Raw genomic sequence first — 57,538 nt, forward strand, 5'->3', positions numbered from 1 at the left:
GACCCAGCAGCACAAGGAAGAGCGCATTGCGCGTGCGGCCACCGCCGAAGTGGCGATTGTCGCCATCCAGAAAATGGAAGAGCGCCTGGCCGCGGATGCGGAAGAGAACATCGACAATCAGCTGCTGACGGAGGTGAGTTCCCGCGTAATTGGTAACCTGCGTCGCCGCGCGGACGGGCGTAACGATGTGGAAAGCTCGCTGCAGGAGGAGAACCTGGAACGCCGGTTCCGTCTGGCCGCGCTGCGCTCAGAGCGTGCCGAACTGTATCACCTGCGCGCCACGCGCCAGATCAGCAACGAGACGCTGCAAAAGCTATTGCACGATCTGGATTTGCTGGAAGCGTTGTTGATAGAGAATCAGTAGTCCGTGCGGTCTGATGCCCTCACCCCAACCCTCTCCCACAGGGAGAGGGAGAAGGGCACTATTCAGACCGCACCCAAAACCCCTCACAACACTGCAGCCACGCCTGCGCACTCTGGGACAAATAGACACCTTCACGCCAGATCATCCCCAGTTGCCAGTGCAGGTCGCTCTCCAGCGGGATCCAGCGCAGCGTGTTTTTATCCAGACGTTCGCATATCGGCTGCGGCAGGATGGCAATGCCTACGCCTGCCTGCACCATCGCCGCCAGGAAATCCCACTGACCGCTGCGCACTGCAATGCGCGGCTTCACGTTATGGTGTTGAAACAGCGTCATCAGCTGGCGGCTTAAGGCGAAGTCTTCGTTGTAGATCAACAGAGGGTGCTCACCGAGCAATTCAGGCTTCACCGAGTCTCTCTTCAGCCAGTCGCCGGAGCGGGGAACCAGCACGCACAGCGGGTGGCTAAAGAGCGGAAGCGTCGCCAGACTGCTCTCTTCCTCAACGGGGAGGGCGGTCATTGCCACATCGAGCTCACCGTTGGTGACGGCCTGCTGTACGGTTAACCCACCAAACTCCGAAATCTTCAGCTCAACGCCGGGGTAACGCTGGCGAAACAGGCTAATCGGCCCGGCCATCATCATTCCCACCATCGGTGGAATGCCGAGGCGCAGCACCCCTTTCGTCAGGTGGTTTATATCATCCAGCTCCGCTTCCAGCTGGCGGAACTCCGCCAGAATCGCCAGCCCGCGTTCGAACACCACGCGTCCGGTGTCGGTCAGCAACAGCTTGCGCCCGTCGCGGATCAGCAGGGTACAGTTCAGTTCATCTTCGAGGTTTTTCAGCATCTTGCTGATGGTGGGCTGGGTAACAAACAACTTCTCCGCTGCGCGGGTAAAACTTTGCTGGCGAACCACTTCGACAAAATAGCGCAGCGTTCTTATGTCCATGATTATTCCTCGAAACTATACCTGTGATGATTTTAATTCATTTCAGTCCACACCGTGCGCTCACTATACTGGCGCCTCGTCTCATTTTTGAGGAAAACCCCCATGGCCGTGGCGTTAAGCCGTGTTACGCCTGCCGTTGTACAACGACTCCAGGTACCGGTTCAGGTACTGCTCTACGCGGGACTGTTTGTTTTCGCCGAATATCTTGTCGGCTGGCTCCATCTGCCGCTGCCTGCCAACCTGGTGGGGATGCTGCTGATGCTGACGCTTATCCTCTGTCGCGTGATCCCCCTTAACTGGGTACGCGCCGGCGCGCGCTGGCTGTTAGCAGAGATGCTGCTGTTTTTTGTCCCTGCCGTGGTGGCGGTGGTGAACTATGCGCAACTGTTGATGGTGGACGGATGGCGCATCTTCGCGGTCATCGCACTGAGTACGTTGATGGTGCTGGGGGCGACCGCCTGGGTGGTGGATAAAGTCTATCGCTTTGAAATCAGCAGGCACAAACATGACTAACTTTCAGATAAGCGTCCTGTGCCTGATTGCTACGCTGGGGATCTACTTCGCCAACAAGCGGCTGTATCGCCGTTTTCATGCTCTGCCGCTGATGCCGCTGGTCTTCACACCAATCCTGCTGGTGCTGATGCTGGTCTTTGGTCATATCTCCTGGCAGGACTACATTGGTGAATCCCACTGGCTGCTGTGGCTGCTTGGCCCGGCGACCATCGCCTTTGCCGTTCCCGTTTACGACAACCTGGCGATCATCAAACGCCACTGGATGTCGCTCAGCGCCGGCGTGCTCACCGCCACGGTGGTGGCGGTCTGTAGTTCCGTCTGGCTGGCGCGGCTGTTTACGCTGCCCGATGAAATTCAGCGCAGCCTGGCCGTGCGCTCGGTGACCACGCCGTTTGCGCTGGCGGCCGCGAAACCGCTCGGCGGGCAGCCGGATCTGGTGGCGCTGTTCGTGGTGGTAACGGGCGTTTTTGGGATGGCGGTCGGCGATATGCTCTTTCTGCGGCTTTCTATTCGGGAAGGGATGGCCAAAGGCGCAGGGTTTGGCGCGGCGTCGCACGGCGCGGGCACGGCACGCTCGTATGAACTGGGTCAGTAGGAGGGCGTAGTGGCAAGCCTGGTGATGATGCTTTCAGGCGTGGTGATGGTGCTGATTGCGCCGCTGGTGGCGTGGGTGATGTTTTAAGCTCCCCGGCCAGAACGACCGGGGAGAAGGGCTTAGTGCGCGCGGCCCTGCTCAACGCCGAGACCGGTTTGTGAACGGATAAACTGGGCGCGGAATTTCTCACGCTCCAGGTTACCCTCCGGCGAGTTGTCAGTGGCCGAGAAGAACCAGATACCGATGAACGCCACGGCGATTGAGAACAGCGCCGGGTATTCGTACGGGAAGATGGCGCTGGCGTGACCGAGGATTTGCACCCAGATGGTCGGACCCAGAATCATCAGGATCACTGCCGTCAACAGCCCCAGCCAGCCGCCAATCATCGCCCCACGGGTGGTCAGTTTTGACCAGTACATGGAGAGCAGAATGATCGGGAAGTTACAGCTTGCGGCAATGGAGAAGGCCAGCCCCACCATAAAGGCGATGTTCTGCTTCTCGAACAGAATGCCCAGCAGAATGGCGACCACGCCCAGCACCAGCACGGTGATTTTAGAGACTTTCAGCTCATCACGTTCGCTTGCCCCTTTACGGAAGACGTTGGCGTAGAGGTCGTGCGACACCGCAGACGCGCCTGCGAGGGTTAAACCTGCCACCACCGCAAGAATGGTGGCGAAAGCCACGGCCGAGATAAAGCCGAGGAACAGGTTGCCACCCACCGCATCAGCCAGGTGCACAGCTGCCATGTTGTTCCCGCCAATCAGCGCACCCGCCGCGTCTTTAAACGCCGGATTCGCCCCCACCAGCATGATGGCGCCAAAGCCGATGATAAAGGTCAGGATATAGAAGTAACCCATGAAACCGGTGGCGTAGAAGACGCTCTTACGCGCTTCTCGCGCATCGCTCACGGTGAAGAAGCGCATCAGGATGTGAGGCAGGCCAGCGGTACCGAACATCAGGCCCAGACCGAGGGACAGGGCAGAAATCGGGTCTTTCACCAGCCCGCCCGGACTCATGATGGCTTCCCCTTTCGGGTGGACCGCCATCGCTTCGGTAAACAGGTTATTGAAGCTGAACCCGACGTGCTTCATCACCATAAAGGCCATAAAGCTGGCGCCGAACAGCAGCAGAACCGCTTTGATGATTTGCACCCAGGTGGTCGCCAGCATGCCGCCGAACAGGACGTACATCACCATCAGGACGCCAACCAGCACCACCGCGACGTGGTAGTTCAGGCCGAACAGCAGTTCAATCAGTTTACCCGCGCCGACCATCTGCGCAATCAGGTACAGCGCCACCACCACCAGTGAACCGCAGGCGGAGAGGGAGCGAATCGGCCCCTGCTTCAGACGGTATGAGGCCACGTCTGCGAAGGTATAGCGGCCCAGGTTGCGCAAGCGTTCGGCGATCAGGAACAGAATGATCGGCCAGCCGACGAGGAAGCCGAGGGAGTAGATCAGGCCGTCATAGCCGGAGGTGTACACCAGCGCAGAAATCCCGAGGAACGAGGCCGCGGACATAAAGTCTCCCGCAATCGCCAGTCCGTTCTGGAAACCGGTAATGTTGCCGCCTGCGGTGTAGTAGTCGTTACGGGAGCGCACGCGTTTCGACGCCCAGTATGTGATATACAGCGTCAGCACGACGAAAATCAGGAACATCACAATCGCCTGCCAGTTGGTTGGCTGGCGCTGTACCTCGCCGGTAATGGCATCTGCCGCGTGGGCGGCAAAGGGAAGTGTGGCGGCTAGCGCCGTCAGGACGCGCTTCATGATGCTTTTACCTCTTGCAGTACCGCTTTATTAAGACGATCGAATTCACCGTTCGCGCGCCAGACGTAGACGCCGGTCAGCACAAATGAAACCACAATCACGCCAATCCCGATGGGAATACCGCGCGTCACGCTGGTGCCCTCGTGCAGCGGGGTACCCAGCCAGTGCGGCGCAAAGGCGATCAGCAGAATAAAGCCGACGTAGATAATCAGCATGATGATGGAAAGAATGAAGGCAAACCGTTGCCGCTTATCGACGAGCTCCCTGTAGTGCGCACTATTCTCTATCTGCTGACAAATATCGTTATTCATCACAGAGTTCTCCAGAGGTAAGGTGGGTTTGTTTTTAGTTCCCTCTCCCCTGTGGGGAGAGGGTTAGGGTGAGGGGGGGAAGGTGCGGTCTGATGCCCTCACCCCGGCCCTCTCCCTGTGGGAGAGGGAGAAAACATTATGATGGCATTGCGATGGCCTGCTTCTCTTCGAGCAGTTTTTCCACCACGCCAGGATCCGCGAGCGTTGAGGTATCACCGAGATTGCTGGTGTCTCCCGCCGCGATTTTGCGCAAAATACGACGCATGATTTTGCCGGAGCGGGTTTTCGGCAGCGAATCGGTCCAGTGCAGCACGTCCGGCGTGGCAAGCGGGCCAATCTCTTTACGGACCCAGTTGCGCACCTCGGTATACAGCTCTGGCGACGGTTCTTCCCCGTGGTTCAGGGTGACGTAGGCGTAAATCGCCTGGCCTTTGATGTTGTGCGGAATACCCACCACGGCCGCCTCGGCAATTTTCGGATGTGAGACCAGGGCAGATTCAATCTCCGCGGTGCCAAGACGGTGGCCGGAGACGTTCAGTACGTCGTCCACGCGTCCGGTGATCCAGTAATAGCCATCTTCGTCACGACGCGCGCCGTCGCCACTGAAGTACATATTTTTAAAGGTTGAGAAGTAGGTCTGCTCGAAGCGATCGTGGTCGCCGAACAGGGTACGCGCCTGGCCCGGCCAGGAGTCGACGATCACCAGGTTGCCTTCGGTGGCCCCTTCCAGAGGATGACCTTCGTTATCCACCAGCGCAGGCTGCACGCCGAAGAACGGACGGGTGGCGGAACCGGCTTTCAGCTGTGTGGCGCCCGGCATCGGGGTGATCATAAAGCCGCCGGTTTCGGTCTGCCACCAGGTGTCCATCACCGGGCATTTCTCGTTACCGATTTTTTTCCAGTACCACTCCCAGGCTTCCGGGTTGATAGGCTCGCCGACGGACCCGAGAATGCGCAATGAAGAACGGTCTGTGCCTTCAATGGCTTTATCCCCTTCCGCCATTAAGGCGCGGATCGCCGTTGGGGCGGTGTAGAGGATGTTGACCTGATGTTTGTCGACGACCTGACACATCCGCGCCGGGGTCGGCCAGTTTGGCACGCCTTCAAACATCAGCGTGGTTGCACCACAGGCCAAAGGGCCATACAGCAGGTAACTGTGTCCCGTCACCCAGCCCACGTCGGCGGTACACCAGTAGATGTCGCCAGGATGGTAGTCGAAGACGTATTTGAAAGTGGTGGCTGCATAGACCAGATAGCCGCCAGTGGTGTGCAACACCCCTTTCGGTTTGCCGGTTGAGCCTGAGGTGTACAGAATGAAGAGCGGATCTTCCGCATTCATCTCTTCCGGCTGATGCTGGTCACTGGCGTTCTCAATCAGATCGCTCCACCACAGGTCACGCCCCTCGTTCCAGTCGATTTTGCCGCCGGTGCGCTTCAGGACAATAACGTTACTCACCGTTTTAACGTTCGGGTTTTTCAGCGCTTCGTCGACGTTTTTCTTCAGCGGGATACCGCGCCCTGCACGCACGCCTTCATCGGCGGTGATCACCAGTTTTGAACTGGAATCGACAATACGGCCGGCAACCGCTTCTGGCGAGAAGCCACCGAAAATAACGGAATGAATCGCGCCGATACGGGCGCAGGCCAGCATGGCCACCGCCGCTTCCGGCACCATTGGCATATAGATCGCGACCACATCGCCTTTTTTAATGCCTCTTTCCAGCAGGACGTTGGCGAAGCGGCACACGTCGCGGTGCAGTTCTTTATAGGTAATGTGTTTGCTCTGCGAGGCATCATCGCCTTCCCAGATAATGGCCGTCTCATTCCCGCGCTCGGCAAGGTGGCGGTCAAGGCAGTTCGCCGCCAGGTTCAGCGTGCCATCTTCATACCATTTAATGGAGACATTGCCGGGTGCAAAGGAGGTGTTCTTCACCTTCTGATAGGGTTTGATCCAGTCCAGGATATGGCCCTGCTCACCCCAGAAAGCGTCCGGGGCAGTGATAGATTGCTGATATTTCTCGTGGTACTGCTCCGGGTTGATCAGGCAACGGTCCGCAATGTTTGCGGGAATGTCATGTTTGTGTATTTGGCTCATGGCTTTTTTTCTCCTTGTAAGATGTTAATAATATGTCGCAAAAACGTTAATTGTAGGGGCTTTACAAGCTTTGTTTATTATTTGGGCTGCAGATCACGCATTGTTTGAACAGGTTGAAAAATGAGCGAATGAAAGTTTGAAGGAAAATAATTTATGCTGACGATTATTCACATTTATGTTTAAAAAAGCGTTTTTATAACAAACGGTTATTTATCAGAATTAGAACAAACCCCCGTCATCGTCGCTTTTATGAGTGAAATGCGTCGTTCTTTAAGGCTTGCGCAACAGGCCGCGCAAATGATACTCATACGCCGCGTTAAAAAATCCCATAAACCAACGCAACACAATGCATACCCTTTCAGTATGTCTCCGTATTCATTCACATTGCGTGACTGAGGAGCTTCATTGAGGAAGTCAGTTTCTATGAAAAACGTTAAAGTCAGCCTGGCCTGGCAGATCTTGCTAGCCCTTGTGCTGGGCATCTTACTGGGCAGTTACCTCCACTATCACAGCGACAGCCGCGAATGGCTGATTGCCAACCTGCTCTCTCCGGCAGGGGATATCTTTATTCATCTGATCAAGATGATTGTGGTACCGATTGTGATCTCGACGCTGGTGGTCGGTATTGCGGGCGTTGGCGATGCAAAACAGTTAGGCCGCATCGGGGCGAAAACCATTATCTATTTCGAAGTGATCACTACGGTCGCGATCGTTCTCGGTATCACCATGGCGAACGTGTTCCAGCCAGGTTCCGGGATCGATATGTCGCAACTGGCAACGGTGGATATTTCGAAATACCAAAGCACAACCGCTGACGTGCAAAGCCATGCGCACGGCCTGATGGGGACGATCCTGTCGCTGGTGCCGACCAATATTGTGGCGTCGATGGCGAAGGGCGAGATGTTGCCTATCATCTTCTTCTCCGTGCTGTTTGGTCTGGGACTCTCCTCGCTGCCGGCGACGCACCGTGAACCGCTGGTAACGGTGTTCCGCTCTATCTCCGAAACCATGTTTAAAGTGACCCACATGGTGATGCGTTACGCGCCGGTCGGGGTGTTTGCGCTTATTGCCGTCACCGTGGCGAACTTCGGTTTTGCCTCCCTGTGGCCGCTGGCGAAGCTGGTGATCCTGGTGCATTTCGCCATCCTGTTCTTTGCGCTGGTGGTGCTGGGGATTGTGGCGCGTCTGTGCGGGCTGAGCATCTGGATCCTGATCCGTATCCTCAAAGATGAGCTGATTCTGGCCTACTCCACGGCAAGCTCAGAGAGCGTGCTGCCGCGCATTATTGAGAAGATGGAGGCCTATGGTGCGCCGGCCTCGATTACCAGCTTCGTGGTGCCTACCGGTTACTCGTTTAATCTGGACGGTTCGACGCTGTACCAGAGTATCGCCGCTATCTTTATTGCGCAGCTGTACGGCATTGACCTGTCGCTGTGGCAGGAGATCGTGCTGGTGCTGACGCTGATGGTTACCTCAAAAGGTATCGCGGGCGTGCCGGGCGTCTCCTTCGTGGTGCTGCTGGCGACGCTGGGCAGCGTCGGCATTCCGCTGGAAGGTCTGGCGTTTATCGCCGGTGTGGACCGTATCCTCGACATGGCGCGTACGGCGCTGAACGTGGTGGGTAATGCGCTGGCGGTGCTGGTGATCGCCAAGTGGGAACACAAATTCGATCGTAAAAAAGCGCTGGCGTATGAACGCGAGGTGCTGGGTCGTTTTGATAAGACGGCCGATCGGTAAGGTAAAAAGCCCGGTGGCGCTGCGCTTACCGGGCCTACGGGGTTTGTAGGCCGGGTAAGGCGAAGCCGCCACCCGGCAGATTATTCCCCGCTCAACGCATCAAACTCTTCGCACCCCGTATCAAACCCTTCAGTACAGCTCAGGTTCAACCAGTACAGTGCTTTCTGTTTATTGGGTGTGATAAAGCCTTTCTCCCCCTGTCTGAACAACATCCCTGCCCAGTACTCGGCGTAGCCCGTACGCGAAAGGGCTGAACTCCGCTTGAACCACGAGGCGGCCTTCACGTCATCCTGTGCCACCTCTACGCCGTTGGCATAAATTAGCCCCAGCAGCAGTTGCGCATCGACCGCCGAGTCGTTGTCGATATCTTCGGTGGCCGTCTGCAGCAGTTTGATGGCCTGGGGATAGTCCGTTTTACCTGCCTGAGTATTCACCAGAATGCGCGCCAGCATGATCGCGCCGCGTTTGCTGCCAGCAATGTTCGCCTGTTGGGCCAGGGCTTTGGCCTGCGCGTAATTACCCTGCGTAAAGAGGATTTGCGAGAGCAACCCCATGGCGTCGACATCGCCGCCTTTCGCGGCTTTCTCGGCCCACAGCGCAGCCTGCTTGCTGTCGCCGGAGCTGAAGTACGTATCGGCAAGATAATACTGGGCACGGGCATCGCCGGCTTCTGCCTGTTTCTGGTACTGGCTGCCTATCTCATCCGCGCGGGCGAAGGACGTTAAAAACACTAACAACAGAAAAATGGGTTTCATGGATGCTTATCATCTGGGTACACGCCGCGCAGTATAATCGCGGGCGCAAAAGAAAAGAATGGGTGCATTAAGACCTCAGCATCCTGCAAGCCGGGCGGAACCGTTGTTCCGCCCGTAGAGGTTAGCCTGCGTTGCAGGCTAATTTTGCCGCCACCTCCTGATGCTCACTCTTTATTGAAAACTCGCAGAGCTTACCGCGAGTAATAAAGGTAAAGATCACTATCGTCAGGCAGATAATAAAAACGATGCCTAACGCAGTTTTTAATGGCGTCATGCCTTTTACTCCTTGTCAAAAAAAGAATAAGAGGCTACTCTCAACTTGTTGGTAGTTGAGGGAGAGTAGCCTCGGGTAAATGAAAATTTCCCGGGGCTTTCTACTTTCTGTCCCTCACTAATGCTCAAGACAGAAAGTCTTAAGCACCCGTCGCACATCTTATCTCCCTGAATTAAAATGCAAAGATGTAATTCTATTCGGCGTAAATTACATTATTTCTGCGAGCTACTTTCCAGAATAATAATCGATATTTTTAATGAATTAAGCGGAAATAAAAAGGGAGCGAATATTTCACTCCCTTTATTCAACGTTCAATTAACGGCTTCAACCCATTGCGCTTTCGCGTAGTCGGGCTTTCAGCTTGTTATATTCGTCAATCACATACTGTTCAGCCGCGTGTTGATCCGCAATCGGCTCCACGCGAACGGCGCAGTATTTATACTCCGGCGTTTTGGTTATCGGGCTGAGGTTTTCCGTCACCAGCTCGTTACAGGCACCAATCCACCACTGGTAGGTCATGTAAACCGCCCCTTTGTTGGGTCGGTCGCTGACCTGTGCCCGGGTGATGATCCGCCCTTTGCGCGAGTTCATCCACACCAGCGCGTTGTCCTCGATACCAAGGCGTTCCGCGTCGGCGGTGTTGATTTGCGCATAACCCGGCTCATCCGCCAGCGCCGCCAGCGCGGCGCAGTTGCCGGTCATCGAACGGCAGGAGTAGTGACCCACTTCACGCACGGTGGAGAGCACCATCGGATACTCATCGGTGAGTTTATCGATCGGTGCAACCCAGTCGCAGGTGAAGAATTGCGCCAGCCCGTTCGGGGTGTCGAATTTCTCTTTAAAGAGATACGACGTCCCCTGGTCGGAGGCTGACTCATCGCGGCATGGCCACTGGATGTACCCCAGCTCACCCATTTTTTCATAGGTCGCGCCGGTGAAATCCGGGCAGAGATGACGCAACTCGTCCCAGATCTCCTGGGTGTTGTTGTAGTGCATCGGGTAACCCATGCGGGTGGCGATTTCGCTGATAATCTGCCAGTCCGTTTTCAGATCCCACTTCGGTTCGACCGCTTTAAAGAAGCGCTGGAATCCGCGGTCTGCCGCCGTGTAGACACCTTCATGCTCGCCCCAGGAGGTTGACGGTAAAATCACATCCGCCGCCGCCGCGGTTTTGGTCATAAAGATATCCTGGACAATCACCAGCTCCAGATCCTCAAACCCTTTGCGTACCGCAGAGAGCTCGGCATCGGTCTGGAGAGGATCTTCACCCATGATATAGGCCGCACGCACTTCGCCATGCGCCGCCCGGTGCGGCAGCTCGCTGATGCGGTATCCGGTGTGCTCAGGCAAACTTTCCACGCCCCAGGCCTTCGCGAATTTGGCGCGGTTTTCCGGGAATTTCACGTACTGATAGCCCGGATAGGTATCCGGCAGCGCCCCCATATCGCAGGCGCCCTGGACGTTATTCTGTCCACGTACCGGGTTCACGCCAACATGCGCTTTGCCAAGATTGCCAGTGAGCATGGCGAGGCTGGTCAGGGAACGCACGGTTTCCACACCCTGGTAGAACTGGGTCACGCCCATACCCCACAGAATGGCGGCGGTTTTCGCCCCGGCATACATTCTTGCCGCCTGGCGGATTTCTTGCGCGCTGACGCCGGTTATCGCTTCGACCGATTCTGGCGTATAGCCTTCGACAATTTTCCGATACTCTTCAAAGCCTTCTGTACGGGTCGCAACAAACGCCTGGTCGTACAGATTCTCCTCAATAATGACGTGCCCCATGGCGTTTAACAGCGCGATGTTCGAGCCGTTTTTCAACGCAATGTGCATATCCGCAATGCGCGCGGTTTCAATTTTGCGCGGATCGCAGACGATGATTTTCGCCCCATTCTGTTTCGCGCGGATAACATGGTTCGCGACGATAGGGTGAGAATCCGCCGGGTTATAGCCGAAAATAAACACCAGATCGGTGTTATCTATCTCGTTGATCGCATTACTCATTGCGCCGTTACCGACCGACTGGTGCAGACCTGCAACCGATGGGCCGTGTCAGACGCGAGCGCAGCAGTCGACGTTATTGGTACCAATAACGGCGCGCGCGAATTTTTGCATCACATAGTTAGTTTCATTCCCCGTTCCGCGTGAGGAGCCGGTGGTCTGAATCGCATCCGGACCATACTTGGCCTTGATGGCGCTCAGGCGGGTGGCAACGTAGTCCAGCGCCTCATTCCACGAGACGGCTTCCAGCTTGCCGCCGCGCTCGCGGCGGATCATGGGGGTTTTCAGGCGCGGGGTGAGGATCTGGGTATCGTTAATAAAATCCCAGCCGTAGTAACCTTTCAGGCAGAGCGTGCCCTGGTTGGTTTTCCCCTGTGCGGCCTCCGCCCGGACGATTTTGCCGTTATCGACCACCAGGTGGATCTTGCAACCTGAGGCACAATAAGGGCAAACCGTGACGACTTTTTTCATCAGTCTGCTCCAGTTAATCGAATCATTCGCACCCACTATGCAGCTTCTATGCCATGTTTTTATTGTGGGTATACCCAGACTTTACGGCCTGCTGGTGATGAAAACGCTGACCAGAAACAGCGAATCGTCAAAATTGACGTGTCGACAGAGCAGCGGATGTGACATGGGTTGAATTTCCGTCACTGAAAAAACCATTTGACTGGAGCCGACGGCAGAATAGTTCAGACTTAACATAATCTCCTGACGGAAGCATACGATGAAACCGGCGATTCTGGTGGTTGATGACGATACGGCAGTCTGTGAACTGCTTCAGGATGTACTCAGCGAACACGTCTTTAGCGTGCTGGTCTGCCATAACGGCCAGGATGCACTGCGCCAGGTGCAGCAGGAGCCGAATATCGCGCTTGTCCTGCTGGACATGATGTTGCCGGATATCAACGGCCTGCAGGTTCTGCTGCAGCTGCAAAAGCAGCGTCCGGCGCTGCCGGTTGTGATGTTAACCGGACTGGGCAGTGAGTCAGATGTGGTGGTGGGGCTGGAGATGGGGGCCGATGATTATATTGGCAAACCGTTTAACCCGCGTGTGGTGGTCGCCCGGGTGAAAGCGGTGCTGCGCCGTACGGGCGTGCTGGCGGCAGAACCCCCCGCGGCGCCCGTCGCGGGGATTACCTTTAATGGCTGGACGCTCGACACCACCCGCTGTGAGCTCAGCGATCCGCAGCGTAATACCGTGCCCTTAACCCAGGGCGAGTACGGCCTGCTGCTGGCCCTTACGCAAAATGCCCGTCGGGTACTGAGCCGCGATCGGCTGCTTGAGCTGACCCACAGCGAAAGTGCTGACGTGTTCGATCGCACGATCGACGTGTTGATCATGCGCCTGCGCCGGAAGATCGAGGTTAACCCGCACCAGCCCGCCCTGATCAAAACCATTCGTGGGTTGGGTTACGTGTTTGCCAGCGATGTGTCCCATAGCGAGAAAGCAGCCTAACGATGCTCTTTGATAAACAGCTGCAGCTCGGCCAGCGTTTTCGCACCGTCAATGGCGTTCGCGGCCAGCAGGCTGGCCCGCGCGCAGGCATGCGCCAGATAAATACTCTCCGTCAGCGGCAGCGATTCATGGCAGCCATATAAAAAGCCCGCGCAAAAGGCATCGCCCGCGCCGACGCTGCCGATGATTTCTTCCTGTTCCAGCATCCAGGAGGGGATCCAGCGTCCTTTTTCACCCGGCGCTTCTCCCCATGCGCCTTCCGGGCAGTGGATGACCACCCGCTGGCGAACGCCCGCTGCCAGCAGCTGCGCGGCGGCTTCGGCGATATGGGCAATATGCGGGGCGTCGTTTTCGTCACGCATTGTCAGGCCGCTAAACTCGCCGGCTTCCAGTTCGTTAATCACCAGATAATCCAGATGGCGCAGGGCAGGGAGCACCAGCGGCTGATAGCGCGGGTCGCCCTTGCGGGAGACCAGGTCAAGCGAGGTTTCATACCCCTGGTCGCGCATTTGCGCCAGCAGCCGCGCGCTGCGGGTGCCAAATTCGTCATCCGGCATATCCAGGCTGTCGAGAAGCAAAAGATAGCCGAGATGGAAAATTTTCATCGATCCGTCAAGACGGTCGAAGGCAGGCAGATCCAGCAGGCGGTTGGCTCCTGGGGAGTGGAAAAAGGTGCGTTGTCCGCTGGGATCGGTCATCACCTGCGACATGGAGGTCGGGGCAAAGGTGGTGCGCTGCACGCGCTGGCGGTTGACGTGATACTGGTCGAGCATCGCCAGAATGTAGTCTCCGTCGCTGTCTTCGCCAATCAGGCCCACCGCCTGCAGCCGCAGACCTACGTGCATTTTTGCCAGCGTCAGCAGGACGTTCAGCGGCGCACCGCCGGTGGAACGTTCGCTGTGGGTGATTTCCGCCAGCCAGCCGCGCTCCGGCCATTGCACGATCTGGTGGACGTGGTCCACCAGCATATTGCCTGCGGCGATGATGCCCTTACGTTCCATTATGCCTGCCCCGCGCTGCCGAAGATGCGCATCTGTTCGGCGACCGTATCGGTAATCGCCTCTTCTATACTCAGCAGCAGCTCGGCAAACTCATCGTACAGCGGCTGACGGTTGGCCATGCGCTGAGCCACGGCGGCGAGCGCGGCCTGCGACATGCCGGTGTAAAAATTGATTTTATGAATACCCAACTCGATGGCGCGACGAAAATCGGCATCGCTAATGCCGGAGCCGCCGTGCAGCACCAGCGGCAGCCCCGTCTGCTGGCGAATGGCGTCCAGGCGCGGGAAATCGAGTTTCGGCTCGCCCCTGTATTTGCCGTGCGCGTTGCCAATAGCGACCGCCAGTGCGTCAATGCCGGTTGAATCGACAAATTCCCGTGCCCGCTGTGGGTCGGTAAAGCAGGCTTCATCCGCATGCCCGTAAAGTGCACCGCCTTCATCGCCACCGACTGCGCCAAGCTCAGCCTCCACCGAGACGCCCACCGCATGGCACATCTTCACCACTTCCCGCGTCTGGCGGATGTTTTCCTCATAGCTCAGCGTTGAGCCATCGAACATCACGGAGCTGAACCCTAAGCGCAGGGCGCGCACGACGGCGTCAAAATGCAGGCCGTGGTCGAGGTTGAGCACCACGGGAATATCATGGCGAGCGGCCTCGAACTTAACCGCTTCGACAAGCGAATCCAGCGAGACGTACTTAAAGTGCACTTCGGCGATGTTGATGATAAAAGGCGAGCGTTCCTGCTTTGCGGCGGCGAACAGCGCGCGCAGAAAATGGGAGTCGAGCACGTTAAACGCGCCCAGCGCATAGTGGTGCTGTCTGGCGTGGGCAAGACCGTCGGCAAGCGAAATCAGTGGCATCATTTACCCCTTATATCCGAAACAGGTTGTACTCGTTGCACAGCACCAGCACCGCCGGTTCGTCTTCTTCAATATTGTTATAGCGGGCAACGGGCTGTAAAAAGTGGTTGTCGTGTTCATCGTCATTGACCGATGACACTTCCCCGACCAGCACGTCGCCGAAGCCGCGCTCGCCCCAGAAACTGTGGTAAAGACCGGGTGTCAGGCAGATGCTCTCCCCTGGGGTGAGGCGCAACTGGCTGCCGGGCGCGTGGGTCTGGCGGCAACCGTCGACGATGACCGTCACGTCGGTGTTTTCCGTCTCTTCATGCGCGCCGGCGTTCCACAATTCCACGATCAGATTGCCGCCGCCCCGGTTGATGATGTCTTCGCGTTTACGCCAGTGAAAATGCATCGGCGTGACCTGGCCGTCGCGCACGTGCATGATTTTTTCGGCATAGCTTTTTTCATAGGGCATGCCGTTCGGTGAGCCGTTGCGCAGGGTAAACAGCGTGAGCCCCTGTGCGGCAAAGTTGTTGCCACCGAACGCCGTCACGTCCCAGCCGAGCTTAAGGTCAAACACTTCCCGCCAGACGGCGCGATCGAGCTGTTGCCATTTCGTGGGCGGAAAGCTGGCAAACGGTGGGAGGTGTACGTCGTGCATGGAGAAGAACTGTCGCGTGTGGCCGAGGATTTCATTGATGTCGGAGCGTTTCATGGGGACTCCTTCGATTATGTGCAAAACGTACCCCTCACCCCAGCCCTCTCCCCAAAGGGGAGAGGGTGTAATCGTTCCCTCTCCCCTCCGGGGAGAGGGTTAGGGTGAGGGGGGGTTATTTAACCGTCCATCCCTTATACGAGCCGACGTTCTTTTTATCGATCATCGTCACCGGGATCAGCACAGGCGCTTTCGGCGCAGGTTTGCCCTGTAGTATGTCATAGCCGATCTCCACCGCTTTTGCCGCCATCACCTGCGGATCTTGCGCCGGGGTCGCGACAAACAGGGAGTTTTCCCGCTTCAGGGCTTCTTCACCGTCCGGGCTGCCATCCACACCGACGATAAAGAACTCGTTGCGCTGCGCCTGTTTTGCCGCCAGATCGGCACCGATCGCGGTGGGATCGTTAATAGCGAAGACGCCGTCGATCTTCGGATTCGCCGCGAGCAGGGAGGTCATGACTTCCAGGCCGCCTTCGCGACTGCCTTTGGCGTTCTGGTTATCCGAGAGCACCTTGATATCCGGATGCTTTTTGAACTCTGTCTGGCAACCTTCCACGCGGTTTTGCACCGCAGAGACCGGTGGCCCGTTGATGATCACCACGTTGCCTTTGCCGTTCAGGCGGTCAGTAATGTACTTACAGGCCATTTCACCCGCCTGGGTGTTATCGGAGGTGATCGTCGCATCGGCCCCTTCCGCTGCGACGTCAACCGCAACGACCACGATCCCGGCGTCTTTCGCGCGTTTCACCGCCGGGCCGATCCCTTTGGAATCCGCGGCGTTAAGGATGATCATGTCCACTTTGGCGGCAATAAAGTTGTCGATCTGCGCCACCTGCTGGCCCAGATCGTACCCGCTGGAGACCAGCGTGACTTTGACGTTATCGCCCGCCAGCTTGCGCGCTTCCAGCTCGGCACCTTTCGTGATCTGCACGAAGAACGGGTTAGCCAGGTCGCCCACCGTCACGCCGATGGATTTCAGATCTTTCGCCTGCGCAAACGGCGTTGCGGCAAGCAGCGCGCCAGCACAGAGCGCGGTCACTAACGGTTTCAAACGCATCTTGTCTTCCTCACACGTAGGGTATTGTTGTTATGCACTTTGATGGTGTCGGGTACGGTATTTGTCGATCAGCACCGCAATGATGATCACCGCCCCTTTGATCACCAGTTGCCAGAAGTAGGAGACGCCCATCAGCGTCATGCCGTTGTTGAGCGTGGCGATGATCAATGCACCAACCAGCGTGCCGGTGATCGTGCCGATCCCGCCGACGAAGCTGGTCCCGCCGAGGATCACGGCGGCAATGGCATCCAGCTCGTAGCCCATGCCCAGGTTGCCGTTGGCGCTATAGAGGCGCGACGCACTCATCACGCCGCCTAATCCGGAGAGCAGGCCGCTCATGCCATACACGAACAGCAGCACCAGCCAGACCTTAATGCCCGTTAAGCGCGCCGCCTGCATGTTGCCGCCCACGGCATAGATGTGCACGCCGAGCGTGGTGCGGCGCAGGATAAACCAGCACACCACAATCACCGCCAGGGCGATCACCACCAGCCACGGCACGGGGCCGAGGTAGTTATTACCTATCCACTCAAAGTTGATGTTTGAGTTAATGACGGTCGTGCCGTCGGCCAGCAGATACGCCGCCCCGCGCAGTGCTGTATAGGTGCCAAGCGTGACGATAAACGGCGGTAGCCCGGCAAAGGCCACCAGCGCGCCGTTGAACAGGCCCAGCACCATGCCAAGCATCAGCGCGGCGGGAATAGACAGCCCGGCGAATTCCGGGATCAGCGACACCACCATCGCGGCCACCGCCGTGGTGCCCAGAATCGAGCCCACGGAGAGGTCAATCCCGCCGGTTAAAATAATGAAGGTCATGCCTGCCGCCAGCACGATGTTGATCGACGCCTGACGGGTAATGTTGAGCAGGTTGCTTTCCGTGAAGAAGTTAGGCGCGATAACGCCAAACACTGCGACGATCAGGATGAGAATCGGTAAGATGCCGACCGTTTGCATCAGATCGCTCATCAGCAATTTTTTGGCGGAGGCCGATTTCGCCACCTGCTGCGGATGGGTAGGAGTTGTCATAGTGATACCGCCTGATGATGAGTGTCGTTCACGCCGGTTGCCAGCGTCATGATGTTTTCCTGAGAGATGTCGTGCCCGTGGAGCTCGCCCGCAATGCTGCCTTCGCGCATCACGTACACCCGGTCGCTCATCCCCACCACTTCCGGCAGCTCGCTGGAGATCATCAAAATGGCCACGCCCTTGCGCGCCATCTGGTTCATGATGCGGTAGATCTCACTTTTTGCACCGACGTCCACGCCGCGCGTCGGTTCGTCCAGAATCAAAATACGCGGGCCAATGGCCACCCAGCGGGAGATGAGCAGTTTTTGCTGGTTACCGCCCGACAGCCCACCCGCGCGTACCTGAGAATGGGGCACGCGGATGTTCAGCAGGGCAATGGCGTCATCGGAGATGGACTGCGCTTTCTTGCGGTTAAGCATGCCGAAGGTGGCATCGCGCTCCAGCGTCGCCATGGTGATGTTCTCCTGCGCCGCTAGCTCCAGAAACAGCCCCTGCTCCTTGCGGTTCTCGGTAAGAAAACCGATGCCGTTTTCGATGGCTGCGCGTGGGGAGTGGATCACCACCGGCTCGCCGTCGACCTCAATCATGCCCCCCGTGGCTTTACGCACGCCGAAGATCAGCTGCGCCAGCTCGGAGCGTCCGGCACCGACAAGACCCGCCAGGCCGACAATTTCCCCGGAACGCACCTGCAGGCTACAGGGCTGGACTTTTTTACCGTCAGTGAGGTGGTGCACGTTGAGACGTGGGCTGCCGAGCGGGATATCCCGCTCTTTGTTGAACAGATCGCTTAACGGGCGGCCTACCATCATCTTCACCAGCTCGGAGGCGTTCAGCTTGTCGCGCGTCAGGCTGCCGACGTACTGCCCGTCGCGCAGCACGCTGACGCGGTCAGAGAGCTCATACACTTCCGCCATGCGGTGACTGATATAGATGATCGCCATTCCTTCATCGCGCAGACGCAAAATCAGTTCAAACAGGCGATGGGTTTCGCGCGAGGAGAGGGCTGCGGTGGGTTCATCCATCACCAGAATGCGGCTGTTGCGGTGCAGCGCGCGGGCGATTTCCACCTGCTGCTGCTCGGCGATGGTCAGCTTCATCACCCGATCGGTGGCGCTGAACTGGGCGCCCAGACGATCGATGACCGCCTGGGCCTGGGCGGCCATCTCTTTGCGCTGGACCATCCCGCCGCGCGACAGCTCGCTGCCAAGGAAGATATTCTCGGCGACGGTCAGATTCGGCGCGAGCTGCATCTCCTGATAAATCAGGGTAATACCGGCGGCCAGCGCATCTTTCGGCCCTTTAATGTGAAACGGCTGACCGTCGATCAGGATCTCACCACCGGTGGCGGTGTACGCCCCGGCGAGGATTTTCATCAGCGTGCTTTTTCCTGCGCCGTTTTCACCCATCAGCGCGTGGATCTCACCGGGAAAGACCGTCAAATCCACACCCTTGAGCGCGTGAAAATTGCCAAACGTTTTGGCAATGCGGCGCATCTCCAGTACCGGCGTTCTGCTCATGGCGGATCTCCTGTGAATGTTGATATCTGCACTTCATCACAGGTGCGTAAATGCAAAATGTCAGAAGCTGTTCATATTTGTCATAGTTATGAATAGCTAATCGCCATCACATTTCTCTTTTCCCTCTCCCCGTGGGAGAGGGCCAGGGTGAGGGCACCAAACCGCAGAGGAGTCCAAACCCATGCCATCACGCCCCCCGTTCTTCGCCAGTGCCCGCGGTCGTCTGCTGATTTTCAATCTGCTGGTGGTCGCCGTGACGCTGATGGTGAGTGGCGTGGCGGTGCTCGGTTTCCGGCATGCCAGCCAGATTCAGGAGCAGGTGCAGCAGCAAACGCTGGATGACATGACCGGCAGCATGAACCTCGCCCGTGATACCGCCAGCGTGGCGACGGCGGCGGTACGGCTCTCGCAGGTGGTGGGTGCGCTGGAATATAAAGGCGAAGCCGAGCGGCTGAAGCAGACGCAAATGGCGCTTCGCCGCTCGCTGGAACAGCTGGCGAAAGCCCCTTTAGCGCAGCAAGAGCCGGGGCTGGTGGCGCGTATTATTCAACGAAGCAATGAATTACAGCAGAGCGTGACGGGCATGCTCGAGCGCGGACAGCGACGCCATCTGCAACGTAACGCGCTCCTCAGTTCGCTTTATCAAAGCCAGAGCTATTTACGCCACCTGCAGGACATTAACCGGCGATTTGGCAGCAATGTACCGGATGCGCAGCAGCTCGCGGAAATGGACAGGCTGATTATCGCCGCCATCGATACCCCCTCGCCGCGCGCCACGATACAGCAGCTGGACGCCGTCACCGCGACCCTGCCGCGACGCGCAACGCAGCCTGTCGTGAACGTTGTGCTGCCCGATTTCAACGACGAGCTGCGCAGGCTCGCCCCGCTGTCGACGCAGCTGGAAGAGAGCGATCTGGCGATCAACTGGTATATGTTTCACATCAAGGCGCTGGTGGCGATCCTCAACAGCGACATCAATCAGTACGTAGAACAGGTCGCGCAGGCCTCCCGGCTTCGCACGGCCCAGAGCCATCATGAACTGCAATCCATCAGCGTGTTTATTAGCATCTTCGCCGTGCTGGCGTTGATCATCACCGGGTGCGCCTGCTGGTATATCTACCGCAATCTGGCCTCCAACCTGACGGCGATTTCCCGGGCGATGTCGCGTCTGGCTCACGGCGAACAGGATGTCTCCGTCCCCGCCCTGCAGCGGCGCGATGAGCTGGGAGAGCTGGCGCGTGCGTTCAACGTTTTTGCCCGCAACACCGCCTCGCTTGAGCACACCACGCGTCTGCTGAAAGAGAAAACTACCCAGATGGAGATCGACCGCATTGAGCGTCAGGGGCTGGAGGAGGCGCTGCTGCACAGTCAGAAAATGAAAGCCGTTGGACAGCTGACGGGCGGGCTGGCGCATGATTTTAACAACCTGCTGGCGGTGATCATCGGCAGCCTTGAACTCACCGATCCTGACGCAAAAGACGCGCCGCGCATCACCCGAGCGCTGAAGGCTGCCGAGCGTGGCGCCCTGCTGACGCAGCGCCTGCTGGCGTTCTCCCGTAAGCAATCCCTGACGCCACATGCGGTTGAGATGCGCCCGCTGCTGGAGAACCTCAAAGAGCTGATGCGCCACTCTTTGCCTGCCACCCTGACGCTGGAGATTGAAGCGCAATCCCCGGCGTGGCCCGCATGGATAGACGTCAGCCAGCTGGAAAACGCCATCATCAACCTGGTGATGAACGCCCGCGATGCGATGGAAGGGCAAAGCGGGGTGATTAAAATCCGCACCTGGAATCAGCGCGTCACCCGCAGCGACGGACGCCGGCAGGATATGGTGGCGCTGGAGGTCATTGACCGCGGCTGCGGCATGTCGCAGGAGGTGAAATCCCGGGTGTTTGAACCGTTTTTCACCACCAAACAGACCGGGAGCGGAAGCGGGCTAGGCCTGTCGATGGTCTACGGTTTTGTGCGTCAGTCGGGCGGTCGCGTGGAGATCGAGAGCGCACCGGGGCAGGGGACGACCGTGCGGCTTCACCTTCCGCGCTCGACGCTGCCCGTGGTACCTGAAGATGAAACCCTCTCAGCCACCGCCTCCGTCGATAACGAGCGGCTGGTGCTGGTGCTGGAAGATGAGGCCGATGTGCGCCAGACCCTGTGCGAACAGCTGCATCAGCTGGGCTATCTGACGCTCGAAGCAGACAACGGCGAGCAGGCGCTGAGCATGCTGGCGGCGTCAGAAGATATTGGCATGTTTATCAGCGATCTGATGTTGCCCGGAAGCCTGAGCGGGGCCGAGGTGATTAACCATGTGCGCAGCCACTATCCGCAGCTTCCGGTGCTGCTGATCAGCGGGCAGGATTTACGGCCCACGCATAATCCTCAGCTGCCGGATGTTCAGCTACTGCGTAAGCCGTTTACCCAGGCGCAGCTGGCGCAGGCGCTGCGGAAGGTGATGGTAATTTGAGATTCCTCCGCTACCCCCACACCCTGCTGTTCATTACCTTAAGGCCAGTTCACCTGCGAGTCTGGCCTTATGAAACGTTACTCTACCGCTCTGTTATTTGGTCTGCTGTCACTCACCAGCCAACTGGCGCATGCCGATATCGTCGATGATGCTATTGGCAACATTCAACAGGCAATCAACGACGCCTATAACCCCAGCAGCAGCCGCAGCAACGATGATGACGATCGTTATGACGATAACCGTCGCATGGATAGCCGTCAGTATGACGACCGCCGTCGGCAGCTTGAAGACAGACGCCGTCGTTTAGACGAGCGTCAGCGCCAGCTGGATGACGACAGACGCCGTCTGGAAGAGGATGAGCGCAGGTTAGAAGACGATTACGATCGCGGCTAAGTGCGGCCTGTTGCCCTCACCCCAACCCTCTCCCACGGGAGAGGGAGAAAATCTAATCCAGCACCAACACCATCCCGTCATACCCCGCTTCTATGCCCTGCGGCAGCGGGTTATTCATCATCCACACGTCAAACTGATGGCTGATATGCGTCAGGATCACCTGCGGGCAGCCAATCACTTCGTTTAACGCAATCACCGTATTTAAGTCGCAATGGTTTCGCGGCGTCTCGTCGCGCGGTTCGTGGCTACAGTCGATAATCATGGTCTGCGGCTGATTGTTAAGCAGGAACTTCACCGTTTTTTCCGGCAGCCCGGCGGTGTCGGACAGCCAGGCCACGCGGCTGTGGGCCGATTCAAGCAGATAGCCAAAGGTTAGTTTCGAATGGTTGAGCGGCAGCGGCGTGGCCCGCAGGCCCTGAAGTTCAAACATCACAAACGGCTCAACCGTGTGGCTGAAGTCCAGAATCCCCGGGTGTTTAAACAGATCGTCACACCCGGCTTCATCCGGCGGACCGTAAACCGGGATTGTCGCGCCAACGCCCCAGCGCAGCGGGAATAACCCCTGAACGTGATCCATATGGTAATGGGTCAGCAAAAACTGCTGAAAGCTGCCTGCCGGCCAGTCATCCATGAGGTGCGCAATACCGGCATCCAGCAGGGTGACGGCATCGTTGAATTTGACCACCGCGCTGCACGGGCGACGGCGATAGTTGTCCTGCAGGCGTGCCCGGCGACATGCCGCGCAGTCGCAGCCAAAGACCGGCACGAGTTGCGCGCTTCCGGTTCCTGTTAACGTGATCGTCAGACTCATAACGCACCTCTACAGCATTTTGGTGAATCGAAAATGGCTCTGCGTATACCCTTCACGAACATAAAAACGGTGCGCGTCGGTGCGCTTCACGCTGGTGGAGAGTTCGGTCAACTCTGCGCCAGCCTGCCGTGCCACCTCTTCAGCCCAGGCGAGCAGCTGACTGCCCACCTTCAGCCCGCGCGCCTGCGGCATGACGACCAGCTCCTGGATCTCGCCGATCCAGCGGGCGTGATGGAGGTGAAACTGCATGTGCAGACCGATCATGCCGATGACCTGACCGTTCATCTCGGCAAGCTGGTAGCGCATGTTGTGATCCTGCAGATTGGCAAGATAGCCCGCGTGAAACGCCTGGTGATCAAACTCGGCCTGTTTCAGTTCGCAGATTAACGCGTAGACGATTTGCGCATCGTCGGCGGTGGCGGGGCGAAGCGTACAGTCAGGCATGCTGTCTCTCCTTCTGACGGATAAGCGATAAAAAGGTATCGACTGACTGTAGCAAACTTCCGTCATTGTTGAGGATATGACAGTCCGATGGGGTATAGCGCGCCGCACGCGCCAGACGCTGCGCGATCTCTTTTTCGCTTTCGCGTCCACGGCTTTGCAGCCGGCTGCGCAGCACCTCCGGTGAAACCTGCAGACAGATCGGCAGCAGCGCCGAGGCATAACGTGCGCGGGCCTGGGCCAGATGAGCACGCGAACCGTTGACCAGCACGTCGAACCCCGCATGCAGCCACAGGTCGATCTCAATGCCGATCCCGTAGTAGTAGCCGTTGGCGTGCCAGCTCAGCGCCAGCAGATTTTGCCCGGCGCGGGTGAAAAACTCCTGTTCGCTCAGGGCGATATGATTTTCACTTCCGGCGTTGGCCGCGCGGGTAATGTAGCGGTGCGCCACCAGCAGCTGCGGGTGTTCCCGTTGCCGCAGGGCGGACAGCAGGCTGTCCTTACCGGAGCCGGACGGCCCCATTAACCAGATGAGTCTTCCCATCAGAACACCCTTTTTCCCTGACGCCAGACGTGGTCGATATGGATGTGCTCGCCCTTGCGGTGGGCCAGCACCAGATCCGCGCGTTTACCCTCGGCGATCTCGCCGCGATCCTGAAGACCGAGCGCGCTGGCCGGGTTTTTCGTCACCAGGCGAATTGCCTGCGGTAGCGTAAAGCCGTTGCCCTCGTCGTCTGCTACCCGGAATGCCGCATCCAGCAGGCTGGCGGGATAATAGTCGGACGAGAGGATATCCAGCAGGCCAAGAGTGGCGAGCTTGCTTGCCGCGACGTTGCCGGAATGCGAGCCGCCGCGCACGATATTTGGCGCGCCCATCAGGACGTTCATGCCGTGCTTGCGGGAGGCTTCAGCCGCTTCAAACGTGGTGGGAAATTCGGCGATCACGCTACCCAGTTGGTGGGATTCAAGAACGTGATCGTGCGTGGCGTCGTCATGGCTGGCCAGCGCGATGTTGCGCTCCCGGCACATTGCCGCAATGGAGAGACGGTTCGGCTGTGACCAGAGCGCCGCAAGCGCCAGTTGCTCTTCTTCGTAGCGGGCCATCTCCACGTCGTTGAGAGAATATTTGCCCTGATAGTATTCGCGATACTTCTCAATATTGGCGAACTGGCGCTGCCCCGGCGAGTGATCCATCAGGGAAACCAGCGACACCGGCTCGCGGCCGACCAGCTTTTCAAACAGCGGCAGGGTCGTGTGGTGTGGCAGTTCGCAGCGCAGATGCAGGCGATGCTCGGCGCGGTTGAGGCCGCGTTTTTGTGTCTCTTCCACGGCGTTGATCATCTTCTCCAGGTTTTCCAGGCGATCGCCACCGTCGCGGACGTCGCCAATCGCCACCGCGTCCAGCACGGTGGTAATGCCGCTGGCGACCATCAGCGCGTCGTGGCTGCTCATGGCCGAATGCGCGGGCCAGTCCACCTTCGGACGCGGGGTGAAAAATTTGTCCAGATTATCGGTATGCAGCTCAATCAGCCCCGGCAGCAGCCAGCCGCCTTCACCGTCCATCGCCTCGGGTGAGCGGCTCTGGGTTTCGGCAAACGCGCGGATGACGCCATCCTGCACCTCAATCGATCCACCAACGACTTCATTTTCCAGCACCAGCCTGACGTTATTGATAATCATGCGTTTGTCCCCATCGGGTGCAGTCTGTCGGCAACGCGGGTGCGGACGCTTTCGTCGTGGAAGATCCCGACGATCGCCGCTCCGCGGGATTTAGCCTGCTCGATCAGCTCGACGACGGCTGCGCAGTTTTTAGCGTCGAGCGAGGCGGTGGGTTCATCCAGAAGCAATATCGGGTAGTCGACGATAAAGCCGCGGGCGATGTTGACGCGCTGCTGCTCACCGCCGGAAAAGGTTGACGGGGCAAGGTGCCACAGGCGCTCGGGCACATTGAGGCGCGTCAGCAGGCTGGTCGCTTTGGCAGCACAGGTTTCACGCGGTACGCCGAGATCCAGCAGCGGCTGCATGACCACGTCCAGGGCGGAGATCCGCGGGATCACCCGAAGGAACTGGCTCACCCAGCCGATCGTCGAGCGGCGCACCTCCAGCACCTGCCGCGCGGGGGCCTGCACCAGGTCGATCCATTCATCATTGTGGCGAACATGGATATGGCCTTCGTCGGGCAGATAGTTGGCATACAGGGAGCGCAGCAGGGTGGATTTTCCGCTGCCGGAATGGCCGTGCAGCACCACGCATTCGCCGCGATTAACCTCCAGAGAGGCATTTTGCAGCACCGGCAGGCGCACGCCGTTTTGCTGGTGGAGCACAAAGGTCTTACTTACGTTTTGTACGTGGATCATGTTGGCCTCTTAGTTCTGCAACACGGACGACACCAGCAGCTGGGTGTACGGATGGTGGGGATCGTCGAGCACGCGGTCGGTTAACCCACTTTCCACCACCTGGCCCTGCTTCATCACCAGCAGACGGTCCGCCAGCAGGCGCGCCACGCCTAAATCATGGGTAACAATGACCACCGCCAGGTTCAGCTCTACCACCAGACCACGCAGCAGATCGAGCAGGCGCGCCTGCACGGAGACGTCCAGCCCGCCGGTGGGCTCGTCCATAAACACCAGCTTTGGGTGGGTGACCAGGTTGCGGGCGATCTGCAGACGCTGCTGCATGCCGCCGGAGAAGGTGCCGGGCAGGTCATCAATGCGCGAGGCGGGGATTTCAACGTCCTCCAGCCAGCGCTGCGCCGTGGTCCGAATGTTGCCGTAGTGGCGGGCGCCGGTGGCCATCAGCCGTTCGCCGATGTTGCCCCCTGCCGAGACCTGACGGCGCAGGCCGTCCATCGGATGCTGATGCACCACCCCCCACTCGGTGCGTAGCAGGCGGCGGCGTTCGGCCTCGCTCATGCCGTACAGCGACGTGCCTTCATACAAAATGTCGCCGTGTTGCGGTGCCAGGCGCGCGGAGATGGATTTCAGCAGCGTCGTTTTGCCGGAGCCGGATTCACCGACAATCCCCAGCACTTCGCCCGGCCAGAGGTCGAACGACACGTCGCTGAAGCCTTTACCCGGCGCATACAGGTGGGTCAGGTTGTTAACCGAAAGCAGCGGTTTCATTGGCTTTTCGCCTCGCTCTGTTGGCGGCAGTAATCGGTGTCGGAGCAGACAAACATCCGTTTGCCTGTGTCATCGAGCACCACTTCATCCAGATAGCTGTGTTTCGAGCCGCAGATGGCACACGGCTCGTCCCACTCCTGCACCGTGAACGGGTGGTCGTCGAAATCGAGGCTCTCCACCCGGGTGTAAGGCGGGACGGCGTAGATGCGTTTTTCACGCCCGGCACCGAACAGCTGCAGGGCAGGCATCATGTCCATCTTCGGGTTGTCGAACTTCGGGATCGGCGATGGGTCCATGACGTAGCGCCCGTTGACCTTCACCGGATAGGCGTAGGTGGTGGCGATATGGCCGAAGCGTGCGATATCTTCGTACAGCTTCACCTGCATCACGCCGTACTCTTCCAGGGCGTGCATGGTGCGGGTTTCCGTTTCGCGCGGCTCGATAAAGCGCAGCGGCTCCGGGATGGGTACCTGGAAAATCAAAATCTGATCTTCCGTGAGCGGGGTTTCCGGAATGCGGTGACGGGTCTGGATCAGCGTCGCGTCTTCGGTTTTTTCGGTGGTCGCGACGCCCGTTACCCGCTGAAAGAAGTTGCGGATCGACACTGCGTTGGTGGTGTCGTCTGCGCCCTGGTCGATCACTTTCAGCACGTCTGCTTCGCCGATCACGCTGGCGGTAAGCTGGATACCGCCGGTGCCCCAGCCGTAAGGCATCGGCATTTCGCGACCGCCGAACGGCACCTGATAGCCCGGAATGGCGACCGCTTTGAGGATGGCGCGGCGGATCATGCGTTTGGTTTGCTCATCCAGATAGGCAAAGTTGTAGCCGCTTAAGTTAGCCATGTTTGCGCTCCCGTTGCAGGCGTTTCAGCAGTTCCAGTTCTGCCTGGAAATCGACGTAGTGCGGCAGTTTGAGGTGCGAGACGAAGCCAGCGGCCTCAACGTTATCGGCATGGGCCAGCACAAACTCTTCGTCCTGCGCCGGGCCTGCAATCTGCTCGCCGTAGTCCGGCGCCTGCAGGGCGCGGTCAACCAGCGCCATTGCCATGGCTTTGCGCTCGCCGAGGCCAAACACCAGCCCGTAGCCGCGGGTAAAATGCGGGTCTTCATTTTCAGGCGCGACAAAACCGTTCACCATTTCACACTCGGTCATCAGCAGTTCGCCGACGTTCACCGCAAAACCCAGCTCTTCCGGCACGATTTCAACGTCGATATAACCGCTGCGAATCTCAGCCGCAAACGGGTGGTTGCGCCCGTAACCGCGCTGGGTGGAGTAAGCCAGCGCCAGCAGATAGCCTTCGTCGCCGCGCATCAGCTGCTGCAGGCGGGACGATCTGGAGCACGGGTAAACCGGCGGCGTGCGGGTGATGTCATCCGGCTGAGCGCCTGAGTCTTCCTCCGCCTTCGCCAGGCCTTGTTTCGCCAGCAGGCTGAAGACGTGCGGAGACGGTTCTTGTTCGGCATCAGAGGTGCTGAGCGGCGGCACGTCGCCGTTCGCCAGCAGGGTAAAATCCAGCAGGCGATGGGTGTAGTCATAGGTAGGGCCCAGCCGCTGACCGCCGGGGATGTCTTTGTACACCGCTGAAATGCGGCGCTCCAGGCGCATCTCCGCCGTGTTGATGGGTTCACTTACCGCCAGCTTCGCGAGCGTAGTGCGGTAAGCACGCAGCAGGAAGATGGCCTCGACGTTGTCGCCGCTGGCCTGCTTTAGCGCCAGCGCCGCCAGCTCGCGGTCAGCGATGCCGCCTTCGGTCATCACCCGGTCAACGGCGAGGTTTAGCTGCTGCTCAATCTGGGCGACGCTTAGCTCGGGAAGCTGTTCATCGCCCCGTCGTCTGTGCGCCTGTAGCGCATGGGCGGCGGCGATAGCCTTTTCGCCCCCTTTGACGGCTACGTACATCAGCACACCTCCACATGGGTGGTCCGCGGGATCGCCAGCAGGCGCTCGCCGCAGGTCAGAATCAGATCAATACCCAGCGGGAACGGGTGCGGGCGCTCGGTCAGCTCATGAATAATGCACTCCGGCAGCTGCGGCGCGACCATGCGTTCTTCCGCGATGCCTGCGCCGGTCAGGCGCAGCATGCGCCCGCCGCTCAGGCTGGAGACCTGCAAGATCAGGGTGGCGCTGGTCTCCGGGGCTACCGCGCTGCCTTCACTCAGGTCATTGAGCTGTTCATGGCTGATTTGCTCGTCGGCCACGGCAAAGACCGCCTGGCGCGGCTGTTCAACCAGCGGGGCGCTGGTGTGAAAACGCAGGTTCTGGCTGGCGATGTCGTTGGACAGGACGCCTGAGAGCCACACCGGGGTGTCGTTGTCGGCAAGCGTCAGCAGCACGCTGGTGGTCGCCAGGTTTAACGGCAGCCAGCCCTGAGAGAGCTGATGCAGCGAGACGATCACACCCGGCTCGCTCATGGCTTTCAGCAGGCGACGAAAACTGTGTTGGGCATCCTGGACGGCCAGGGTAAAAGCAGGTTGAAGCGTCATGCGTTGTCTCCGCGAACGAGCGTAAAGAAGTCGACCCGGCTGGTATTGACTTCGGCCTGACGCGCGGCAATGCGTGCGGCGCGATCAGCCTCCAGCGGGGCAATAAGGGTTTCCATCAGGGTCTGGAAATGCGGTTGTTCCTGTAAAAGCGCATCGATCACCGCGCAGCGCTCGGCGTGCGCTTTATCGCGCCCCAGCACGTAGCTGTACCCCAGTGTGCCGCTGTTCAGGCGGATTGCGGCGCGGGTGAGGGTGGCATCCCCGGCGAAGAAGCGCTCGCCGGTACCGCCCATCCGCGCCTGGATCTGAACGAGGCCGATCTCCGGGGCGCGGAGGATGTCGTATTCAGGCGCCAGGCTAAGGGCGTGCATGCGGGCAGCCAGCGCGGTGGGCTGACTCTGGGCAAGTACGCGCATCCAGCGCTGTCGGGTGGCAGTGTCGAAGTGCATTCAGTGCTCCATGGTGAATTCGATCATGTCGGCGCGGGTCAGGCTGACGGAGTATTCCGTTGCGTTGATCTCACCGTCGCGATGGTTGAGGGTGCGCACGCAGAGCAGCGGGGCCATATTGGGGATCTCCAGCACCTTGCTCTCTTTCGCCTGCGCCCGACGGGCGCTGATGCGCGTCTGGGTGCGTTTCAGCGCGATGCCTGTCGCTTCCTGCAGAAAGTCATGCAGCGAGCCACTGGTGAAATGTTGCAGCACTGGCCAGAGGGAGAGATCCGCGAAGTAGTGATCTATCTGGCAGACCGCGACGCCGTTAACCCGGCGCAAGGTGCGCAGGTGGATAACGTTATCGCCCTCCTGAATCCCCAGCGCGTCCGCCACGTGGCTGGAGGCCGGACGCAATACCGAGAGCAGTTTTTCACTGGTCGGGTGGCTGCCCTGGTCCAGCAGATTCTGGCTAAAGCGCGCCTGGGCGTTTAGCGGGTAGTCGAACGGGCGCATCAGCACCAGCACGCCGATGCCCTGACGGCGCTGGACCCAGCCGCGCTCAACCAGTTGATCAATGGCGCGGCGCAGAGTGTGGCGGTTCACTTCATAGCGGTCGGCAAGCTGCTGTTCCGCAGGCAGGTAGTCTCCGCAGCGGTAATGCGTGCGCAGCTCCACTTCGAGCTTTGCCGCAATCTCTTGCCAGCGGGTGGGGTAACTGGTCGGATGTCTGGATAAGTGCATAAAAAACAACGCCTCGCTTCTCAGATAAAGTGCTTACGCAAACGTTGAGAGAGGAAATCCAGCAGGCTGACGGTGACGATGATGAGCACCATCAGGGCGCAGGTTTGCTGGAACTGGAAACCGCGAATCGCTTCCCACAGGGTGACGCCAATCCCGCCTGCGCCGACCATGCCGACGACGGTGGCGGAGCGGACGTTGGACTCAAACCGGTACAGGGAGTAGGAGATCAACAGCGGCATCACCTGCGGCAGGACGCCGTAGAGGATCTCTTCGATTTTGTTGGCACCGGTCGCGCGGATACCTTCCACCGGACCGGGCTCGATGGCTTCGACCGCCTCAGAAAGCAGCTTGGAGAGCACGCCGGTGGTGTGGATGAACAGCGCCATCACGCCCGCGAACGGTCCCAGACCGACGGCGACCACGAAAAGCATCGCGAAGACCATCTCGTTGATGGCGCGACAGGCGTCCATCAGGCGACGCATGGGCTGGTAGACCCACCACGGCACGATGTTCTCGGCGCTCATCAGGCCAAAGGGAATGGAAAGAATGACGGCCAGGGCGGTGCCCCAGACGGCAATTTGCAGGGTGACCGCCATTTCACTGAGGTAGTCCTGCCACTGACTGAAGTCCGGCGGGAAGAAATCGGCGGCGAAGGTCGCCATATTGCCCGCGTCTTTGAAGAGCAGCAGCGGGTCCATTTCCGCGCCCTTCCAGGAGATAACCAGCACCGCCAGCAGGATGGCCCAGCTTATCAGCGAGAACCAGCTGCGCTTCGGCGGCGGGAGGGTGATGGTTTGCATGTTGGCTCCTTAATCTGTTCTCCCTCTCCCTGTGGGAGAGGGAACTTGTGTTACTGCACCGCTTTATTCACGCTGGTCATCGCGCCGAGCGCGGCGGTCAGGCGGTCCAGGTCTTCCAGCTGGGCCTGAATCGCAGCCACTTTGCTGGTCTTCTCCTCGTCCTTCAGCCCCTTGTTATCCTTCACGCCCTGCATCTCTTTAAACAGCGCCAGCTGGCGAATCGGGACCAGCTGCAGGTCGCTGGACGGGCGGAACGGAGCCCAGCCCAGACGCGTCAGAACCGCTTTCTCTTCCGGCGTTTTGCCGTAGGTCATAAAGAAGTCGTACACCTTGTTCTTGGTGCTTTCAGACAGGTTTTTACGCCAGACAATCGGGTCACCGGGGATGAGCGGTGATTTCCAGATAACCTTGATCTCTTTCAGCTTGTCCGGTGCTGAGGTCTTCAGTTTGTCGAGGTTCTCGGTGTTGTTGGTCGCGACATCCACCTGCTTGTTGGCCACGGCCAGGGCGTTGGTTTCATGGCTGGCGTTTACCGTGCGTTTGAAGTCGCTGGCGGAGGCGTTGTTTTTGGCGAAGACGTAGTAGCCAGGGACAAGGTAGCCTGAGGTGGAGTTGGGATCGCCATTGCCAAAGGTCAGCTCTTTGCGTTTGGCAAGCATGTCGTTAAGGTTGTTGATTGGGCTGTCTTTGTTCACGATCAGCACGCTCCAGTAGCCCGGGGAGCCATCTGCCGCGACGGTCTGGGCAAAGACCTGACCGTTGGCGCGATCCACCGCTTCCATGGCGGAGAGGTTGCCGTACCAGGCGATGTCCACTTTGTTAAAGCGCATCCCCTGGATGATGCCCGCGTAGTCCGGGGCGAAGAAGGCGTTCACTTTGATCCCCAGTTTGGTTTCCATATCTTTCAGGAACGGTTCCCACTGAGGTTTCAGGTTCTGCTGTGATTCCGTCGAAATAATGCCGAAGTTCAGCTCTTTTTCCTGCTCCTGTGCATACGCTGGGCTTAACAGGGTGCTGATGCTGAACATGCTGGTAAAGGCCAGCGCGGCAACGGCTTTGTAGCTCATGTACTTTCCTCGGATCGGGTTTAATTAAGCAGCCTGCGCGTTCTCTTCGACGCGGTTCATGCTGCGGTAGAGATGGTCAAAACGGTCGTTATCAAACTGATGGCTCGCGCCATCAAAGAACACGTGTCCCTGACGCAGGCCGACGATGCGTTGGCAGTAGCGCAGGGCGTAATCCACCTGATGCAGCGTGACCACCACGGTGATGCCGTCGTTCTGGTTAATGTCGTACAGGGTCTCCATCACGATGCGGGCGGACTCCGGGTCCAGCGAGGCGATGGGTTCGTCAGCGAGAATGATGTGCGCTTTCTGCATCAGGGCGCGGGCGATGGCGACGCGCTGCTGTTGTCCACCGGACAGGGTGGAGACGCGCTGGTGGGCGAAATGCGCCATGCCGACGCGGGTCAGCGCCTGTAAGGCTTCCTGCTTCTGGGACGGAGAGAACCAGCGCAGACAGGTGCGCCAGAACGGGGTGCTGCCGAGTGCACCAATCAGCACGTTCTCCAGCACCGTCAGGCGGTTTACCAGGTTGAACTGCTGGAAGATGTAGCCGGTCCGGGCGCGGCTCTTGCGGATATCGCTCGCCAGACGACCGGCGCGCTGTACGGTATTACCCAGCAGCTCGACGTGGCTTTCCGGCGTGTTATCGCCGGTAATAAGCCCGCTTAAATGGCGCAGAAGGGTGGATTTACCTGAACCGGATGGCCCCAGCAGCGCCACCATCTCGCCCTGCCGGACGGTGAGATCAACGGCGTGCAGAGCCTTGTTGTGATTGAAGGTCTTGCTCAGTTTCTCGACGCGGATGACGGTTTGCATGTGCTGGGCCTCACGATAAATGTGGCCTCATGCTGGCGCATCAATGTGACATTTGGGTTAAGTGCAGGTTGCGGGAGTTTGAAGAGTTGAAGTGAAAGCGATGACAGTCACTGTAGGCCCGGTCAGCGCAGCGCCACCGGACGCTGTTGCCGGCTGCGCTGCGCTTATCCGGCCTACGACGTTTGGTGTTGCTTCACGACATTAATCATCCACGGCACGCCGTATTTGTCGGTGACTTTACCGAAACCGTGAGCCCAGAAGGTTTCCTGCCAGGGCATATCGACATTGCCGCCTGCGGCAAGGTTGTCGAACCAGCGTTTGCCTTCATTGACGTCCTGGGTGTCGAGAACCAGCGTAAAACCGGCATACTGCGCGTTGCTGCCGGGCGGCATCCCGTCGCTCATCATGATATCGCTGCCCGCAATGCGGACGTTGGAGTGGGCGATAGCCGAATCCGGAAATTGCATACCGGACGGGCAACCTTCTTCGCTGTTATCGCTTTTTGGCATTTCGCCGAAAGTGATCTTGTAGAGGAGCTCCGCGCCGACGGCTTGCTGATAAAAGGCAGTGGCCTCTGCACAGTTGCCGGCGAAAGAGATGTAGGGACTTAACGGCATAATCTTTACCTCACGTAAGAAAAGCCCATTAAGTTTAGTTCTTTTTTTGTAGGCCGGATAAGCGTAGCGCATCCGGCAAAAGCGCCCGGTGGCGCTGCGCTTACCGGGCCTGGAGGTGAAAATCAGTTCTTTTTCACAAACTCCGATTTCAGTTTCATCGGGCCAAAACCGTCAATTTTACAGTCGATATTATGATCGCCTTCAACCAGACGGATATTCTTCACTTTGGTGCCGATCTTCAGCATGGAGGAGCTGCCTTTAACCTTCAGATCTTTAATGACGGTCACACTGTCGCCGTCCGCCAGCAGATTGCCGTTCGCATCTTTTACAACAAGCGCATCGGCGTCCTGTGCTGGCTCGGCATCATTCCATTCGTGCGCGCATTCCGGGCAGATGTACATGCCATTATCTTCATAGGTGTATTCAGAATTGCATTTCGGGCAGTGTGGGAGTTGCATATCGGTATCCTCAGAAAGTGTAAACGCGCTGGAAAGTGCCAGCAAAATGACGGCAGCGTGCCGAAAAAGGCGGCAAGTATAACGCAAATCCACACGGTTGTCGGTGATATTGTGAATTAAAAAAATGCCACAAGCGTGTCGGGAGTGACACTTTATGTCAGTCAGTTAAGCGATGCTGACGTCATTAACACGTTGGGAAGAAATGGCGCGAAATATATCGAATATTTTATTGCAGCAAATTGCTACGCACCTCCATTTCGGATAAGGTGAAGCAACACATTGTTATTTATCTCCGGAATTTGCTGCCATACATATCTTATGGCTGTAGAACATTACCTCTCTTTTTAGGTGGGTAAATAATGGTGATATATCCTGAAGTTTCTTAAAAATGGGCTACGCTTTTTTCTTTTGGCTATCAGGCCTGGAGAAGAGTTCTACACGCCATGCAAGGATAGTGAATTATTCCTGATTATCTTCAATCAGTTATATTTCGGCGAACATGTTTTCCACACGTAATCATATAAGCCTGAACAACATAATTAAAACCAGTGGCTTAATAAAAGTAATAAATTTGCGTTAAGGAAAGGCTTTTATCATGCACACACAGACCATTTTTGAATTAAGCCAGGAAGCTGAGCGTTTGTTACAGCTTGCTCTGCAAAATCTTGATACGTTGAAATCAATGCCGACTGCGATGCTGGAAAGCACAACGGCTGCCATCACGGGTGAAAAGAACAACGTTTTACCTTTGCATTTTAGTGCGCGCGGTGTCGATGCGCAGCAGGCGATGCTGAATAATGAATTACGAAAAATAACCCGGCTGGAAATGGTCCTGGCGATTGTCGGCACCATGAAAGCGGGCAAATCGACCACCATTAATGCGATTGTGGGTACCGAAGTGTTGCCTAACCGCAATCGTCCCATGACGGCGCTTCCGACGTTGATTCGCCATACGCCGGGTCAGAAGGAGCCGGTGCTGCATTTCTCACACGCCTCGCCTATCGATGAACTGATCCAACTGCTGCAGAAAAAGCTTTGCGATTACGATCGCGCGAAGCTGGCCCAGCGTCTGGAAATTGATAAAGACATGAATACGCTGCTGGCGCGTATTGAAAAAGGGGAAGCCTTTGAGAAGCATCACCTGGGGGCACAGCCGATCTTCCATTGCCTGAAAAGCCTTAACGATCTGGTGAGGCTCTCCCAGGCGTTAGGGGTCGAATTTCCGTTCTCTGAATATGCGGCTATCGAACATATCCCGGTGATTGAAGTGGAGTTCGTGCATCTCGCGGGGCTGGATGCACATCTCGGGCAACTGACGCTGCTCGACACGCCCGGGCCTAATGAGGCCGGACAACCGCATCTGCAAAAAATGCTCAGCGAACAGTTGTCCCGCGCGTCGGCGGTGCTGGCGGTGATGGATTATACCCAGCTTAAATCCATATCAGATGAAGAGGTCCGTCAGGCGATTTCCGCGGCGGGTAAATCCGTGCCGCTGTATGCGCTGGTCAATAAATTCGATCAGAAAGATCGTAACAGCGACGATGAAGAACAGGTCCGGGCGATGATCTCCGGTACCTTAATGAAAGGCAATATTTCGCCCGGCCAGATCTACCCCGTTTCGTCCATGTGGGCGTATCTGGCGAACCGCGCTCGCTACGAGATGAATACGCACGGGCAACTGCCGGATCATCAGGAGCAACCGTGGGTGCAGGATTTTGCCGAAGCGGCGCTGGGACGTCGCTGGCGCACGGCGGACCTGGACGATATTGATCATGTTCGTCATTCTGCCGATTTGCTCTGGGAAGATTCGCTCTTTGAACAACCGATCCGCAAGCTGATTTACGCCGCCTATGCTAATGCCTCGCTATTCGCTCTGCGTTCGGCCTCGCATAAGTTGCTCAACTACGCCCAAAATGCCCGGGAGTATCTCGACTTCCGCTATCAGGGGCTGACGGTAGCCTTTGAGGCGCTGGAACTCAATATCGCACGTCTGGAGGAGGACATGGCGCTTCTGCAGACCCGTCAGCGCGTGGTGAGCGATGAGGTGAAACATGAGGTTGAGCAGGCGCTAAACGCTACCGCGGACTTTATGGTGTCACAAAAAACGGCGCTGCATCAGGCGATGGGTGATCTATTCAGCGCGCGCCATATTCTTGAGTTAGCCGGTATCGACGGGTTGAATCACCGTATTGACGAGCCGCACGAGCTGAAGCAGCTGGTGCTGGACGACGAGGGGCAGGCGCAGATCGCGCTGAGTAAAATCCGCTCTTCCTGCGAGCTTATCATGCTGGATGCGCAGAGAAAGATCGGCCGGGAACTGGCGTTACGCTTCGATCAGCTGGAGTCGACGCTGGCGAGGTCCCTGAATGAAGCGATGCGTCCCATTGAAACGCGTATCAAAGAGCACCTGAGCCATGCGGGTTTTCGGGCGCGGATCAGTTTCCCGGCGTTTCAGGCGAGCCAGCTCAACTTTAATACGCAGGCACTGTTTAACGATGCCATTGCGCAGGATGACAGCCAGGCAGGTCAGCCATCCGGCGGGGGCGGTATGCGTGAAACGGTCTCTCGCTGGCTCAATAATCCGGGCTGGGGCTGGGATGATTATGTGGAAACGCGCACGCGCTATGTGATCGACATTGCGCAGCTACATGAAAAAGTTAAGCAACATATTGAGCAGTTTTGTGAACAAATACGTAAAGCTTTGTCCGCGCAGGTCGATGTCTCTGTTACGGCAGGAATGGCAACGTTCTTTGCAGAATTTTCGTTGTGCCTGACCGGGTTACAGGAAAGCTTGCGTGATAGCCTCGCAGTGCGCCAACAAAATGAGCATTCAACCCGAGCGCTCTGCCAGTTGTTGAAGCAAAGTATCACTACTGCGACGTGGATTCAGGAAGATACCCGACTGTTACGCGATGATATTCAAACTCTATTCGCGGCAGAGCAACCATGACAACACCACTACTGGATGGCCCCGGGCGAACGCTGGAGTGTATTCATCCAAAATTTATGGTCGATCTGGTGCAGGGGGTAGACGCAGCGCGTCATCCCCACCCTGGACCACAACAGCTGCAGTTTCGTGAGCGGTTGACGCAGGAAATTATGACCCGTACCCGGCTACGCCCGTGGGCGATGGCGGGGATGCTCAATGAAAATGCGGCGCTGCGTCTCGGCCTGGCGGAAAAACTGGCCGGCATGCTGGACCCGGGCCATCTCGCCCTGACGCTGATGGCGGAGAAGCTGATGGCGCTGCGCCAGCAGGCTCATCCGCGTGCCCAGCAGGCACCGGGGCTGATGCAGCAGTACGCCGAACTTTCTACTCATTTTACCCAACGGGCAGCTTATAAAGAAAAGGCCCTGACCCAGCGCGGGCTAACGGTGCAGGCGGGTGAGCACAGCGAGCAGATTTTTACCCGCTGGCGGGCCGGGCACTATGATGGCTGGTCGCTGGCTGGTCGCTGTTTTATCGTCCTGGAAGAGCTTTGCTGGGGGCCATTTGGCGACGCCTGCCGCCTCGCTAACGAAGATGTGGCGGCCATGCTCAAGGATAACCTGCGCAGTATGGCGGCAAACTATCTGGCACAGGGGATTAATGCCTCTCCCACGACCCGCCATTTCTATCACCAGTGGCTGACAACACCGGCGTCTCCGGGCTTAATCGATCATAAAGACATGCTGGGCTGGCTGGGGGACTGGTGTCAGGCGGATAAACATCCGGTGAGCTGGTCAGTGACGCAGAACTGGCAGACCGTCGCGCTGGGGATGCCGAGGCTCTGTTCAGCAAAACGGCTGGTGGACGGGATGGTGGACGAGATTTTTGGGTGAATTCTTCACCCCCTCACCCTGACCCTCTCCCCTCCGGGGAGAGGGGATGGCCTGGTGCGGTGTGTTAATGGCGGAGTTCTACCGCTTTTCGTTCGATGTCCTGTTCCGGGACACTTGCGTAGCGTTTCGCATACAGCGCGGTGATGATGGGCACCAGAATCGCAGTGACAATCACGCTGGCGGCAACCAGTGCTGTCGCGGAAGCGGCCACCGGTTCGAAAGCTGGGTTAATCTGGGCAATAATCACCGGATTGGCGACGGCTGCGCCTGCGGCTGAAGAGGCGGCGACGCCCGCCGTACCGTTTCCTCCCCCGATAACGCGGTCAGCAATCACCAGCGGAATACCGGTGATGACGATCACGGCAACACCCAGCACAATACCCAGCAGTCCGGTATCGAGAATGACCTTCAGGTTGATGGTATTTCCCAGCGCGAAGCCGAAGAACGGGATCAGCACCGGCGTGGCTTTGCTGAAGAAATCACGCAGATCGTGGTCCAGATTGCCCAGCGCGAAACCGACCAGGAAAGGCAGGATCGCGCCGACAAAATGGTGGGGTTCAAAAGAGGCCAGGCCTGCAGAGCCCAGTATAAGCATCGTCACCAGCGGGCCGGACTCCAGAGACATCAGGACAAAGGCACCGGACTCTTCTTTCGTCCCGTACTGGTTCATCAGGCTGGCGTACAACCCGCCGTTGGTCATATCCATCGCGGAGACAATCGCCAGCACCGATAAACCGGCAAAGAATCCGTTCTGAATTCCATTCTCCGGAATGAACATCGCGCATATCATTGCCACACTCCAGGCAACCGCTATTTTGGTTATCACCAGCGTACCGGATTTCCGTAATACCGTACCCGTCGCCCGCAAATTAATGGATGCGCCAATACAAAAAAACCAGACGGCAAGAATGGGAACCGTACCCGTAATCATTCCTTTTGTAAAACCACCGAAATAAGCCCCGGTATCAGGAGCCAGGGTATTCAGGATGGCTCCCAGTACCAGCGGAACCAGCATCATACCGCCAGGTATGCGTTCTATCGTGGCTTTAATCTTCATAGACAAACCTCACATCTGATCCCGCATGGCGGGTGATAGCTGTTAAAAATTAGTCATTAAATTCAATCTGTTGCCGTTTGTGTCCGCGATCGTGTTTTTAATGGCCCGGCAACAAAATGAACTGAGTACGCTCGCGTAACCTCAGCCGAAAAGAGATAAAACGTTATGTTCGGATTTATCATGCGATCATTGGAATATCGATTCAATGAAAATAAAACATCGTTTTAGTTATCTTTGTCACATATTCAATGCAAAGCTAAGGGCAGATTCCTGACGATGGAAAATTATGTGAGTTGGGTATGAATTAATGGGGTTCGTTTTTTTGATGAGAAAGGATTAATAACGTGTGTGAGGCTGCTTTTCAGGCGGACTGAGAAAGTGCCTATTTGCGCTCCTTGACAAAAATTAGCGTGGGTTGACCGAGCACAGAAATATGTGTGAAGTTGATCACAAATATAAACGCTGGTAGGGTAAAAAGGTCATTAACTGCCCAGACAGGCGTCAACAGGTTCGGTTGTATCGACGTAAAACGTCAATGTAAGTAAACCTGCTACGCTTGAATAAGGCGATTCGCATGGAGCGGATCCCATGGTTCACAGAACGCAAACTGGACTGTGAAACAGACAGGGCCGAGTCAACGAGGATAGCTATGCTGAGAAGGAAAAAGATTAAACCCATTACGCTTCGCGACGTCACCATTATTGATGACGCAAAACTGCGTAAAGCCATTACCGCAGCCTCGCTCGGTAATGCGATGGAATGGTTCGATTTTGGTGTCTACGGCTTTGTGGCCTACGCGTTAGGTAAAGTATTTTTCCCCGGTGCCGACCCCAGCCTGCAGATGATTGCCGCCCTGGGTACGTTCTCCGTTCCCTTCCTGATCCGTCCGCTGGGCGGTCTGTTTTTCGGTATGCTCGGCGATAAATATGGTCGCCAGAAGATCCTGGCCATCACCATCGTCATTATGTCGATCAGTACATTCTGTATCGGCCTTATCCCGTCTTATGCCTCCATCGGCATCTGGGCACCGATTCTGCTGCTGATTTGTAAGATGGCGCAGGGCTTCTCGGTAGGGGGGGAATATACCGGGGCATCGATCTTTGTTGCTGAATACTCCCCGGACCGTAAGCGCGGGTTTATGGGAAGCTGGCTGGACTTCGGCTCGATTGCCGGATTTGTTCTGGGCGCGGGCGTGGTGGTACTGATTTCAACCGTGGTGGGGGAAGAGAACTTCCTCGACTGGGGCTGGCGTATTCCATTCTTCCTGGCGCTGCCGCTGGGGATCATAGGCCTGTATCTGCGTCATGCGCTTGAAGAGACGCCTGCGTTCCAGCAGCACGTTGATAAGCTTGAGCAAGGCGATCGCGAAGGGCTGCAGGACGGTCCGAAGGTGTCGTTCAAAGAGATCGCCACTAAGCACTGGCGGAGCCTGCTGGTCTGTATCGGTCTGGTGATCTCCACCAACGTGACCTATTACATGCTGCTGACCTACATGCCGAGCTATCTGTCGCATAACCTGCACTACTCGGAAGATCACGGTGTGCTGATCATTATCGCCATCATGGTGGGTATGCTGTTTGTGCAGCCGATTATGGGCCTGTTGAGTGACCGCTTTGGTCGTCGACCGTTCATTATTCTGGGAAGCGTTGCGCTGTTTGCTCTCGCCATCCCGGCGTTTATTCTGATCAACAGTAATGTGCTGGGGCTGATTTTTGCCGGTTTGCTGATGCTGGCGGTGATCCTTAACTGCTTTATCGGGGTGATGGCCTCAACGTTGCCTGCGATGTTCCCAACGCACATTCGCTACAGTGCGCTGGCTGCGGCCTTTAATATCTCGGTGCTGATTGCCGGTCTGACCCCGACGCTTGCCGCTTCGCTGGTGGAGAGCACGCAGAACCTGATGATGCCAGCTTATTACCTGATGGTGATTGCGGTGATTGGTTTGATTACGGGTCTTACCATGAAGGAGACCGCGAATCGACCTCTGAAAGGCGCAACGCCTGCGGCATCGGATATTCAGGAAGCGAAAGAGATCCTCCGTGAGCACTACGATAGCGTAGAGCAGAAGATCGAGGATATTGACGCAGAGATTGAAGAACTGCAGAAGAAACGCTCCCGACTGGTGGACCAGCATCCACGCATCAACGAGTAATAAAAAACCCGCCGCTGGCGGGTTTTTCTTTTATTAGCATCCTGCGGCGATGTAGTCGCCATTGGCGCTGATGGGGATCACCGTCAGGAACAGCACCGTCGCGAACAGGATCAGGGCTATCCCTCCGGCTATTTTGACTGCCGGCACCAGCCATCTTAATGACGTGCTTTCTCCGAACCAGGTCACCGTGCGTTCACGGGCGTAACGTACAGCCAGTGAAAGCCCCATAATCGACAGCGCTGTGCCCAGCGACATGGTCATGACCGCGGCCATTCCCCAGGTGACTATGCCCAGCGCGTTCGAGAACATCAGGATCATGATTGCCCCGCTACACGGACGCGCGCCGATCGCCAGGATCACCCCCAGACGGGTTTTCCAGTCGCCCTGCGTCAGGTCTGCGCCTACACCGTGATGGCCGCAGCCACAGTGTTCATCATGCTGATGAAGAGGCTTAATGGCGGACACCGTCATCCTGCGTGGGCGCAGGCTCTTCAGCGCCTGGTAAATGACGAAGGCCCCAAATGCGCCAATAAGCACAGCGCTTATCTTCTCAACATACCAGCGGCTGGTACTGATATCCCCGGACGCAAGGTTAAACCCGACAGCCAGAATAAAGACAAACAGTATGGCGCTGACGCCTTGCATCAGGCTACCCACGAAGGGGACGACCCTGGCGGCCAGCTCGCTTTCTTTATTTGTCGTCAGGTAGGTCGTCACGATGAACTTTCCGTGTCCGGGACCAATGGCGTGCAGAACGCCATAAAGAAAAGCTCCCGTTAGTAACCATAATCCGCCGCTGTACTGGTGGTTATTAAGCTGCAGCAGATACATCACCAGATAACGGTGCAGCGTAATTTGCGTGGCAAGACACCACTGGATAAAGGCGTTCCAGTGGCTATGCAGGGTAAATCCGGTAAAGAGGATCGCCAGCAGCATCAACCCCGCTGTAGGGAGACGCCAGTCACGGGCGAGGCGTTGTGTGGTCATGAGGATGAGCCTGCACAGAGGAGAATATTTGCCGCTAGTATAGTTGATCTTCCTGTTAATTCGTGGGATCGCATCGGGATCCGTTCATGATTGTGGATAACTTTGTGCATAAAAGGGTATAAGGCGGGGTTTTGCTGGGGAATGCAGCAGTCAGTCATTTTTTTGCAACTTTTCGGTTGCGGTCGCTCGGTAACTCCCTATAATGCGCCTCCATCGACACGGCGGATGTGAATCACTTCACAAACAGCCCGGTCGGTTGAAGAGAAAAAATCCTGAAATAACGGGTTGACTCTGAAAGAGGAAAGCGTAATATACGCCACCTCGCAACGGTGAGCGAAAGCCGCGTTGCAACTGTTCTTTAATAATTTATCAGACAATCTGTGTGGGCACTCAAAGTGACATGGATTCTTAACGTCCTCGGACGAAAAATGAATACCAAGTCTCAACGAGTGAACACGTAATTCATTACGAAGTTTAATTCAATGAGCATCAAACTTTTAAATTGAAGAGTTTGATCATGGCTCAGATTGAACGCTGGCGGCAGGCCTAACACATGCAAGTCGAACGGTAGCACAGAGAGCTTGCTCTCGGGTGACGAGTGGCGGACGGGTGAGTAATGTCTGGGAAACTGCCTGATGGAGGGGGATAACTACTGGAAACGGTAGCTAATACCGCATAACGTCGCAAGACCAAAGAGGGGGACCTTCGGGCCTCTTGCCATCAGATGTGCCCAGATGGGATTAGCTAGTAGGTGGGGTAACGGCTCACCTAGGCGACGATCCCTAGCTGGTCTGAGAGGATGACCAGCCACACTGGAACTGAGACACGGTCCAGACTCCTACGGGAGGCAGCAGTGGGGAATATTGCACAATGGGCGCAAGCCTGATGCAGCCATGCCGCGTGTATGAAGAAGGCCTTCGGGTTGTAAAGTACTTTCAGCGGGGAGGAAGGCGTTGTGGTTAATAACCACAGCGATTGACGTTACCCGCAGAAGAAGCACCGGCTAACTCCGTGCCAGCAGCCGCGGTAATACGGAGGGTGCAAGCGTTAATCGGAATTACTGGGCGTAAAGCGCACGCAGGCGGTCTGTCAAGTCGGATGTGAAATCCCCGGGCTCAACCTGGGAACTGCATTCGAAACTGGCAGGCTAGAGTCTTGTAGAGGGGGGTAGAATTCCAGGTGTAGCGGTGAAATGCGTAGAGATCTGGAGGAATACCGGTGGCGAAGGCGGCCCCCTGGACAAAGACTGACGCTCAGGTGCGAAAGCGTGGGAGCAAACAGGATTAGATACCCTGGTAGTCCACGCCGTAAACGATGTCGACTTGGAGGTTGTGCCCTTGAGGCGTGGCTTCCGGAGCTAACGCGTTAAGTCGACCGCCTGGGGAGTACGGCCGCAAGGTTAAAACTCAAATGAATTGACGGGGGCCCGCACAAGCGGTGGAGCATGTGGTTTAATTCGATGCAACGCGAAGAACCTTACCTACTCTTGACATCCAGAGAACTTTCCAGAGATGGATTGGTGCCTTCGGGAACTCTGAGACAGGTGCTGCATGGCTGTCGTCAGCTCGTGTTGTGAAATGTTGGGTTAAGTCCCGCAACGAGCGCAACCCTTATCCTTTGTTGCCAGCGGTTAGGCCGGGAACTCAAAGGAGACTGCCAGTGATAAACTGGAGGAAGGTGGGGATGACGTCAAGTCATCATGGCCCTTACGAGTAGGGCTACACACGTGCTACAATGGCGCATACAAAGAGAAGCGACCTCGCGAGAGCAAGCGGACCTCATAAAGTGCGTCGTAGTCCGGATTGGAGTCTGCAACTCGACTCCATGAAGTCGGAATCGCTAGTAATCGTAGATCAGAATGCTACGGTGAATACGTTCCCGGGCCTTGTACACACCGCCCGTCACACCATGGGAGTGGGTTGCAAAAGAAGTAGGTAGCTTAACCTTCGGGAGGGCGCTTACCACTTTGTGATTCATGACTGGGGTGAAGTCGTAACAAGGTAACCGTAGGGGAACCTGCGGTTGGATCACCTCCTTACCTTAAAGAACCTGCCTTTGTAGTGCTCACACAGATTGTCTGATGAAAAGTAAAAAGCAAGGCGTCTTGCGATTGAGACTGACACGTCCCCTTCGTCTAGAGGCCCAGGACACCGCCCTTTCACGGCGGTAACAGGGGTTCGAATCCCCTAGGGGACGCCACTTGCTGGTTCGTGAGTGAAAGTCACCTGCCGTCATATCTCAAAACTGACTTACGAGTCATGTTTGAGATATTTGCTCTTTAAAAATCTGGATCAAGCTGAAAATTGAAACGACACACATGTTATGTGTGTTCGAGTCTCTCAAATTTTCGCAATCAGAAGTGAAACATCTTCGGGTTGTGAGGTTAAGCGACTAAGCGTACACGGTGGATGCCCTGGCAGTCAGAGGCGATGAAGGACGTGCTAATCTGCGAAAAGCGCCGGCGAGGTGATATGAACCTTTGACCCGGCGATGTCCGAATGGGGAAACCCAGTGTGTTCCGACACACTATCGTTAACTGAATACATAGGTTAACGAGGCGAACCGGGGGAACTGAAACATCTAAGTACCCCGAGGAAAAGAAATCAACCGAGATTCCCCCAGTAGCGGCGAGCGAACGGGGAGCAGCCCAGAGTCTGAATCAGCTTGTGTGTTAGTGGAACGGTCTGGAAAGTCCGACGGTACAGGGTGATAGTCCCGTACACGAAAACACACAGGCTGTGAACTCGAAGAGTAGGGCGGGACACGTGGTATCCTGTCTGAATATGGGGGGACCATCCTCCAAGGCTAAATACTCCTGACTGACCGATAGTGAACCAGTACCGTGAGGGAAAGGCGAAAAGAACCCCGGCGAGGGGAGTGAAAAAGAACCTGAAACCGTGTACGTACAAGCAGTGGGAGCACCTTCGGGTGTGACTGCGTACCTTTTGTATAATGGGTCAGCGACTTATATTCTGTAGCAAGGTTAACCGTATAGGGGAGCCGAAGGGAAACCGAGTCTTAACTGGGCGTTAAGTTGCAGGGTATAGACCCGAAACCCGGTGATCTAGCCATGGGCAGGTTGAAGGTTGGGTAACACTAACTGGAGGACCGAACCGACTAATGTTGAAAAATTAGCGGATGACTTGTGGCTGGGGGTGAAAGGCCAATCAAACCGGGAGATAGCTGGTTCTCCCGAAAGCTATTTAGGTAGCGCCTCGTGAACTCATCTTCGGGGGTAGAGCACTGTTTCGGCTAGGGGGCCATCCCGGCTTACCAACCCGATGCAAACTACGAATACCGAAGAATGTTATCACGGGAGACACACGGCGGGTGCTAACGTCCGTCGTGAAGAGGGAAACAACCCAGACCGCCAGCTAAGGTCCCAAAGTCATGGTTAAGTGGGAAACGATGTGGGAAGGCACAGACAGCCAGGATGTTGGCTTAGAAGCAGCCATCATTTAAAGAAAGCGTAATAGCTCACTGGTCGAGTCGGCCTGCGCGGAAGATGTAACGGGGCTAAACCATGCACCGAAGCTGCGGCAGCGACACTATGTGTTGTTGGGTAGGGGAGCGTTCTGTAAGCCGTTGAAGGTGGCCTGTGAGGGTTGCTGGAGGTATCAGAAGTGCGAATGCTGACATAAGTAACGATAAAGCGGGTGAAAAGCCCGCTCGCCGGAAGACCAAGGGTTCCTGTCCAACGTTAATCGGGGCAGGGTGAGTCGACCCCTAAGGCGAGGCCGAAAGGCGTAGTCGATGGGAAACAGGTTAATATTCCTGTACTTGGTGTTACTGCGAAGGGGGGACGGAGAAGGCTATGTTAGCCGGGCGACGGTTGTCCCGGTTTAAGCATGTAGGCGGAGGTTCTAGGTAAATCCGGTACCTTTTAACGCTGAGGTGTGATGACGAGGCACTACGGTGCTGAAGTAACAAATGCCCTGCTTCCAGGAAAAGCCTCTAAGCATCAGGTAACATCAAATCGTACCCCAAACCGACACAGGTGGTCAGGTAGAGAATACCAAGGCGCTTGAGAGAACTCGGGTGAAGGAACTAGGCAAAATGGTGCCGTAACTTCGGGAGAAGGCACGCTGATATGTAGGTGAAGCCCCTGCGGGTGGAGCTGAAATCAGTCGAAGATACCAGCTGGCTGCAACTGTTTATTAAAAACACAGCACTGTGCAAACACGAAAGTGGACGTATACGGTGTGACGCCTGCCCGGTGCCGGAAGGTTAATTGATGGGGTTAGCGGTAACGCGAAGCTCTTGATCGAAGCCCCGGTAAACGGCGGCCGTAACTATAACGGTCCTAAGGTAGCGAAATTCCTTGTCGGGTAAGTTCCGACCTGCACGAATGGCGTAATGATGGCCAGGCTGTCTCCACCCGAGACTCAGTGAAATTGAACTCGCTGTGAAGATGCAGTGTACCCGCGGCAAGACGGAAAGACCCCGTGAACCTTTACTATAGCTTGACACTGAACACTGGTCCTTGATGTGTAGGATAGGTGGGAGGCTTTGAAGTGTGGACGCCAGTCTGCATGGAGCCGTCCTTGAAATACCACCCTTTAATGGCTGGTGTTCTAACGTAGACCCGTAATCCGGGTTGCGGACAGTGTCTGGTGGGTAGTTTGACTGGGGCGGTCTCCTCCCAAAGAGTAACGGAGGAGCACGAAGGTTAGCTAATCCTGGTCGGACATCAGGAGGTTAGTGCAATGGCATAAGCTAGCTTGACTGCGAGAGTGACGGCTCGAGCAGGTGCGAAAGCAGGTCATAGTGATCCGGTGGTTCTGAATGGAAGGGCCATCGCTCAACGGATAAAAGGTACTCCGGGGATAACAGGCTGATACCGCCCAAGAGTTCATATCGACGGCGGTGTTTGGCACCTCGATGTCGGCTCATCACATCCTGGGGCTGAAGTAGGTCCCAAGGGTATGGCTGTTCGCCATTTAAAGTGGTACGCGAGCTGGGTTTAGAACGTCGTGAGACAGTTCGGTCCCTATCTGCCGTGGGCGCTGGAGAATTGAGGGGGGCTGCTCCTAGTACGAGAGGACCGGAGTGGACGCATCACTGGTGTTCGGGTTGTCATGCCAATGGCACTGCCCGGTAGCTAAATGCGGAAGAGATAAGTGCTGAAAGCATCTAAGCACGAAACTTGCCCCGAGATGAGTTCTCCCTGAGACTTTAAGTCTCCTGAAGGAACGTTGAAGACGACGACGTTGATAGGTCGGGTGTGTAAGCGCAGCGATGCGTTGAGCTAACCGATACTAATGAACCGTGAGGCTTAACCTTACAACGCCGAAGATGTTTTGGCGAAGAGACGACACAAGTTTCAGCTTTGATACAGATTAAACAGAATTTGCCTGGCGGCTTTAGCGCGGTGGTCCCACCTGACCCCATGCCGAACTCAGAAGTGAAACGCCGTAGCGCCGATGGTAGTGTGGGGTCTCCCCATGTGAGAGTAGGGAACTGCCAGGCATCAATTTAGAAGAACCCCGTACCGTAAGGTACGGGGTTTTTTGCTTTGGGCGTTAGAAAACACGCCGGATGGCGGCTTCGCCTTATCCGGCCTACGAAACCTGTCGGCCCGGTAAGCGCAGCGCCACCGGGTATGGATCACACGGCAAAGAGAAACAAGAATACTAAAGAAGGGATTTATAAACGCAGAAAAGCAAAAACCCAGCCATAGGCTGGGTTCTTTAAATAGTGGTGCCCGGACTCGGAATCGAACCAAGGACACGGGGATTTTCAATCCCCTGCTCTACCGACTGAGCTATCCGGGCAACGGAGCGCATTAAACCGTAATCGCGACCGGGCGTCAACACTATTTCGGGAAAAACGGTTCAACTGCTTAACTTTACGGCAATGTGCTGGCTTCTGCAGCAAAAAGCTAAACTACGCTTACGTCAACGCCCCACCCATTCGGCACTGGGCAAAGCGCAGAATATCTTCCGCCAGACGGTGGGCCGTATCCACATCGGCCTGGCTACGGTTCACCAGCATGCGGCTCAGGCAGCCTTCCAGCACCAGCTCCATCTGTTTAGCTACCATTGCCGGGTCATCCACTTCAAGACGGGTCAGCAGCTCGTGAGTGAAGTCATGCGCAGCCCGTTTTTGCTGATCCGCCAACTGGTGGATAGGGTGACCAGGATCGGGGAAGTAGGTACAGGCGGCGATGAACAGACAACCCGGATAGCGGTTGTTGCTGACGCATTCGGTCAGGGCCGTATAGCGCGCCAGCAACTTTTGTTCCGCGGTCAGCTCTTCATTCAGCATCAGCTGCCTGCGCCAGACATCAACCTGCTGGCTGAGATAGCGCAGGGCATCATAAAGCAGCGCCTCTTTATCCGGCCAGAAGCGCTTAAGTTCATCCACGGGGTAATCGATACGGTCGGCTACCATCTCAAGCGTGGTGCTGGCGATCCCTTGAATCTCAAGTAATTGCAGGGCTTGTCCCAGTACGTCTTCGCGTTGCACGGTTTTCTCCTCCGCTATTCCCAACGGTTTGTCCCGTCTAAAGTGTTGTTTACGGTTGGCGATTGCGCAAATGCGCGCTGAATGCCGTTGCATCCATAAACCCGGTGACACGCTGTTCTGGCTGCTCTTCACCCTGTTCATTGAAGAACAAAATGGTGGGCAGACCAAGAACGTTAAGGTGTTTCAGCAGCGCCTTGTCCTGCGCACTGTTTGCGGTGACGTTTGCCTGGAGCAGCAGCGTCTCATTCAGCCCGTGTTGCACCTGTGGATCGCTAAAGGTGTATTTTTCAAACTCTTTGCAGGCGACACACCAGTCTGCATAGAGATCGAGCATCACCGGTTTACCTTTCGCCTCCGTCAGGGCGCTGTTGAGTTCGTCCACGTTCTTAATCTGGATGAAATTCAGATGCGCCTGCGTCTGACCCACGGGTGAACCAAACGCCCAGTCCTGCAGCGGGCGTACGCTTACCAGCGCGGCGGCGAGCAGAAGAATTTGCACCAGGCGCATGCACGCTTTTTTCGCCTCCAGGCTGACGATAAACGCCCAGGCAAAGAAGGTTACGCCGAGCATCGCCCACAGTCGCATACCCCAGACGTCACCGAGGATACGCTCAAGGAGGAAAACCGGCAGCGCGAGGATGACAAAGCCAAACGCGGTTTTCACCGTCTCCATCCACGGGCCGCTCTTTGGCAGCAGGCGGTTGCCAAATACTGTCACCAGCATCAGCGGCAGACCCATGCCCATCGCATAGAGATAAAGTGTCCCGCCCCCAAGCCACATATTACCGCTCTGGGCGATATAGAGCAGGATGGCGCTCAGCGGGGCGGTGGTACAGGGAGAGCAAATTAATCCGGCGATGGCCCCCATGACAAACACGCCACCTGCCGATCCCCCTTGCTGGCGGTTACTCATCAGCGTTAAACGGGTTTGCAGCGCCGACGGCAACTGCAGGGTAAACAGGCCGAACATCGACAATGCCAGCAGGATGAAGACAACCGACAAGCCAATCAGCACGTAAGGGTGCTGAAGGGCGGCCTGGAACTGTAACCCCGCAGCGGCAACCACAAGGCCAAGGGCGGTATAGGTTAACGCCATCCCCTGTACATAAATAAAGGCCAACAGTAGGGCGCGTGCGGTGGAAAGGCGTTGCTTACCCCCCAGCACGATGCCGGAGATGAGCGGATACATCGGCAGTACGCAGGGAGTAAAAGCAATGCCAATGCCAATCAGCAAGGCCCAAAGCGCTGAGAATGGAAGGTCAGACGCGGCTTCGCCTTCTCCCCTCACCCTGGCCCTCTCCCCAGAGGGGAGAGGGGAAAAGGCAGCCGCCACCTTCACTTCGCTGAGCGGAACGATCTTCGTTTCTGGCGGATAGCAGAATCCGGCATCCGCACAGCCCTGATAGGTCACCGTCAGGGTCGCGCCTTTATCCGCCTGATTCACGGTGACGGGCACGCTTAAACGCTGGCGGTAGATCTCACTCTTGCCGTAAAACTCATCCTTGTGCCACTCGCCGGCAGGCAGCTGTAAAGCCCCTACGTTTGCCTGGGCAGGGGTAATGCTTACCTGCTTGCGGTAGAGATAATAGCCCTCTTTCACCTGCCAGGTGAGGGTCAGGTCGTGCTGGTTTTGTTGAAAATCAAAAACAAACGCCTGATCGGCCGGAATGAAGTTCGAACGGCCGGGCGCGTCAAACAACCCGGCAAAGACTGATGTGCTGCACAGCAGCAGGATCAGCGTAAGGAAGCGTTGAGCCATGAGAGATAGTCGTTATCACCGTGGAGCACGGGCAATACCAGCAGCTCCGGAGTTTGGTAAGGATGATGAGATTTGAGGCAGTCGAGTAGCGCCTGCTGATTCGCCTGATTGGTTTTGAGCAACATCTGGACTTCGTACTCCTGCTCCAGTTTGCCCTCCCAGTAGTAAAGGGAAGTGGCACCGGGAAGGAGTGTTACACAGGCGGCCAGTTTTTCGGCCAGCACTTTGGCGGCGAGATCCTGGGCGGAAGCTTCATCAGGGGCGGTACACAGTACGACAACAGCATCAGGCGTGTTCATAAGTCGACCTCCTCATCACGAAAGGCTTCACTATATCACGCAAGACAATAGGTCATTAATGAAACGGGCCGCAGAGCGGCCCAATTTTAACTATTTTTACAACCCGCAACGGTTTACAGCACCACGCCCCCGATGATAAAGCCGAGGATGACGCACAGCGTAATCGCGACCACACCCGGGATCAGGAATGCATGGTTAAACACGTACTTACCGATACGGGTAGAGCCGGTGTCATCCATCTCTACCGCCGCCAGCAGGGTTGGGTAGGTTGGCAGCACGAACAGGGCAGAGACGGCAGCAAACGAGGCGATGGCGGTTAACGGCGTTACGCCCAGCATCAGTGCCGCAGGCATCAGCGCTTTGGTGGTCGCCGCCTGAGAGTAAAGCAGGGTGGCAGCAAAGAACAGCACGACCGCCAGCAGCCACGGATAGTTGTGCAGCAGGTCGCCAGCGACGGTCTGGATATCACTGATGTGCGCTTTCACGAAGGTATCACCCAGCCAGGCTACACCCAGCACGCACACACAGGCGCTCATACCGGATTTGAAGGTGCTGGCGTTCAGCACTTCGCTGGTATCAATTTTACAGGTGATGCTAATCAGCGTGGCGATGGTCAGCATGAATACAACGATCGCTTCGTTACGCGGCAGGACCGGGTTCTGGATCAGACCTACGGTGTCACTGATGGCGGTCGCGTAGAACATGACGGCGACGATACCGATCAGGAACAGCACCACAGAACGTTTTGCGTGCGGCTTCAACTTGAAGACCTGGCTGCCGCGCAGGCTCACTTCACCCTTGGCAAGGCGTTCCTGATAAACCGGATCGTCTTTCAGTTCAGCGCCAAGGAAGTTACACAGCACGGCGGTGATCATCACCGCAATCAGCGTTACCGGAATACAGATCGCCAGCAGTGTCAGGTAGCTCACGCCCATGGGTTCCAGGATACCGGCAAAGAACACCACCGCCGCGGAGATAGGCGAGGCGGTTATCGCAATCTGGGACGCCACCACCGCAATGGAGAGTGGGCGAGACGGACGAATGCCCTGCTCTTTTGCCACTTCGGTAATCACCGGCAGCGTGGAGAAGGCGGTGTGGCCAGTACCGGCGAGAATGGTCATAAACCAGGTCACCAGCGGGGCAAGGAAGGTAATGTACTTTGGATGACGGCGCAGCATACGCTCCGCCAGACTGACCAGATAGTCCATGCCGCCAGCCACCTGCATGGCGGCGATAGCGGCAATAACGGCCATGATGATTTCGATAACGTCAAACGGGATAGCGCCGGGTTTAATCTGAAAGATAAGGGTAAGAACGAGCACCCCGAGACCGCCGGCAAAACCGATGCCGATACCCCCGAGTCTTGCTCCCAAATAAATCGCCAACAGGACGATGACGAGTTCTGCTCCAAACATAAGGACCTGCCTTGCTTATTAACAAGTTGATATTGAATTGTTGTATTTTGGTAACGCCTAAAAAGAAAAAAGGCACGTCACAAGTGACGTGCCTTTCGGAAGCTTAGCCTGAACGGTTACTGTTCGCTTTCATCGGTATATCGTTTCGCTTTATATGCCGGGTGCATCAGGTTCTGGGCCGAGAAGATATCGTCCAGCTCGGCTTCGGTCAACAGCCCACGCTCCAGCACCACTTCACGCACGCTCTTACCGGTTTCGGCGCAAATCTTACCGACGATGTCGCCGTTGTGGTGACCGATGAACGGGTTGAGGTAAGTGACGATCCCGATGGAGTTATAGACATAACCTTCACAGACTTCTTTATTCGCTGTGATGCCGTTAATGCATTTTTCCAGCAGGTTGTAGCAGGCGTTAGTCAGGATGTGGATGGATTCGAACATCGCCTGACCAATCACTGGCTCCATTACGTTCAGCTGCAGCTGACCCGCTTCGGAGGCCATGGTCACGGTCGTATCGTTACCGATGACTTTGAAGCACACCTGGTTCACCACTTCTGGCACCACCGGGTTTACTTTGGCCGGCATGATGGAGGAACCCGCCTGCAGTTCTGGCAGGTTGATTTCGTTCAGGCCAGCGCGCGGGCCGGAAGAGAGCAGGCGCAGGTCATTACAAATTTTGGACAGTTTCACCGCCAGACGTTTCAGGGCACTGTGTACCATGACGTAGGCGCCGCAGTCTGAGGTGGCTTCAATCAGGTCTTCTGCAGGCACAACTGGCAGGTTAGAGACTTCCGCCAGCTTCTGTACCGCCAGCTGCTGATAGCCGTCCGGGGTGTTCAGACGTGTACCGATGGCGGTGGCGCCCAGGTTCACTTCCAGCAGCAGTTCGGAGGTGCGCAGCAGGTTTTTCGTTTCTTCGTTCAGCAGCACGTTAAACGCGTGGAACTCCTGACCGAGGGTCATTGGCACCGCGTCCTGCAGCTGGGTACGACCCATTTTCAGGATATTCTGGAACTCAACCGCTTTGCGCTGGAAGCCATCGCCCAGCTGGTTGATCGCGTCCACCAGTTTCACCACAGAGGCATACACCGCGATACGGAAGCCGGTAGGGTAGGCGTCGTTGGTGGACTGGCATTTGTTCACGTGGTCGTTCGGGTTCAGGTACTGGTATTCACCTTTCTGGTGACCCATCAGCTCCAGGCCAATGTTTGCCAGTACTTCGTTGGTATTCATGTTGACGGAGGTGCCCGCGCCGCCCTGATAGACATCAACCGGGAACTGGTCCATGCATTTGCCGTTGTTCAGCACTTCATCGCAGGCCGCGATAATCGCATTTGCCGCGCTTTTAGGAATGGTTTGCAGCTCTTTGTTGGCCAGTGCTGCGGCTTTCTTCACCATCACCATGCCACGGACAAACTCAGGGATGTCGCTGATTTTGCTGTTGCTGATGTAGAAGTTTTCAATCGCTCTCAGAGTGTGAACACCGTAGTAGGCATCCGCTGGAACTTCCCTGGTACCCAACAAGTCTTCTTCGATACGAATGTTGTTTAACATGTGAACCTTCTTTTCAAGCTGCCGATGGATTGTACTAAACACACAGTATTTATGTGGTTTTGAATATTTTCTGGCCGACGATTATTCCCTCAATCAGCCAGATGCCCGAGATCATATGCTGATGATAGCGAATTGCCGTAATCTGGATCACTTATTATCGACCCGATTCCATGATAATTATTAATCTGTGAAATGAGTCACCGCTTTAATATTTCCAAAAAAAATATCCGTGCAAACTGATTGAATTTTCGCTAACCGTCACCATCTCATACAAACGCGCGTCGCGAACACATTCAGACAGGGGCTTGATGGCCTCTGCCACACAGGAGATGCCAGTGCGCTGGATACCGTTTATCGCTTTCTTTCTCTATGTTTACATTGAGATTTCCATTTTCATCCAGGTCGCCCATGTGTTGGGCGTCCTGCTGACCCTGATTCTGGTGATTTTCACCTCCGTCATCGGCATGTCGCTGGTGCGTAACCAGGGCTTCAAAAATTTCCTGATAATGCAGCAGAAGATGGCCGCAGGCGAAAGCCCGGCAGCAGAAATGATCAAAAGCGTATCGCTGATTATTGCCGGTCTGCTGCTGATCCTGCCGGGGTTCTTCACCGACCTCCTCGGCCTTCTGCTGCTACTGCCGCCGGTGCAAAAGCACCTGACCATGAAGCTGCTGCCGCATCTGCGCTTTAGCCGTATGCCGGGCGGTGGTTTTAGTACCGGGCCAGGGGATACCTTTGAAGGGGAGTATCAGCGTAAGGATGAACAACACGACCGTTTAGATCACAAAGACGATCGGTGATTTTGTTGCCCGGTGGCGCTTCGCTTACCGGGCCTGTTAAAGCGCCAGCCACAGCCCCGCCAGCATGATAATGGCGTACAGACTTTTCCATCCCACCATCGCCAGTAACAGCAGGCAAAGCATACCTCCCACCGCGGCCAGGGCTTTATAGCGACCGCTCATCAGACGGCAACCCGCCAGCATGCACAGCAGATAGATCATAATGAAAATACCGTTGGCGTAGACGATGAGCGCGTCCAGATTGATCTTCAGTGCGTAAATGCACAGCGTACTCACCACGCAGCAGCCCAGCACGGCATTCAGAGCATTCAAGGGAAGCTGACGTCTGGACAGGCGCGCAAGGCGGCTCTGGGGCTTCTCGCGCGCCTGTGACCACACCAGACGGGCAAAGCTCTGGATGTAAATATTCAGGCTGGCAAAACAGGCCAGATAGCCAATAACGCAGGCGATCCACAGCGCCTTCACGCCAAACAGTTCAACCACGATACCCGGCAGTGATGCCGCGGCGGCGAGATCCGCTCCGAAAGCGTTGAAGTGCAACACCAGCACGGTACAAGCCCAGTAGACCGTGCCTGCCAGCAGCAGGCCGATTATCAGCGCGCGGGGAAAATCACGTTCAGGCTGCTTAAATTCCGACGCCAGATGGGCAAAGGCTTCCAGACCGACAAAACACCAGAACATGACGGAGAGCGCGGCAAAAAGCTGTGAGTGATTGACGTCCGTCACGGCCGGGAAGGGAATCTCTTTTACGGTGATATCGCCCGCCCACCAGATAGCGGCAACGAGCGCGACAATCAGCACCGCAACCAGTGTCTGCAGGTTGGCGCTGGAACTGGCTCCGCGCGAACCCACCCACCAGACGATAGCCAGCGTCCCCAGTTCGGCCAGCAGCAGTTGCTCGTCATGCCAGCCAAACAGCGCCTGGCCAAAGCCGGTCGCAATATGCAACGCCGCAGGCAGCCCAACCGGAATGACGGAGAGAAACAGCCAGCCGGTCACACGCTCCAGTCGCGGGCCAAAGGCCAGCCCGACAAAATGCGCCACGCCGCCCGCGCTGGGGAAATGCCGCCCCAGGATGGCAAACACAATGGCAATCGGGAAAACCAGCACAATCAGAACGGGCCACGCCCACAGACTGTTATTGCCGGCTACCAGTGCCGCCAGTGCGGGTACGGCGAACACGCCCGTTCCTAACAAGGAGGTTGAAAGCAGGCCAACGCCTTGCGCCAGCCCCAGTTCCTGCTTGAGTCCACTCATTGACATCGCCCAGCCAATACCAAAAGAGAGGCGATGGTAACACTTTCGCAAATTTTTTTTTCAACTCCCCCTTGAAGGGGTAAAAAGCTATCCCCATCTCTCAGGGCACTAGTCGGAAAACCGCATGCGGGCCGGCGTCATCCATAACTGATAATGACTTTCTCAAAGGAGAGCTATCAATGAGTATTCGTCCGTTACATGATCGTGTGATCGTCAAACGTAAAGAAGTTGAAACCAAGTCTGCTGGCGGTATCGTTCTGACCGGTTCTGCAGCAGCCAAATCAACGCGTGGCGAAATCATCGCTGTCGGTAAGGGCCGCATCCTGGAAAACGGAACTGTGCAGCCACTGGACGTTAAAGTTGGTGACATCGTAATTTTCAACGATGGCTACGGCGTGAAATCCGAGAAGATCGACAATGAAGAAGTGTTGATCATGTCCGAGAGCGACATTCTGGCAATTGTTGAAGCGTAATTTACGCACGAGAATTTGAGGAAATAAGAACATGGCAGCTAAAGACGTAAAATTCGGTAACGACGCTCGTGTAAAAATGCTCCGCGGCGTAAACGTACTGGCAGATGCAGTTAAAGTGACCCTGGGCCCGAAAGGCCGCAACGTAGTGCTGGATAAATCCTTCGGCGCGCCAACCATCACTAAAGATGGTGTGTCTGTTGCACGTGAAATCGAGCTGGAAGACAAGTTCGAAAACATGGGTGCGCAGATGGTGAAAGAAGTTGCCTCTAAAGCGAACGACGCTGCAGGCGACGGTACCACCACCGCGACCGTACTGGCGCAGGCGATCATCACCGAAGGTCTGAAAGCCGTTGCGGCAGGCATGAACCCAATGGATCTGAAACGTGGTATCGACAAAGCTGTCGCTGCTGCTGTTGAAGAACTGAAAGCGCTGTCCGTACCGTGCTCTGACTCTAAGGCCATTGCTCAGGTAGGTACCATCTCCGCTAACTCCGACGAAACCGTGGGTAAACTGATCGCAGAAGCGATGGACAAAGTCGGTAAAGAAGGCGTTATCACCGTTGAAGACGGTACCGGTCTGGAAGACGAACTGGACGTGGTTGAAGGTATGCAGTTCGACCGCGGTTACCTGTCTCCATACTTCATCAACAAGCCAGAAACTGGCGCTGTTGAGCTGGAAAGCCCGTTCATCCTGCTGGCTGACAAGAAAATCTCCAACATCCGCGAAATGCTGCCAGTGCTGGAAGCCGTTGCAAAAGCAGGCAAACCGCTGGTTATCATCGCTGAAGATGTTGAAGGCGAAGCGCTGGCAACGCTGGTGGTCAACACCATGCGCGGCATCGTGAAAGTGGCTGCGGTTAAAGCACCTGGCTTCGGCGATCGCCGTAAAGCGATGCTGCAGGATATCGCTACCCTGACCAGCGGTACCGTGATCTCTGAAGAGATCGGTATGGAGCTGGAAAAAGCGACCCTGGAAGACCTGGGCCAGGCAAAACGCGTTGTGATCAACAAAGACACCACCACCATCATCGATGGCGTGGGTGAAGAAGCCGCTATTCAGGGCCGTGTGGGTCAGATCCGTAAGCAGATCGAAGAAGCGACTTCCGATTACGACCGTGAAAAACTGCAGGAGCGCGTAGCGAAACTGGCAGGCGGTGTTGCGGTAATCAAAGTAGGTGCTGCGACCGAAGTTGAAATGAAAGAGAAGAAAGCGCGCGTTGACGATGCCCTGCACGCGACCCGTGCTGCGGTAGAAGAAGGCGTTGTTGCGGGTGGTGGTGTTGCGCTGGTGCGCGTTGCCGCGAAACTGGCTGGCCTGACTGCGCAGAACGAAGATCAGAACGTGGGTATCAAAGTTGCGCTGCGCGCAATGGAAGCTCCTCTGCGTCAGATCGTGTCCAACGCCGGTGAAGAGCCATCCGTCGTGGCGAACAAAGTGAAAGCGGGCGAAGGTAACTACGGTTACAACGCAGCCACTGAAGAATACGGCAACATGATCGACTTCGGTATCCTGGACCCAACTAAAGTGACCCGTTCTGCTCTGCAGTACGCGGCATCTGTAGCGGGCCTGATGATCACTACCGAGTGCATGGTGACCGACCTGCCTAAAGGCGATGCACCAGATTTAGGTGCTGCAGGTATGGGCGGCATGGGCGGTATGGGCGGCATGATGTAATTGTGCGCTTTACCGCTTAGAATGTGAAAAACCCCCGGGCAGAAATGCTCGGGGGTTTTTCTTTTGGTCATCTTTTAGGTATAAGATTTACACACGGACAACTACTGTCCAGCTTATTGAAAACGAGGAATAACATGCGCGTAAAAGTCTGTGCAGGGATCGTAGGGGCAGCGTTGCTGCTGGCAGGTTGTAGTTCCAGCAAT

At 56.6% G+C, this 57,538-nt stretch carries 50 protein-coding genes, 2 tRNA genes, 3 rRNA genes and 1 pseudogene (2 of these 56 cut by a window edge); 18 read left to right on the plus strand and 38 right to left on the minus strand.

Translation table 11 applies throughout. The features are described from left to right. Nucleotides 1-364, plus strand: partial view of a Na+/H+ antiporter gene (locus C1N69_RS01610; protein WP_008503391.1) — the 3' end only. 1,283 nt of this gene lie to the left of the window's left edge; 364 of the gene's 1,647 nt are visible here — the last part of the coding sequence; its start codon lies off the left edge, out of view; its stop codon occupies nt 362-364. A gap of 58 nt (nt 365-422) precedes the next feature. Here the strand turns inward: C1N69_RS01610 and C1N69_RS01615 are convergent, their stop codons facing one another. Continuing rightward, a complete protein-coding gene (locus C1N69_RS01615; RefSeq protein WP_155030560.1) occupies nt 423-1,310 on the minus strand; it encodes a LysR family transcriptional regulator in 888 nt (295 codons plus the stop codon). Between the two features lie 102 nt (nt 1,311-1,412). Between C1N69_RS01615 and C1N69_RS01620 the strand changes: the two genes are divergently transcribed. Together C1N69_RS01620 and C1N69_RS01625 are read left to right on the plus strand one after the other, a co-directional pair. Continuing rightward, a complete protein-coding gene (locus C1N69_RS01620) occupies nt 1,413-1,823 on the plus strand; it encodes a CidA/LrgA family protein (RefSeq protein ID WP_021242769.1) in 411 nt (136 codons plus the stop codon). Beyond that, a pseudogene (locus tag C1N69_RS01625) lies at nt 1,816-2,505 on the plus strand (LrgB family protein). Before C1N69_RS01620 ends, C1N69_RS01625 begins: the two are co-directional and overlap by 8 nt. 32 nt (nt 2,506-2,537) lie before the next feature. Here C1N69_RS01625 and actP read toward each other — a convergent pair. The 3 genes from actP to acs all read right to left on the minus strand — a co-directional run bounded on the left by actP (nt 2,538) and on the right by acs (nt 6,593). Continuing rightward, nucleotides 2,538-4,187, minus strand: a complete 1,650-nt coding sequence (gene actP, locus C1N69_RS01630) for a cation/acetate symporter ActP (protein ID WP_045285546.1) — start codon at nt 4,185-4,187, stop codon at nt 2,538-2,540. Continuing rightward, nucleotides 4,184-4,498 carry a DUF485 domain-containing protein gene (locus C1N69_RS01635; protein ID WP_025757861.1) on the minus strand — a complete coding sequence of 105 codons (315 nt, stop codon included), beginning with the start codon at nt 4,496-4,498 and terminating at the stop codon, nt 4,184-4,186. Before C1N69_RS01635 ends, actP begins: the two co-directional genes overlap by 4 nt. 136 nt (nt 4,499-4,634) lie before the next feature. Next, on the minus strand, nt 4,635-6,593 hold the full coding sequence (acs, locus tag C1N69_RS01640) for an acetate--CoA ligase (protein WP_059386358.1): 1,959 nt from the start codon (nt 6,591-6,593) through the stop codon (nt 4,635-4,637). 423 nt (nt 6,594-7,016) lie between these two features. Here acs and gltP point away from each other — a divergent pair, with 423 nt between their 5' ends. Next, entirely contained in the window at nt 7,017-8,330 is a 1,314-nt protein-coding gene (gene gltP, locus C1N69_RS01645) for a glutamate/aspartate:proton symporter GltP (RefSeq protein ID WP_045285544.1), read from the plus strand. A gap of 80 nt (nt 8,331-8,410) precedes the next feature. On the opposite strand, the gene C1N69_RS01655 is transcribed toward gltP, so the two are convergent. From C1N69_RS01655 to fdhF, 3 genes are all read right to left on the minus strand, one after another. Continuing rightward, nucleotides 8,411-9,085, minus strand: a complete 675-nt coding sequence (locus tag C1N69_RS01655; protein WP_104556496.1) for a tetratricopeptide repeat protein — start codon at nt 9,083-9,085, stop codon at nt 8,411-8,413. 121 nt (nt 9,086-9,206) lie between these two features. Next, on the minus strand, nt 9,207-9,359 hold the full coding sequence (locus C1N69_RS01660) for a Hok/Gef family protein (RefSeq protein ID WP_023299102.1): 153 nt from the start codon (nt 9,357-9,359) through the stop codon (nt 9,207-9,209). A 324-nt stretch (nt 9,360-9,683) separates the two neighbouring features. Beyond that, on the minus strand, nt 9,684-11,831 hold the full coding sequence (gene fdhF / locus C1N69_RS01665; RefSeq protein WP_155030561.1) for a formate dehydrogenase subunit alpha: 2,148 nt from the start codon (nt 11,829-11,831) through the stop codon (nt 9,684-9,686). 256 nt (nt 11,832-12,087) lie between these two features. Here fdhF and C1N69_RS01670 point away from each other — a divergent pair, with 256 nt between their 5' ends. Beyond that, the gene (locus C1N69_RS01670) at nt 12,088-12,819 is read left to right on the plus strand and encodes a response regulator (RefSeq protein ID WP_047957556.1); all 732 of its coding nucleotides are present in this window, start codon (nt 12,088-12,090) and stop codon (nt 12,817-12,819) included. On the opposite strand, the gene C1N69_RS01675 is transcribed toward C1N69_RS01670, so the two are convergent. The 6 genes from C1N69_RS01675 to C1N69_RS01700 all read right to left on the minus strand — a co-directional run bounded on the left by C1N69_RS01675 (nt 12,816) and on the right by C1N69_RS01700 (nt 18,977). Continuing rightward, nucleotides 12,816-13,820, minus strand: coding sequence for a carbohydrate kinase family protein (locus tag C1N69_RS01675; protein ID WP_155030562.1), 1,005 nt, complete (start codon nt 13,818-13,820; stop codon nt 12,816-12,818). The genes C1N69_RS01670 and C1N69_RS01675 overlap by 4 nt on opposite strands. Continuing rightward, a complete protein-coding gene (locus C1N69_RS01680; protein WP_059386364.1) occupies nt 13,820-14,680 on the minus strand; it encodes a ketose 1,6-bisphosphate aldolase in 861 nt (286 codons plus the stop codon). The genes C1N69_RS01675 and C1N69_RS01680 overlap by 1 nt, the downstream gene beginning before the upstream one ends. Nucleotides 14,681-14,690: 10 nt before the next feature. Continuing rightward, nucleotides 14,691-15,377 carry a D-lyxose/D-mannose isomerase gene (locus C1N69_RS01685; RefSeq protein ID WP_155030563.1) on the minus strand — a complete coding sequence of 229 codons (687 nt, stop codon included), beginning with the start codon at nt 15,375-15,377 and terminating at the stop codon, nt 14,691-14,693. Nucleotides 15,378-15,492: 115 nt separating this feature from the next. Then, entirely contained in the window at nt 15,493-16,434 is a 942-nt protein-coding gene (locus C1N69_RS01690) for an ABC transporter substrate-binding protein (RefSeq protein ID WP_025757875.1), read from the minus strand. A 30-nt stretch (nt 16,435-16,464) separates the two neighbouring features. Further along, the gene (locus tag C1N69_RS01695; RefSeq protein WP_059386366.1) at nt 16,465-17,460 is read right to left on the minus strand and encodes an ABC transporter permease subunit; all 996 of its coding nucleotides are present in this window, start codon (nt 17,458-17,460) and stop codon (nt 16,465-16,467) included. Next, nucleotides 17,457-18,977: a sugar ABC transporter ATP-binding protein gene (locus tag C1N69_RS01700; protein ID WP_025757878.1), complete on the minus strand. Its 1,521-nt coding sequence runs from the start codon at nt 18,975-18,977 to the stop codon at nt 17,457-17,459. The genes C1N69_RS01695 and C1N69_RS01700 overlap by 4 nt, the downstream gene beginning before the upstream one ends. A 181-nt stretch (nt 18,978-19,158) precedes the next feature. Here C1N69_RS01700 and C1N69_RS01705 point away from each other — a divergent pair, with 181 nt between their 5' ends. Both C1N69_RS01705 and yjdP read left to right on the plus strand, forming a co-directional pair. Beyond that, a complete protein-coding gene (locus C1N69_RS01705; RefSeq protein ID WP_155030564.1) occupies nt 19,159-21,438 on the plus strand; it encodes a hybrid sensor histidine kinase/response regulator in 2,280 nt (759 codons plus the stop codon). Between the two features lie 69 nt (nt 21,439-21,507). Continuing rightward, a complete protein-coding gene (yjdP, locus tag C1N69_RS01710) occupies nt 21,508-21,831 on the plus strand; it encodes a DDRRRQL repeat protein YjdP (protein ID WP_021242926.1) in 324 nt (107 codons plus the stop codon). Between the two features lie 52 nt (nt 21,832-21,883). On the opposite strand, the gene phnP is transcribed toward yjdP, so the two are convergent. The 16 genes from phnP to C1N69_RS01790 form a co-directional block, all read right to left on the minus strand. After that, nucleotides 21,884-22,642 (minus strand): phosphonate metabolism protein PhnP, encoded by a 759-nt coding sequence (gene phnP, locus C1N69_RS01715; protein WP_155030565.1) that lies wholly within the window; start codon nt 22,640-22,642, stop codon nt 21,884-21,886. Between the two features lie 9 nt (nt 22,643-22,651). After that, entirely contained in the window at nt 22,652-23,086 is a 435-nt protein-coding gene (gene phnO, locus C1N69_RS01720; protein ID WP_155030566.1) for an aminoalkylphosphonate N-acetyltransferase, read from the minus strand. After that, nucleotides 23,079-23,630, minus strand: a complete 552-nt coding sequence (phnN, locus tag C1N69_RS01725) for a ribose 1,5-bisphosphokinase (protein ID WP_155030567.1) — start codon at nt 23,628-23,630, stop codon at nt 23,079-23,081. Before phnN ends, phnO begins: the two co-directional genes overlap by 8 nt. Further along, nucleotides 23,627-24,763 carry an alpha-D-ribose 1-methylphosphonate 5-triphosphate diphosphatase gene (phnM, locus tag C1N69_RS01730; RefSeq protein ID WP_155030568.1) on the minus strand — a complete coding sequence of 379 codons (1,137 nt, stop codon included), beginning with the start codon at nt 24,761-24,763 and terminating at the stop codon, nt 23,627-23,629. Before phnM ends, phnN begins: the two co-directional genes overlap by 4 nt. Then, complete coding sequence (gene phnL, locus C1N69_RS01735) at nt 24,760-25,440, minus strand: phosphonate C-P lyase system protein PhnL (protein ID WP_059386373.1); 681 nt, start codon at nt 25,438-25,440, stop codon at nt 24,760-24,762. The genes phnM and phnL overlap by 4 nt, the downstream gene beginning before the upstream one ends. A 9-nt stretch (nt 25,441-25,449) precedes the next feature. Beyond that, nucleotides 25,450-26,205, minus strand: a complete 756-nt coding sequence (gene phnK, locus C1N69_RS01740) for a phosphonate C-P lyase system protein PhnK (protein WP_059386374.1) — start codon at nt 26,203-26,205, stop codon at nt 25,450-25,452. Then, nucleotides 26,202-27,047 (minus strand): alpha-D-ribose 1-methylphosphonate 5-phosphate C-P-lyase PhnJ, encoded by an 846-nt coding sequence (phnJ, locus tag C1N69_RS01745; protein ID WP_045285529.1) that lies wholly within the window; start codon nt 27,045-27,047, stop codon nt 26,202-26,204. Before phnJ ends, phnK begins: the two co-directional genes overlap by 4 nt. After that, entirely contained in the window at nt 27,040-28,104 is a 1,065-nt protein-coding gene (locus tag C1N69_RS01750; protein WP_025757891.1) for a carbon-phosphorus lyase complex subunit, read from the minus strand. The genes phnJ and C1N69_RS01750 overlap by 8 nt, the downstream gene beginning before the upstream one ends. Continuing rightward, complete coding sequence (phnH, locus tag C1N69_RS01755) at nt 28,104-28,688, minus strand: phosphonate C-P lyase system protein PhnH (RefSeq protein WP_025757892.1); 585 nt, start codon at nt 28,686-28,688, stop codon at nt 28,104-28,106. Before phnH ends, C1N69_RS01750 begins: the two co-directional genes overlap by 1 nt. After that, on the minus strand, nt 28,685-29,137 hold the full coding sequence (gene phnG, locus C1N69_RS01760) for a phosphonate C-P lyase system protein PhnG (RefSeq protein WP_025757894.1): 453 nt from the start codon (nt 29,135-29,137) through the stop codon (nt 28,685-28,687). Before phnG ends, phnH begins: the two co-directional genes overlap by 4 nt. Then, entirely contained in the window at nt 29,138-29,863 is a 726-nt protein-coding gene (phnF, locus tag C1N69_RS01765) for a phosphonate metabolism transcriptional regulator PhnF (RefSeq protein ID WP_155030569.1), read from the minus strand. Between the two features lie 20 nt (nt 29,864-29,883). Beyond that, complete coding sequence (phnE, locus tag C1N69_RS01770) at nt 29,884-30,663, minus strand: phosphonate ABC transporter, permease protein PhnE (protein WP_008500063.1); 780 nt, start codon at nt 30,661-30,663, stop codon at nt 29,884-29,886. 50 nt (nt 30,664-30,713) lie between these two features. Next, nucleotides 30,714-31,730 carry a phosphonate ABC transporter substrate-binding protein gene (gene phnD / locus C1N69_RS01775; protein WP_155030570.1) on the minus strand — a complete coding sequence of 339 codons (1,017 nt, stop codon included), beginning with the start codon at nt 31,728-31,730 and terminating at the stop codon, nt 30,714-30,716. Nucleotides 31,731-31,754: 24 nt separating this feature from the next. Then, nucleotides 31,755-32,543, minus strand: a complete 789-nt coding sequence (gene phnC, locus C1N69_RS01780; protein ID WP_155030571.1) for a phosphonate ABC transporter ATP-binding protein — start codon at nt 32,541-32,543, stop codon at nt 31,755-31,757. Between the two features lie 173 nt (nt 32,544-32,716). Next, the gene (gene yjdN / locus C1N69_RS01785) at nt 32,717-33,160 is read right to left on the minus strand and encodes a VOC family metalloprotein YjdN (protein ID WP_047957573.1); all 444 of its coding nucleotides are present in this window, start codon (nt 33,158-33,160) and stop codon (nt 32,717-32,719) included. 122 nt (nt 33,161-33,282) lie between these two features. Next, on the minus strand, nt 33,283-33,618 hold the full coding sequence (locus C1N69_RS01790; RefSeq protein ID WP_047957574.1) for a zinc ribbon domain-containing protein YjdM: 336 nt from the start codon (nt 33,616-33,618) through the stop codon (nt 33,283-33,285). 595 nt (nt 33,619-34,213) lie between these two features. Between C1N69_RS01790 and crfC the strand changes: the two genes are divergently transcribed. Together crfC and C1N69_RS01800 are read left to right on the plus strand one after the other, a co-directional pair. After that, entirely contained in the window at nt 34,214-36,568 is a 2,355-nt protein-coding gene (gene crfC, locus C1N69_RS01795) for a clamp-binding protein CrfC (RefSeq protein WP_155030572.1), read from the plus strand. Next, nucleotides 36,565-37,440 carry a diguanylate cyclase regulator RdcB family protein gene (locus tag C1N69_RS01800; protein ID WP_094919666.1) on the plus strand — a complete coding sequence of 292 codons (876 nt, stop codon included), beginning with the start codon at nt 36,565-36,567 and terminating at the stop codon, nt 37,438-37,440. Before crfC ends, C1N69_RS01800 begins: the two co-directional genes overlap by 4 nt. A gap of 64 nt (nt 37,441-37,504) precedes the next feature. Here the strand turns inward: C1N69_RS01800 and kdgT are convergent, their stop codons facing one another. Beyond that, on the minus strand, nt 37,505-38,497 hold the full coding sequence (gene kdgT / locus C1N69_RS01805) for a 2-keto-3-deoxygluconate transporter (protein ID WP_047957577.1): 993 nt from the start codon (nt 38,495-38,497) through the stop codon (nt 37,505-37,507). Between the two features lie 649 nt (nt 38,498-39,146). Here kdgT and proP point away from each other — a divergent pair. Beyond that, a complete protein-coding gene (gene proP, locus C1N69_RS01810) occupies nt 39,147-40,649 on the plus strand; it encodes a glycine betaine/L-proline transporter ProP (protein ID WP_045285521.1) in 1,503 nt (500 codons plus the stop codon). Between the two features lie 33 nt (nt 40,650-40,682). Here the strand turns inward: proP and C1N69_RS01815 are convergent, their stop codons facing one another. Then, entirely contained in the window at nt 40,683-41,636 is a 954-nt protein-coding gene (locus C1N69_RS01815; protein ID WP_155030573.1) for a nickel/cobalt transporter, read from the minus strand. A gap of 499 nt (nt 41,637-42,135) precedes the next feature. Between C1N69_RS01815 and C1N69_RS01820 the strand changes: the two genes are divergently transcribed. The 4 genes from C1N69_RS01820 to rrf all read left to right on the plus strand — a co-directional run bounded on the left by C1N69_RS01820 (nt 42,136) and on the right by rrf (nt 47,105). Next, nucleotides 42,136-43,674 (plus strand): 16S ribosomal RNA (locus C1N69_RS01820). 85 nt (nt 43,675-43,759) lie between these two features. Continuing rightward, a tRNA-Glu gene (locus C1N69_RS01825) sits at nt 43,760-43,835 on the plus strand. Nucleotides 43,836-44,017: 182 nt separating this feature from the next. After that, nucleotides 44,018-46,919 (plus strand): 23S ribosomal RNA (locus C1N69_RS01830). A 70-nt stretch (nt 46,920-46,989) separates the two neighbouring features. After that, nucleotides 46,990-47,105: ribosomal RNA gene (gene rrf / locus C1N69_RS01835) — 5S ribosomal RNA — on the plus strand. Together the 16S, 23S and 5S rRNA genes with 1 tRNA gene alongside form the textbook arrangement of a ribosomal RNA operon. A gap of 229 nt (nt 47,106-47,334) precedes the next feature. Here rrf and C1N69_RS01840 read toward each other — a convergent pair. From C1N69_RS01840 to aspA, 6 genes are all read right to left on the minus strand, one after another. Further along, nucleotides 47,335-47,410: transfer RNA gene (locus C1N69_RS01840), tRNA-Phe, on the minus strand. Nucleotides 47,411-47,528: 118 nt separating this feature from the next. Next, nucleotides 47,529-48,104 carry a transcriptional regulator gene (locus tag C1N69_RS01845; RefSeq protein WP_025758219.1) on the minus strand — a complete coding sequence of 192 codons (576 nt, stop codon included), beginning with the start codon at nt 48,102-48,104 and terminating at the stop codon, nt 47,529-47,531. 49 nt (nt 48,105-48,153) lie between these two features. Next, entirely contained in the window at nt 48,154-49,863 is a 1,710-nt protein-coding gene (locus C1N69_RS01850; RefSeq protein WP_155030574.1) for a protein-disulfide reductase DsbD, read from the minus strand. Continuing rightward, nucleotides 49,839-50,162: a divalent cation tolerance protein CutA gene (cutA, locus tag C1N69_RS01855; protein WP_025758221.1), complete on the minus strand. Its 324-nt coding sequence runs from the start codon at nt 50,160-50,162 to the stop codon at nt 49,839-49,841. The genes C1N69_RS01850 and cutA overlap by 25 nt, the downstream gene beginning before the upstream one ends. A gap of 113 nt (nt 50,163-50,275) precedes the next feature. After that, the gene (locus C1N69_RS01860; protein ID WP_013095257.1) at nt 50,276-51,577 is read right to left on the minus strand and encodes an anaerobic C4-dicarboxylate transporter; all 1,302 of its coding nucleotides are present in this window, start codon (nt 51,575-51,577) and stop codon (nt 50,276-50,278) included. A 116-nt stretch (nt 51,578-51,693) separates the two neighbouring features. Beyond that, nucleotides 51,694-53,130: an aspartate ammonia-lyase gene (gene aspA, locus C1N69_RS01865; protein WP_047652003.1), complete on the minus strand. Its 1,437-nt coding sequence runs from the start codon at nt 53,128-53,130 to the stop codon at nt 51,694-51,696. Between the two features lie 335 nt (nt 53,131-53,465). Between aspA and C1N69_RS01870 the strand changes: the two genes are divergently transcribed. Further along, nucleotides 53,466-53,930, plus strand: a complete 465-nt coding sequence (locus tag C1N69_RS01870; RefSeq protein WP_167514975.1) for an FxsA family protein — start codon at nt 53,466-53,468, stop codon at nt 53,928-53,930. A gap of 36 nt (nt 53,931-53,966) precedes the next feature. Here the strand turns inward: C1N69_RS01870 and yjeH are convergent, their stop codons facing one another. Then, nucleotides 53,967-55,187: an L-methionine/branched-chain amino acid transporter gene (gene yjeH / locus C1N69_RS01875; RefSeq protein ID WP_155030576.1), complete on the minus strand. Its 1,221-nt coding sequence runs from the start codon at nt 55,185-55,187 to the stop codon at nt 53,967-53,969. 179 nt (nt 55,188-55,366) lie between these two features. On the opposite strand from yjeH, the gene C1N69_RS01880 reads away from it, so the two are divergent. The 3 genes from C1N69_RS01880 to C1N69_RS01890 all read left to right on the plus strand — a co-directional run. Further along, on the plus strand, nt 55,367-55,660 hold the full coding sequence (locus C1N69_RS01880) for a co-chaperone GroES (RefSeq protein ID WP_003855929.1): 294 nt from the start codon (nt 55,367-55,369) through the stop codon (nt 55,658-55,660). A 31-nt stretch (nt 55,661-55,691) separates the two neighbouring features. Then, complete coding sequence (gene groL / locus C1N69_RS01885; RefSeq protein ID WP_155030577.1) at nt 55,692-57,335, plus strand: chaperonin GroEL; 1,644 nt, start codon at nt 55,692-55,694, stop codon at nt 57,333-57,335. A 134-nt stretch (nt 57,336-57,469) separates the two neighbouring features. Next, on the plus strand, nt 57,470-57,538 hold the start of the coding sequence (locus tag C1N69_RS01890) for a DUF4156 domain-containing protein (RefSeq protein ID WP_025758226.1). The gene runs 285 nt beyond the window's last position; the window shows 69 of its 354 coding nt (coding positions 1-69); its start codon is at nt 57,470-57,472; its stop codon lies beyond the right edge, outside the window.

The organism is Enterobacter sichuanensis, assembly GCF_009036245.1.
Lineage (GTDB): Bacteria > Pseudomonadota > Gammaproteobacteria > Enterobacterales > Enterobacteriaceae > Enterobacter > Enterobacter sichuanensis.

Bases quoted from the DNA above. Each gene is read 5' to 3' on its own strand.
- C1N69_RS01615 (WP_155030560.1), bottom strand. From the start codon at position 1,310: ATGGACATAAGAACGCTGCGCTATTTTGTCGAAGTGGTTCGCCAGCAA.
- C1N69_RS01620 (WP_021242769.1), top strand. From the start codon at position 1,413: ATGGCCGTGGCGTTAAGCCGTGTTACGCCTGCCGTTGTACAACGACTC.
- actP (WP_045285546.1), bottom strand. From the start codon at position 4,187: ATGAAGCGCGTCCTGACGGCGCTAGCCGCCACACTTCCCTTTGCCGCC.
- C1N69_RS01635 (WP_025757861.1), bottom strand. From the start codon at position 4,498: ATGAATAACGATATTTGTCAGCAGATAGAGAATAGTGCGCACTACAGG.
- acs (WP_059386358.1), bottom strand. From the start codon at position 6,593: ATGAGCCAAATACACAAACATGACATTCCCGCAAACATTGCGGACCGT.
- gltP (WP_045285544.1), top strand. From the start codon at position 7,017: ATGAAAAACGTTAAAGTCAGCCTGGCCTGGCAGATCTTGCTAGCCCTT.
- C1N69_RS01655 (WP_104556496.1), bottom strand. From the start codon at position 9,085: ATGAAACCCATTTTTCTGTTGTTAGTGTTTTTAACGTCCTTCGCCCGC.
- C1N69_RS01660 (WP_023299102.1), bottom strand. From the start codon at position 9,359: ATGACGCCATTAAAAACTGCGTTAGGCATCGTTTTTATTATCTGCCTG.
- C1N69_RS01670 (WP_047957556.1), top strand. From the start codon at position 12,088: ATGAAACCGGCGATTCTGGTGGTTGATGACGATACGGCAGTCTGTGAA.
- C1N69_RS01675 (WP_155030562.1), bottom strand. From the start codon at position 13,820: ATGGAACGTAAGGGCATCATCGCCGCAGGCAATATGCTGGTGGACCAC.
- C1N69_RS01680 (WP_059386364.1), bottom strand. From the start codon at position 14,680: ATGCCACTGATTTCGCTTGCCGACGGTCTTGCCCACGCCAGACAGCAC.
- C1N69_RS01685 (WP_155030563.1), bottom strand. From the start codon at position 15,377: ATGAAACGCTCCGACATCAATGAAATCCTCGGCCACACGCGACAGTTC.
- C1N69_RS01690 (WP_025757875.1), bottom strand. From the start codon at position 16,434: ATGCGTTTGAAACCGTTAGTGACCGCGCTCTGTGCTGGCGCGCTGCTT.
- C1N69_RS01695 (WP_059386366.1), bottom strand. From the start codon at position 17,460: ATGACAACTCCTACCCATCCGCAGCAGGTGGCGAAATCGGCCTCCGCC.
- C1N69_RS01700 (WP_025757878.1), bottom strand. From the start codon at position 18,977: ATGAGCAGAACGCCGGTACTGGAGATGCGCCGCATTGCCAAAACGTTT.
- C1N69_RS01705 (WP_155030564.1), top strand. From the start codon at position 19,159: ATGCCATCACGCCCCCCGTTCTTCGCCAGTGCCCGCGGTCGTCTGCTG.
- yjdP (WP_021242926.1), top strand. From the start codon at position 21,508: ATGAAACGTTACTCTACCGCTCTGTTATTTGGTCTGCTGTCACTCACC.
- phnP (WP_155030565.1), bottom strand. From the start codon at position 22,642: ATGAGTCTGACGATCACGTTAACAGGAACCGGAAGCGCGCAACTCGTG.
- phnO (WP_155030566.1), bottom strand. From the start codon at position 23,086: ATGCCTGACTGTACGCTTCGCCCCGCCACCGCCGACGATGCGCAAATC.
- phnM (WP_155030568.1), bottom strand. From the start codon at position 24,763: ATGATTATCAATAACGTCAGGCTGGTGCTGGAAAATGAAGTCGTTGGT.
- phnL (WP_059386373.1), bottom strand. From the start codon at position 25,440: ATGATCCACGTACAAAACGTAAGTAAGACCTTTGTGCTCCACCAGCAA.
- phnK (WP_059386374.1), bottom strand. From the start codon at position 26,205: ATGAAACCGCTGCTTTCGGTTAACAACCTGACCCACCTGTATGCGCCG.
- phnJ (WP_045285529.1), bottom strand. From the start codon at position 27,047: ATGGCTAACTTAAGCGGCTACAACTTTGCCTATCTGGATGAGCAAACC.
- C1N69_RS01750 (WP_025757891.1), bottom strand. From the start codon at position 28,104: ATGTACGTAGCCGTCAAAGGGGGCGAAAAGGCTATCGCCGCCGCCCAT.
- phnH (WP_025757892.1), bottom strand. From the start codon at position 28,688: ATGACGCTTCAACCTGCTTTTACCCTGGCCGTCCAGGATGCCCAACAC.
- phnG (WP_025757894.1), bottom strand. From the start codon at position 29,137: ATGCACTTCGACACTGCCACCCGACAGCGCTGGATGCGCGTACTTGCC.
- phnF (WP_155030569.1), bottom strand. From the start codon at position 29,863: ATGCACTTATCCAGACATCCGACCAGTTACCCCACCCGCTGGCAAGAG.
- phnE (WP_008500063.1), bottom strand. From the start codon at position 30,663: ATGCAAACCATCACCCTCCCGCCGCCGAAGCGCAGCTGGTTCTCGCTG.
- phnD (WP_155030570.1), bottom strand. From the start codon at position 31,730: ATGAGCTACAAAGCCGTTGCCGCGCTGGCCTTTACCAGCATGTTCAGC.
- phnC (WP_155030571.1), bottom strand. From the start codon at position 32,543: ATGCAAACCGTCATCCGCGTCGAGAAACTGAGCAAGACCTTCAATCAC.
- yjdN (WP_047957573.1), bottom strand. From the start codon at position 33,160: ATGCCGTTAAGTCCCTACATCTCTTTCGCCGGCAACTGTGCAGAGGCC.
- C1N69_RS01790 (WP_047957574.1), bottom strand. From the start codon at position 33,618: ATGCAACTCCCACACTGCCCGAAATGCAATTCTGAATACACCTATGAA.
- crfC (WP_155030572.1), top strand. From the start codon at position 34,214: ATGCACACACAGACCATTTTTGAATTAAGCCAGGAAGCTGAGCGTTTG.
- C1N69_RS01800 (WP_094919666.1), top strand. From the start codon at position 36,565: ATGACAACACCACTACTGGATGGCCCCGGGCGAACGCTGGAGTGTATT.
- kdgT (WP_047957577.1), bottom strand. From the start codon at position 38,497: ATGAAGATTAAAGCCACGATAGAACGCATACCTGGCGGTATGATGCTG.
- proP (WP_045285521.1), top strand. From the start codon at position 39,147: ATGCTGAGAAGGAAAAAGATTAAACCCATTACGCTTCGCGACGTCACC.
- C1N69_RS01815 (WP_155030573.1), bottom strand. From the start codon at position 41,636: ATGACCACACAACGCCTCGCCCGTGACTGGCGTCTCCCTACAGCGGGG.
- C1N69_RS01850 (WP_155030574.1), bottom strand. From the start codon at position 49,863: ATGGCTCAACGCTTCCTTACGCTGATCCTGCTGCTGTGCAGCACATCA.
- cutA (WP_025758221.1), bottom strand. From the start codon at position 50,162: ATGAACACGCCTGATGCTGTTGTCGTACTGTGTACCGCCCCTGATGAA.
- C1N69_RS01860 (WP_013095257.1), bottom strand. From the start codon at position 51,577: ATGTTTGGAGCAGAACTCGTCATCGTCCTGTTGGCGATTTATTTGGGA.
- aspA (WP_047652003.1), bottom strand. From the start codon at position 53,130: ATGTTAAACAACATTCGTATCGAAGAAGACTTGTTGGGTACCAGGGAA.
- yjeH (WP_155030576.1), bottom strand. From the start codon at position 55,187: ATGAGTGGACTCAAGCAGGAACTGGGGCTGGCGCAAGGCGTTGGCCTG.
- C1N69_RS01880 (WP_003855929.1), top strand. From the start codon at position 55,367: ATGAGTATTCGTCCGTTACATGATCGTGTGATCGTCAAACGTAAAGAA.
- groL (WP_155030577.1), top strand. From the start codon at position 55,692: ATGGCAGCTAAAGACGTAAAATTCGGTAACGACGCTCGTGTAAAAATG.